At 61.6% G+C, this 55,747-nt stretch carries 55 protein-coding genes, 1 tRNA gene and 1 riboswitch (1 of these 57 cut by a window edge); of the genes, 28 read left to right on the forward strand and 28 right to left on the reverse strand.

Annotated features, from left to right (window positions below):
- Positions 1-572: 572 nt before the first annotated feature.
- The 4 genes from KBY77_RS12310 to KBY77_RS12325 form a co-directional block, all read right to left on the reverse strand.
- Positions 573-2,081: an MFS transporter gene (locus KBY77_RS12310; protein WP_255104862.1), complete on the reverse strand. Its 1,509-nt coding sequence runs from the start codon at positions 2,079-2,081 to the stop codon at positions 573-575.
- A gap of 234 nt (positions 2,082-2,315) precedes the next feature.
- A complete protein-coding gene (locus tag KBY77_RS12315; protein ID WP_255104864.1) occupies positions 2,316-3,398 on the reverse strand; it encodes a hypothetical protein in 1,083 nt (360 codons plus the stop codon).
- A 2,205-nt stretch (positions 3,399-5,603) separates the two neighbouring features.
- Positions 5,604-8,819: an efflux RND transporter permease subunit gene (locus KBY77_RS12320; RefSeq protein WP_255104867.1), complete on the reverse strand. Its 3,216-nt coding sequence runs from the start codon at positions 8,817-8,819 to the stop codon at positions 5,604-5,606.
- On the reverse strand, positions 8,819-10,045 hold the full coding sequence (locus tag KBY77_RS12325) for an efflux RND transporter periplasmic adaptor subunit (protein ID WP_255104871.1): 1,227 nt from the start codon (positions 10,043-10,045) through the stop codon (positions 8,819-8,821). The genes KBY77_RS12320 and KBY77_RS12325 overlap by 1 nt, the downstream gene beginning before the upstream one ends.
- 699 nt (positions 10,046-10,744) lie before the next feature.
- Here KBY77_RS12325 and KBY77_RS12330 point away from each other — a divergent pair.
- Together KBY77_RS12330 and KBY77_RS12335 are read left to right on the forward strand one after the other, a co-directional pair.
- Positions 10,745-10,945, forward strand: a complete 201-nt coding sequence (locus KBY77_RS12330) for a transposase (RefSeq protein WP_255104874.1) — start codon at positions 10,745-10,747, stop codon at positions 10,943-10,945.
- Positions 10,946-10,970: 25 nt separating this feature from the next.
- On the forward strand, positions 10,971-11,858 hold the full coding sequence (locus KBY77_RS12335) for a transglutaminase family protein (protein WP_255104876.1): 888 nt from the start codon (positions 10,971-10,973) through the stop codon (positions 11,856-11,858).
- Between the two features lie 86 nt (positions 11,859-11,944).
- Here KBY77_RS12335 and KBY77_RS12340 read toward each other — a convergent pair whose 3' ends face one another.
- The gene (locus KBY77_RS12340) at positions 11,945-12,478 is read right to left on the reverse strand and encodes a hypothetical protein (protein ID WP_255104879.1); all 534 of its coding nucleotides are present in this window, start codon (positions 12,476-12,478) and stop codon (positions 11,945-11,947) included.
- Between the two features lie 935 nt (positions 12,479-13,413).
- On the opposite strand from KBY77_RS12340, the gene gltS reads away from it, so the two are divergent.
- A complete protein-coding gene (gene gltS / locus KBY77_RS12345; RefSeq protein ID WP_255104881.1) occupies positions 13,414-14,613 on the forward strand; it encodes a sodium/glutamate symporter in 1,200 nt (399 codons plus the stop codon).
- 723 nt (positions 14,614-15,336) lie between these two features.
- On the opposite strand, the gene KBY77_RS12350 is transcribed toward gltS, so the two are convergent.
- Together KBY77_RS12350 and KBY77_RS12355 are read right to left on the reverse strand one after the other, a co-directional pair.
- Entirely contained in the window at positions 15,337-16,410 is a 1,074-nt protein-coding gene (locus KBY77_RS12350) for a hypothetical protein (protein WP_255104883.1), read from the reverse strand.
- Positions 16,411-16,740: 330 nt separating this feature from the next.
- Complete coding sequence (locus KBY77_RS12355) at positions 16,741-17,337, reverse strand: hypothetical protein (RefSeq protein ID WP_255104886.1); 597 nt, start codon at positions 17,335-17,337, stop codon at positions 16,741-16,743.
- A 1,202-nt stretch (positions 17,338-18,539) separates the two neighbouring features.
- Between KBY77_RS12355 and KBY77_RS12360 the strand changes: the two genes are divergently transcribed.
- The 4 genes from KBY77_RS12360 to KBY77_RS12375 all read left to right on the forward strand — a co-directional run bounded on the left by KBY77_RS12360 (position 18,540) and on the right by KBY77_RS12375 (position 22,176).
- Positions 18,540-19,436, forward strand: coding sequence for a zincin-like metallopeptidase domain-containing protein (locus tag KBY77_RS12360; protein ID WP_255104889.1), 897 nt, complete (start codon positions 18,540-18,542; stop codon positions 19,434-19,436).
- 246 nt (positions 19,437-19,682) lie between these two features.
- Entirely contained in the window at positions 19,683-20,132 is a 450-nt protein-coding gene (locus tag KBY77_RS12365) for a 5' nucleotidase, NT5C type (RefSeq protein WP_255104892.1), read from the forward strand.
- 1,036 nt (positions 20,133-21,168) lie between these two features.
- The gene (locus tag KBY77_RS12370) at positions 21,169-21,333 is read left to right on the forward strand and encodes a hypothetical protein (RefSeq protein WP_255104894.1); all 165 of its coding nucleotides are present in this window, start codon (positions 21,169-21,171) and stop codon (positions 21,331-21,333) included.
- A 276-nt stretch (positions 21,334-21,609) separates the two neighbouring features.
- On the forward strand, positions 21,610-22,176 hold the full coding sequence (locus KBY77_RS12375) for a sigma-70 family RNA polymerase sigma factor (protein ID WP_255104896.1): 567 nt from the start codon (positions 21,610-21,612) through the stop codon (positions 22,174-22,176).
- A 523-nt stretch (positions 22,177-22,699) separates the two neighbouring features.
- Here the strand turns inward: KBY77_RS12375 and KBY77_RS12380 are convergent.
- A complete protein-coding gene (locus KBY77_RS12380; RefSeq protein WP_255104899.1) occupies positions 22,700-24,016 on the reverse strand; it encodes an AAA family ATPase in 1,317 nt (438 codons plus the stop codon).
- A 588-nt stretch (positions 24,017-24,604) separates the two neighbouring features.
- Positions 24,605-25,681, reverse strand: coding sequence for a site-specific integrase (locus KBY77_RS12385; RefSeq protein WP_255104901.1), 1,077 nt, complete (start codon positions 25,679-25,681; stop codon positions 24,605-24,607).
- A 352-nt stretch (positions 25,682-26,033) separates the two neighbouring features.
- Here KBY77_RS12385 and KBY77_RS12390 point away from each other — a divergent pair.
- The 7 genes from KBY77_RS12390 (at position 26,034) to KBY77_RS12420 (ending at position 29,920) form a co-directional block, all read left to right on the forward strand.
- A tRNA-Pro gene (locus KBY77_RS12390) sits at positions 26,034-26,107 on the forward strand.
- Between the two features lie 730 nt (positions 26,108-26,837).
- Positions 26,838-27,329, forward strand: a complete 492-nt coding sequence (locus KBY77_RS12395) for an SLOG family protein (RefSeq protein ID WP_255104904.1) — start codon at positions 26,838-26,840, stop codon at positions 27,327-27,329.
- Between the two features lie 54 nt (positions 27,330-27,383).
- Positions 27,384-28,016, forward strand: a complete 633-nt coding sequence (locus KBY77_RS12400; protein ID WP_255104906.1) for a siphovirus Gp157 family protein — start codon at positions 27,384-27,386, stop codon at positions 28,014-28,016.
- A gap of 109 nt (positions 28,017-28,125) precedes the next feature.
- Positions 28,126-28,338, forward strand: coding sequence for a hypothetical protein (locus tag KBY77_RS12405; RefSeq protein WP_255104909.1), 213 nt, complete (start codon positions 28,126-28,128; stop codon positions 28,336-28,338).
- 36 nt (positions 28,339-28,374) lie between these two features.
- Positions 28,375-29,286, forward strand: a complete 912-nt coding sequence (locus tag KBY77_RS12410; protein ID WP_255104911.1) for an RAD52 family DNA repair protein — start codon at positions 28,375-28,377, stop codon at positions 29,284-29,286.
- Between the two features lie 70 nt (positions 29,287-29,356).
- Positions 29,357-29,599 (forward strand): DUF433 domain-containing protein, encoded by a 243-nt coding sequence (locus KBY77_RS12415; RefSeq protein WP_255104914.1) that lies wholly within the window; start codon positions 29,357-29,359, stop codon positions 29,597-29,599.
- 60 nt (positions 29,600-29,659) lie between these two features.
- Positions 29,660-29,920, forward strand: coding sequence for a hypothetical protein (locus KBY77_RS12420; RefSeq protein ID WP_255104918.1), 261 nt, complete (start codon positions 29,660-29,662; stop codon positions 29,918-29,920).
- Positions 29,921-29,925: 5 nt separating this feature from the next.
- On the opposite strand, the gene KBY77_RS12425 is transcribed toward KBY77_RS12420, so the two are convergent.
- The gene (locus tag KBY77_RS12425) at positions 29,926-30,144 is read right to left on the reverse strand and encodes a hypothetical protein (protein ID WP_255104921.1); all 219 of its coding nucleotides are present in this window, start codon (positions 30,142-30,144) and stop codon (positions 29,926-29,928) included.
- Between the two features lie 664 nt (positions 30,145-30,808).
- Positions 30,809-31,219, reverse strand: coding sequence for a MerR family transcriptional regulator (locus tag KBY77_RS12430; RefSeq protein WP_255104925.1), 411 nt, complete (start codon positions 31,217-31,219; stop codon positions 30,809-30,811).
- A gap of 158 nt (positions 31,220-31,377) precedes the next feature.
- Here KBY77_RS12430 and KBY77_RS12435 point away from each other — a divergent pair, with 158 nt between their 5' ends.
- The 6 genes from KBY77_RS12435 (at position 31,378) to KBY77_RS12460 (ending at position 34,661) form a co-directional block, all read left to right on the forward strand.
- Positions 31,378-31,629 (forward strand): DUF3721 domain-containing protein, encoded by a 252-nt coding sequence (locus tag KBY77_RS12435; protein WP_255104929.1) that lies wholly within the window; start codon positions 31,378-31,380, stop codon positions 31,627-31,629.
- 14 nt (positions 31,630-31,643) lie between these two features.
- Positions 31,644-32,069, forward strand: a complete 426-nt coding sequence (locus KBY77_RS12440) for a hypothetical protein (RefSeq protein ID WP_255104933.1) — start codon at positions 31,644-31,646, stop codon at positions 32,067-32,069.
- 33 nt (positions 32,070-32,102) lie between these two features.
- Positions 32,103-32,726 carry a HupE/UreJ family protein gene (locus tag KBY77_RS12445; RefSeq protein WP_255104938.1) on the forward strand — a complete coding sequence of 208 codons (624 nt, stop codon included), beginning with the start codon at positions 32,103-32,105 and terminating at the stop codon, positions 32,724-32,726.
- Positions 32,723-33,274, forward strand: a complete 552-nt coding sequence (locus tag KBY77_RS12450; protein WP_255104941.1) for a phosphoglycerate kinase — start codon at positions 32,723-32,725, stop codon at positions 33,272-33,274. Before KBY77_RS12445 ends, KBY77_RS12450 begins: the two co-directional genes overlap by 4 nt.
- A gap of 19 nt (positions 33,275-33,293) precedes the next feature.
- Positions 33,294-33,458, forward strand: a riboswitch (cobalamin riboswitch).
- A gap of 23 nt (positions 33,459-33,481) precedes the next feature.
- On the forward strand, positions 33,482-34,087 hold the full coding sequence (locus KBY77_RS12455) for a HupE/UreJ family protein (RefSeq protein WP_255104943.1): 606 nt from the start codon (positions 33,482-33,484) through the stop codon (positions 34,085-34,087).
- Between the two features lie 25 nt (positions 34,088-34,112).
- Positions 34,113-34,661 (forward strand): GNAT family N-acetyltransferase, encoded by a 549-nt coding sequence (locus tag KBY77_RS12460; protein WP_255104947.1) that lies wholly within the window; start codon positions 34,113-34,115, stop codon positions 34,659-34,661.
- A 127-nt stretch (positions 34,662-34,788) separates the two neighbouring features.
- Here the strand turns inward: KBY77_RS12460 and KBY77_RS12465 are convergent, their stop codons facing one another.
- Entirely contained in the window at positions 34,789-35,409 is a 621-nt protein-coding gene (locus KBY77_RS12465; protein WP_255104950.1) for a hypothetical protein, read from the reverse strand.
- Between the two features lie 205 nt (positions 35,410-35,614).
- Between KBY77_RS12465 and KBY77_RS12470 the strand changes: the two genes are divergently transcribed.
- A complete protein-coding gene (locus KBY77_RS12470; protein ID WP_255104953.1) occupies positions 35,615-37,861 on the forward strand; it encodes an ATP-binding protein in 2,247 nt (748 codons plus the stop codon).
- A 54-nt stretch (positions 37,862-37,915) separates the two neighbouring features.
- Here KBY77_RS12470 and KBY77_RS12475 read toward each other — a convergent pair whose 3' ends face one another.
- From KBY77_RS12475 to KBY77_RS12525, 11 genes are all read right to left on the reverse strand, one after another.
- A complete protein-coding gene (locus tag KBY77_RS12475; protein ID WP_255104954.1) occupies positions 37,916-39,115 on the reverse strand; it encodes a hypothetical protein in 1,200 nt (399 codons plus the stop codon).
- A gap of 4 nt (positions 39,116-39,119) precedes the next feature.
- Complete coding sequence (locus KBY77_RS12480) at positions 39,120-39,989, reverse strand: hypothetical protein (protein WP_255104956.1); 870 nt, start codon at positions 39,987-39,989, stop codon at positions 39,120-39,122.
- Complete coding sequence (locus tag KBY77_RS12485; RefSeq protein WP_255104958.1) at positions 39,989-40,414, reverse strand: hypothetical protein; 426 nt, start codon at positions 40,412-40,414, stop codon at positions 39,989-39,991. The genes KBY77_RS12480 and KBY77_RS12485 overlap by 1 nt, the downstream gene beginning before the upstream one ends.
- The gene (locus KBY77_RS16540; protein WP_261352212.1) at positions 40,414-41,676 is read right to left on the reverse strand and encodes a collagen-like protein; all 1,263 of its coding nucleotides are present in this window, start codon (positions 41,674-41,676) and stop codon (positions 40,414-40,416) included. Before KBY77_RS16540 ends, KBY77_RS12485 begins: the two co-directional genes overlap by 1 nt.
- Before the next feature lie 53 nt (positions 41,677-41,729).
- Entirely contained in the window at positions 41,730-41,984 is a 255-nt protein-coding gene (locus KBY77_RS12495; RefSeq protein WP_255104961.1) for a hypothetical protein, read from the reverse strand.
- Between the two features lie 2 nt (positions 41,985-41,986).
- On the reverse strand, positions 41,987-42,808 hold the full coding sequence (locus KBY77_RS12500) for a hypothetical protein (protein ID WP_255104964.1): 822 nt from the start codon (positions 42,806-42,808) through the stop codon (positions 41,987-41,989).
- Positions 42,808-43,017, reverse strand: coding sequence for a hypothetical protein (locus tag KBY77_RS12505; protein ID WP_255104966.1), 210 nt, complete (start codon positions 43,015-43,017; stop codon positions 42,808-42,810). Before KBY77_RS12505 ends, KBY77_RS12500 begins: the two co-directional genes overlap by 1 nt.
- A gap of 69 nt (positions 43,018-43,086) precedes the next feature.
- A complete protein-coding gene (locus tag KBY77_RS12510; RefSeq protein ID WP_255104967.1) occupies positions 43,087-43,869 on the reverse strand; it encodes a hypothetical protein in 783 nt (260 codons plus the stop codon).
- A gap of 15 nt (positions 43,870-43,884) precedes the next feature.
- On the reverse strand, positions 43,885-44,805 hold the full coding sequence (locus tag KBY77_RS12515; protein ID WP_255104968.1) for a hypothetical protein: 921 nt from the start codon (positions 44,803-44,805) through the stop codon (positions 43,885-43,887).
- A gap of 4 nt (positions 44,806-44,809) precedes the next feature.
- Positions 44,810-45,241: a hypothetical protein gene (locus KBY77_RS12520; protein ID WP_255104969.1), complete on the reverse strand. Its 432-nt coding sequence runs from the start codon at positions 45,239-45,241 to the stop codon at positions 44,810-44,812.
- Positions 45,242-45,283: 42 nt separating this feature from the next.
- Positions 45,284-46,183 (reverse strand): major capsid protein, encoded by a 900-nt coding sequence (locus KBY77_RS12525; RefSeq protein WP_255104970.1) that lies wholly within the window; start codon positions 46,181-46,183, stop codon positions 45,284-45,286.
- Positions 46,184-46,355: 172 nt separating this feature from the next.
- Here KBY77_RS12525 and KBY77_RS12530 point away from each other — a divergent pair, with 172 nt between their 5' ends.
- The 3 genes from KBY77_RS12530 to KBY77_RS12540 all read left to right on the forward strand — a co-directional run bounded on the left by KBY77_RS12530 (position 46,356) and on the right by KBY77_RS12540 (position 47,749).
- Positions 46,356-46,553: a hypothetical protein gene (locus KBY77_RS12530; RefSeq protein ID WP_255104971.1), complete on the forward strand. Its 198-nt coding sequence runs from the start codon at positions 46,356-46,358 to the stop codon at positions 46,551-46,553.
- A gap of 86 nt (positions 46,554-46,639) precedes the next feature.
- Positions 46,640-47,368: a L,D-transpeptidase gene (locus KBY77_RS12535; protein ID WP_255104972.1), complete on the forward strand. Its 729-nt coding sequence runs from the start codon at positions 46,640-46,642 to the stop codon at positions 47,366-47,368.
- A gap of 24 nt (positions 47,369-47,392) precedes the next feature.
- Complete coding sequence (locus KBY77_RS12540; protein WP_255104973.1) at positions 47,393-47,749, forward strand: hypothetical protein; 357 nt, start codon at positions 47,393-47,395, stop codon at positions 47,747-47,749.
- Between the two features lie 34 nt (positions 47,750-47,783).
- On the opposite strand, the gene KBY77_RS12545 is transcribed toward KBY77_RS12540, so the two are convergent.
- Both KBY77_RS12545 and KBY77_RS12550 read right to left on the reverse strand, forming a co-directional pair.
- Entirely contained in the window at positions 47,784-48,128 is a 345-nt protein-coding gene (locus KBY77_RS12545) for a hypothetical protein (RefSeq protein WP_255104974.1), read from the reverse strand.
- Positions 48,112-48,429, reverse strand: a complete 318-nt coding sequence (locus KBY77_RS12550) for a hypothetical protein (protein ID WP_255104975.1) — start codon at positions 48,427-48,429, stop codon at positions 48,112-48,114. The genes KBY77_RS12545 and KBY77_RS12550 overlap by 17 nt, the downstream gene beginning before the upstream one ends.
- A gap of 160 nt (positions 48,430-48,589) precedes the next feature.
- Here KBY77_RS12550 and KBY77_RS12555 point away from each other — a divergent pair, with 160 nt between their 5' ends.
- From KBY77_RS12555 to KBY77_RS12570, 4 genes are all read left to right on the forward strand, one after another.
- Positions 48,590-49,144: a sigma-70 family RNA polymerase sigma factor gene (locus tag KBY77_RS12555; RefSeq protein ID WP_255104977.1), complete on the forward strand. Its 555-nt coding sequence runs from the start codon at positions 48,590-48,592 to the stop codon at positions 49,142-49,144.
- Positions 49,145-49,411: 267 nt separating this feature from the next.
- Positions 49,412-49,708, forward strand: coding sequence for a hypothetical protein (locus tag KBY77_RS12560; protein ID WP_255104978.1), 297 nt, complete (start codon positions 49,412-49,414; stop codon positions 49,706-49,708).
- A gap of 350 nt (positions 49,709-50,058) precedes the next feature.
- On the forward strand, positions 50,059-50,304 hold the full coding sequence (locus KBY77_RS12565) for a hypothetical protein (protein ID WP_255104979.1): 246 nt from the start codon (positions 50,059-50,061) through the stop codon (positions 50,302-50,304).
- A gap of 138 nt (positions 50,305-50,442) precedes the next feature.
- Positions 50,443-51,387 carry an ArdC family protein gene (locus tag KBY77_RS12570; RefSeq protein WP_255104980.1) on the forward strand — a complete coding sequence of 315 codons (945 nt, stop codon included), beginning with the start codon at positions 50,443-50,445 and terminating at the stop codon, positions 51,385-51,387.
- A 65-nt stretch (positions 51,388-51,452) separates the two neighbouring features.
- Here the strand turns inward: KBY77_RS12570 and drmC are convergent, their stop codons facing one another.
- The 3 genes in view from drmC to drmA are tightly spaced (at most 20 nt apart) and all read right to left on the reverse strand, a layout consistent with a single transcriptional unit that may run on beyond the window.
- Positions 51,453-52,250: a DISARM system phospholipase D-like protein DrmC gene (gene drmC, locus KBY77_RS12575; protein WP_255104982.1), complete on the reverse strand. Its 798-nt coding sequence runs from the start codon at positions 52,248-52,250 to the stop codon at positions 51,453-51,455.
- On the reverse strand, positions 52,247-54,145 hold the full coding sequence (gene drmB / locus KBY77_RS12580; protein ID WP_255104989.1) for a DUF1998 domain-containing protein: 1,899 nt from the start codon (positions 54,143-54,145) through the stop codon (positions 52,247-52,249). The genes drmC and drmB overlap by 4 nt, the downstream gene beginning before the upstream one ends.
- A gap of 20 nt (positions 54,146-54,165) precedes the next feature.
- Positions 54,166-55,747 carry the end of a DISARM system helicase DrmA gene (drmA, locus tag KBY77_RS12585; RefSeq protein WP_255105001.1) on the reverse strand. The gene runs 1,958 nt beyond the window's last position, so the window shows 1,582 of its 3,540 coding nt (coding positions 1,959-3,540); the start codon falls outside the window, past its right edge; its stop codon occupies positions 54,166-54,168.

Raw genomic sequence — 55,747 nt, forward strand, 5'->3', positions numbered from 1 at the left:
GATCGCCATGGCATTTGTGGTGATGTGTGCAGAGAAGATTCTGAGGCTTCTCCGCCTCTTTTTTGTCTTTATCTTTGCCTGGTTCTACGCCTGGCAAAGGCCAGGCTGCCTCTACGTGGCTCTCAGGCACATTTGCCTGCTTGAGACAGCCGAATCGCTGGTCGCTAGATAACCGTGCTTGCGAGCTGCCTACGCCCTACTCCTTGGCTGCAATCGAGCCAGCTCGCGATTTGTTTTTTCAGGAGTCCCTAATTCCCGGAGATGCGCACTCCAATGGAAGTAAACAAGGCCAAGACCGATCACTGCATGTCAAAACATGTGCTTCTCCTCGGGGTACATCAACTGGCTCACCAATACCACATTGCGAGCATCAAGAGTTGGCGTCACTGCCAGAAGGATGCGGCCATATTTATTGGAAGCTACTCCACTGACCTGCGAATCTAATTGTAACTGGTTACCGAGAGTCGGCTGCCTCTCTGGGGAATCGCGGTGGCGTTGTGAGCACATCCGATTGGGAACCCCAACACTGCATACTAAAGACTAAGGCTCCATGTCCGGTCTGATTTGTCCACTTAACCCTCTTGGATATTATTGACAGGCTTCTGGCTAAGTAGCGCACCCACTGGCACCTCTGTTCCGCGGGCAAAGGACATTGCCGCACCAACCAGCCCTAGTGCTGCCGCTAATCGATATGCCAACTGTTGTGACCCTAGAAAGGCTTCCAAGTGGTTCCCGCCAAGACGCTCGCCAACCGGCCCTGCAAGTGCTGATTCTGCCCCTACTGCACCGAGTCCGCGGGCGAGAAGTGTCGCCGCCATCGCCGCCCCGAGAGCTTGTCCGAAGTTGCGCGACATCGACAGGAACCCGTTAGCAACACTGAGGTGTTCCGGAGGAACAGTGTTGAGGGTGGCACTGTTGTTGGGGGGATGGAAGAGACCGCCGCCCATGCCCAGCAATACCAGCGGCCAGACAATGGCTGCGATGGATGCTTCGGGACCCAGGCAGGACAGTCCAATCAGGCTTGCACTGACGCAGAGCATGCCTACAGAGCTAAGGCTTCGCGCACTGAACCGATTGCCCATGCTGCTGACCGTCAAGCTCGTGGCTGTGAGAACCAGAGAGAGCGGGACTACGAGTAGACCTGCCATCACTGGCGAGCGTCCCAACACGAGCTGCGCGTACAAGGGCAGGAGGAAGTAGCAGGACACCGCGGAAACGAAATAGAAGCCAGCGGAGACCGAGCCGCAGGTGAATGCACGCGAGCGGAACAGGTTGAGATTCAACAGTGGTTTCGGCAGTCCTCGCTCCACGACCACGAACAGGACCAACGCCACCATGCCGCCCATTAGGATTGCCACGTTGGCCGGATTCAGCCAATCCTGGGAGAGTCGTTCAATCACCAAAAAGGGAGCGCTGGTGGCCCCAACCACAAGTACGGCACCCTTCCAGTCCATGGAAGTACGGTCACAGGTGCGGGGACGCGCCTTGAGAATCCAAAGGCTGAGGATCAATCCGGCCAGGCTCACCGTCAAGATGACGAGAAAGAGCGAGCGCCAGCCAAACGTGCTGATCAGCAGTCCGCCTAGGACCAGTCCCGTGACCTGAGCAAGAGCCAGGATCGAGGCATTGACAGCCATGGCTTTTCGCCTCTCTTGCTTTGGGAAGACGGCTGTGATCTCGGCCATTACGTTTGCAAGCACCAAGCCACCGCCCATGCCTTGGAGAACCCGAAAGGCGATCAGGGTCTCCACCGTCGGGGCCAGCGCGCACAGCACTGCCGAAAGAACGAGGATGCTCATGCCGATGACCACGATCCGTCTGCGTCCCCAGATGTCGGCAAGCCGACCGGCCGGCAGCAGGGTGACCGTCACGGTAAGGAGATAGGCGACGATCACCCATTTCAGTACCGAGAGGCCGACGTCGAAGTGACGCGCCATCGCAGGCAGAGCAAGGGTGACGATGAATCCATCCATGTACACCACGAAGTTGCCACACTCCACTGCTAACAGGGTCCACCAGCGGTCTGGATCAGTCTGAAGACCCTCTCGAGAGCTCTTGAGAGCTGAGTTGACTTGGACCATGGCAGGTGCCACCCTGATAGTTAATTCGTAGTCTTTTGACTTTACTGGTCTCCAGGAAATTTGATCAGAGTCAACCGCTACTTGGTTGATTTCTGCCCATGATTCAGTGAATCCCTGCTTTACTGTTCCAGCATCAGAAGTCGTCGGCAGTGATTGTCTTGGCCACCAGGTCTGCCTGAACGTCCCCTGCCCCCCGTTCACGAGAGGGGTCAAGGCTGGATCAATGGCAGGTACTCAGAACTGGTAGCGCATGATCGCCGCCAGGCTGGTTTCAGCAGGGATGTCGGCCTTGCGAACACCCATCACTTTGGCACCCATCACTTTGGCACCCATCACCAGGGCACGGCTAGCGATTTCATCGACGATGCCATAGCTCTCGGCGCTGGGGCCATCAGCGAAGGTCACTGTCCCATCGTCGTCGATCGTGCCGGGGGTCACATCATCGATGTCGATCAGCAGCAGTTGAATCGCGCCATAGGTGGCCGCCCGGGCCGCCTGGGCCAGATCGGATGTGGTCCGACCCTGACTGGCGCGGAGCGTGTACAGGGACTGGATCTCCGCCAGTTCATCACGGAACAGCTCATCAAGGATGGTGCGGGCACTTGCGGCCAGATCAGCATCGCTCTGCGTTTCGGGATTCTGCAGGATTGCGGCCTGTGCGAGGTGCGGATAGGACTGAACTTCGCGGTAGATCGACTGCATCGGTTCGCTGGCCGCCAGGATCAGCGGGGTCTCCCGGCCCACCAGCAGCAGCCTCAGCGCCTGGTCGATCCTTCGGGAGTACTGGGCCTGGCGCACCTTCATGCCCTCGGAGCCCTGGAGGCGACCGCTGGGCGAGCGGTCCTTGATGGAAGCTTTCCTGGCCGAGCTGGCCACATCCTTCGGCATGCCGTTCAGCTTGATCTCGACGGCCGGCAGGTCGGAGGAGACCGCCACCAGACGCACAGTGTTCTGTGCCAGGGCCAGGACGTAGGCGGACTGGGGAACGGTGAGCGTACGCAGAAGGGGCTGGACGTGGAAGCGGTCGCTGACCTTCACGGCCGGCTTCAGGTGGTTGGGCAGACGGAAGCTGCGCAGCCCTTCCGGCGAAACATAGACGGCAAGACTGTTGACCTGGACGTCCCAGAAATCATCATCATCGATGAGGTCGTGGAGGAGCTCCTCAATGGCCAGCACCTCGCACTTGTCGTGACTGGCGAGCTGCTCGATGGCCTCGTCAGAAGGGTTTTTCAGGGCGATCAAGTTGGCTTGTGCCTCCTGGCTCAGTGGCGTGGTCGGCAGAACCAGGCTGACCCGTGCCGGGCCGCGCTGGAGCATCAGTGCTTCGATCTCGGCGCGGGGGCGGGGATGTCGACGTAATGCGTGGAGGGAGATCCGAGAATTGATTTGTACAATGAATCCAAAGGCACAGGAGCCTAAGGTCATCCCGATAAAGTTCTGCTGACAATGTGATAACTCTCTCTGATTCGACAGTAAGCTACTCAGGACTCAATCTTTGCTCTGGGAGTAGTATGCACTTGAGGGCTAAGTCGATTTTACGCTCACTTGAAAATGCCAGGCCAGTCTGTCGGCTATGATGAGACTAGGATTTCCGAGGTAATGTTATGCAGGCTGCCTGCCCTTGCCTGCATTATTGATATTAAGCAAATTCGTCTTCGGGATGCTGGACATTGCCTTGCCATATATCTGTTCTTGTACCTCTCTAGAAGTGCGGTCTCCAGTTATCTTTGGTTCATGTACATCACTTGCTGAGGTAATACTCTCCACTAGCCGCCGCCGGAATGGGTGGGTCAAGTCACCGTGGCGAAACGCATACCCGCGTCTGCGGGGGGTGAGCCCTCAGGCAGACCCTCAGCCTCAATACCCCAGAAAACCAGCAGCAGTAATGGCACGACAACAAGGTGGGAAGCGTCCATCTTCATATGATTCGACCAGGCCGAGAGGGGCTGCTGAGGACTTCCACGTCGTGTCACGCCAGTCTGTGCCCGAGTAAAAAAAGGTGGCTCAGTGCATATTAATGGCAAGTCGACTGTCAAAAGAGAATTCAATCAGGAGCAGCATGACAGAGCCGGTCGGCGGTCAAGAGCTGCTTGAAGAGTGCTGGCTATCACTGTGAAAAAAGCATAACAACCGAGGTAAAACTCAAAACATATAATTGCATCTAGATAAAGATGAAACAGTTTCATGTATGTAAGGGCCAGGTTACAGTTCGAAGCTACGGTCTAACTCACGATCTTGACAGACAGCTGCGTGCCAGGGGCAGGCGGGTCCGGAGTAGTCCCAATTCAAATCAGTCTAAACGCTACAAGTATCTTGTGCATAAGGTGCAAGAGCCCATTCGCGTTCATTCTGACGGACTGCGGCGATCAGACTGGAGTGGTCGAAAGACTATGGGTATCCTGGTCATAGCGCTTGACTATCAGGGCAGCCACATTCTTGGTCGGCGTCTCGACGGGTTAACACAAAGGCAGGTAACCACTCTCTTTGATGATCTCGGTCTCTTTGCTGATGCACCTGAGCGCTTGGCATTGAGCAGGAATCAGAAGAGTAGGATTGCATGGAGCAGAAATCCACAGCGGCACTACCACCAGAACAAGTTTATCTGCCACGTCTCGCAGCTGATTCGCATTAATGAGAAGTATCCCCATATCAGGGTTTTGAAGATCAGCCTCGCTGAGGTTGTAGCTCAACTTGAGGCCAACGCATGCACTAATGCGCGAGCAGCGTCACAACCCAGGCTGCTTATTTATAGGTAAGAACACCATGAGTTGAACATCACCAGGCGGACCGGAGGCTTTACCCCGGTCCACCTCCACGCTTCTGGTCGACGCCATCAGAGCAGCTCGCTGCCCTCATGTGAACAAAGAAGAGCAAAGGGAAAATAATCCCAATGCACCTTTGCGTACACGCATCAATGACTAGCGATAATAATCAGCCTCAGCGAGTAACAATTCAACATGACGAGCTTACGCCAATACAGATCATTGATTGCTTGCGTTCACCTCGTTATATTCGAGTCAGGTTGAAATCAGGGTTAGGCCTCAACTGCAAATATCTTGTTCACTGGATCCGGGTCAAGCCTGAGAATATTGTCACTCCTGAAGGCACGCATGCAATCAGACGTGGTAAGCGAAATATCGGATGTATTGTCATTGCCATGGACTTCCAAGGCTCTGAGATCTTGGGCCGGAGCATCCATGGCCTCAACCTGAAGCAGTGGGTAGCTCTCTTCGTGCGGCTTGGTGTGTATGACAACGTGTTGCATCCTCTTGGGCTCACGGATGATGAGAAAAGACTGGTCATCTGGAGGACTGAGCCTGTCAGTCAGCGTTACTTCTATAGAAATCTGATTTAGGGGCACAATGACTTACTGCTTTTGTTACCCGTGCTACCCGAAGAAGAGGAGGATCTCATCAATGAGGAACTGGTTCAACAGATCCCCGACGTTTTAATCCCCTTGCTAGAAGCTATGGAATTTTCAGGATTACGTCGGGGTCATTTCCGACATAGGTGGTTATGTTCTTAGGCAGGAGGGATCGATCCATCTCCGTCACGATGGCGTGTGGGTACTTGGTTGGGCAGAGCGCTGTTGCCACTTACACCTGCAACAGCAAAGGCGTCGTGAGGAAGTTCATTTGCAGCGGCAGAGGGTCCTCCTGAACGGAGCCCCAGCCGGGACGCGAATCCTTCTGCCGTCACGTAGAAAACTGGAGTGATATAGAGCGTCACGATCTGGGAGACCACCAATCCCCCAAGCACCACGAGGCCCAGGGGACGGCGGGCCTCTGCCCCGGCACCGAGGCCCAGGGCAATAGGAAGCACTCCGATCACCGACGAAACGGTTGTCATCATGATTGGCCGGAACCGTGTCAGCGAGGCTTGATAGATTGCCTGCGGCGGCATCAGTCCAGTACGAGAGGCCTCGACCGCAAAGTCGATCATCATAATGCCATTTTTCTTAACGATTCCGATCAGCAGAATTAAGCCAATGTAGCTATAAATATTTAGTTCTGACCCGAACAGAAGTAGAGTAGCTAGCCCTCCCACGGCTGCTGACGGAAGGCTGGTGAGAATCGTAAGCGGATGGATAAAGTCTTCATACAGAATTCCCAGTACCATATAAATTACCAGGATTGCCAGAAATGCCAGCAAGCCCAAGTTAGCAAATGATTCGCCGAACACCTTGGCGTCACCCTGAAAACTGGTGCTCACGCCTGCAGGTAAAGTTTCGCGTGCAAGTTCACTGATCTGTGCGGTCGCTCGATCAAGCGAAACTCCAGGGCGCACATTAAAAGAAAAGGTGACAGAAGGCAGTTGTGCATTGTGGTTGATTGTGACAATACCACTTCCACGCTCAAGGCTGGCCACTGCTCCCAATGGAACGAGCTTGCCGGAGCTGCTGCGGATAGAAATGAGATCCAGATCAGCCGGAGAATTCTGATTCACCAACTTGACTCCGCTTATTACCGCATATTGACCATCGGATTTGTAAATTGTCGATATCTGACCTTCTCCATAGGCGTCTCTCAAGGCGCTTTGCAGCGTGGCCACATTGAGACCCAGAGCTGCGGCACGATCACGGTCGATATTGACCTTTAGCTTGGGATTGTTCAAAAGCAGATCACTGTTGACATCGGTCAGTTCACTGACGGTGCGAAGTTTTTGCTCGAAATCAGGGGCGATTGCCATGAGCTCCGAGAGATCGATTGCTTGAAGCGTGAACTGGAAACGAGCCCGACTTTGGCTGCCACCGATGTTGATCGCCGAGGGCTGACGAACGAAGCCCTTCAATCCAGGAACGCTATTGACAGTGCTTCGTAACTTAAGGGTAAGTTCTTCAGCACCCAAGGGCCGCTCAGAGCGCGGTTTTAATCGCAGAAACAGACGCCCGCTGTTGGCCGAAGCGTTTGGACCGCCTGATCCAATGGTGCTGTTTACACCATCTATGTTGGGGTTTGAAAATAGCTTCTGTGCCAACTGGTCTTGAAGGACGGCCATCTCTTGAAAAGATATACCTTCTACGGCCTGAGTGTTAACGCTGAGCTGACCAGTGTCCACATTGGGTATAAATCCCTTAGGGACCAACTGAAAGAAAAACACCGTAAGAAACAGTAGAATCACGGAAAAGAGATGGATGGCTCGAGGTCTCCGAAGAGCAGCTGTTAGCGTATGGGCATAAAGATCAGTGAGTCGTTCGAAGGATCGATTGAACCACTGCAACATACAGTTATTGTTAAATAGTCCGATTGATCTCACGCCGGTTTGGGGCAGGAAGCGGGCCGCCATCATCGGTGTGACAGTTAGCGCGACCACACTGGAAAAGATCACGGCTACACTCAGGGTCACAGCGAATTCCCTGAATAGCCGACCCAGTAGCCCTCCCATGAACAAAATCGGAATGAAAACAGCCACGAGGGCCACGGTTGTGGAGATGACAGTCGTGGTGATTTCTTCAGAACCAAGTAGGGCCGCCGTCCAACGTCGCTCCCCCTCCTCCTGACGACGGACAATGTTTTCCACCATAACGATCGCATCGTCGACAACGAACCCCACACTTAATGTGAGTGCCATCAGTGAGATATTGTTTAGGGAATACCCCAACAGCCAGATAATACCGAAGGTGGCAACCAGCGATATTACGATCGCCAGAGAGGGCAAGATAGTAGTGACAAGTGAGCCGAGAAACAAATATACCACCATGATCACAAGGACGATGGTCAGCAGGAGAGTGTGTTCAACATCAGTGATGGATTCCTTGATCGACTGCGAGCGATCAAAGAGCACATCCACGTTGATTGCTGCGGGGATCGAAGCCTTGAGCTCCGGGATCATTGCTCTGATCTTGCTTGTTATAGCCACCGTGTTGCTTCCCGGCTGCCGCTGAATTGCCAGCACAATCGATCGCGTACCGTTGTACCAACTTGCCGAACGCTCGTTCGCCACTGAGTCAGACACCTCAGCTACTTCCGAGAGCCGAACGGGTGAGCCATCTTTGTAGGAGATAATCAGCTGGCGGTAACCGGCAGCATCATCAAGGCGGCCGTTGTCTTCGACTGAGTAGGTCTGCTTGGGTCCATAAAGATTGCCGGTTGGTAGATTCGAATTGCCAGTCCGCACGGCATTGAGCGCTTCATCAATGCCAATGCCCTTGGAGCTGAGAGCCTGTGGATCCACCCGCACGCGCACCGCGTACTTCTGGGCCCCGAACACCTGCACCTGGGAGACCCCGTCCACCATTGACAGTCTTTGTGCTATTTGCACCTCAGCGGAACGGTTCACCTCTGCGAGTGGCAACACCTCTGAGCTGAGAGCCAGATAGAACACCGGCTGCTCGGCTGGGTTCACTTTGCGCAAAGACGGTGGAGAGGGGAGATCAGGGGGTAGCTGACGGCTGGCCTGGGCAATTGCCGTCTGCACGTCCTGGGCGGCGGCATCGATGTCCCGCTCGAGGTTGAACTGCAGAGTGATCTGGGTACTCGATTGGCTGCTGGTGGAGGTAATCGTGCTGATTCCCGCCACAGTGGTGAACTGCTGCTCCAGAGGCGTGGCAACAGCCGTGGCCATCGTCTCCGGGCTGGCACCCGGCAAAGAGGCGCTCACCTGCAGGGTGGGGAAGTCGATCGTGGGTAGATCGTTGATCGGGAGCTGGACATAGCCAATCAGCCCAAAGACCACCAAGGCCACGGCAATCAGTGTGGCCGTGACTGGCCGCCGGATCATCTGGGTAGAAAGGCTCATTACTTGTTGTCAGGATTGTCTTCTTGTTGCCTTTGGCCCACGGGGCGCTCACTGATGCTTGCTCCCGGGCTGAGGGCGAATTGCCCCTTGGTGACCACACGATCACCCTGTTGTAGGCCACTGACTACAACGACATTTCCGTCGGCTGAATCGCCGGTGCGAATCGGCCGTACCTCGGCTTTCTCGGCCTTGGGCTTGCCGCTGACCAGGTATACGTAGGTTCCCTGTTGACCTGTCTGCACCGCTGTCTGGGGCACCAGCAAGACGTTCTCCAGTCGCTGAAGCTGAAGGCGGCCCTTGACAAACTGACCCGGCACCAGCCGCTGGTCGTTGTTGGTGAAGCTGCTCTTGATGCGAGTGGTTCCGGTGGTGGGATCAACGGCGTTATCAATCGAGGTTAATCGACCCCGAACAGCGTTGACACTGGGACTTGTGGCGTCGAGCACTACCGGCAAGCCAAGCCGTAATTGACTTAGTAACCGTTGGGGAACGGCAAAGATCACATCTATCGGCTGCATACTGTTGACGACGAGCAGGGGGTTGGTCTCCTGGCTGCGCACGTAATTGCCTACAGTGATCTGCAACTGGCCGGCACGACCGGGGATCGGAGAGCGGATCTGGGTGCGCTGTAGCTGAAGCTGAGCCGTAGCTTCAGCAGCCCGCGCTGCAGCCAGGTTGGCCAGAGCACTGGTCACAGCACTACTGCTGCTGAGGGCCGTGGCCTCGGCGCTTTCAGCCTCGCTGACGAACTGATCCTTTTGGTCGTTGCTCACGGCGCCCAGCCGCCCCAGGTTTCGATAACGTTCGGCACGAACCCTGGCTGTGCGGGCCTGGGTTGCAGTGCGCTGGGCATCGGCCCTTGCCTGAAGTACCTCCGCTTCGGCTTTTTGCCGATTTGCTCGGGCTTGGCTGAAGGCGGCCTGGAATTCGGCTGGATTGAGGCTGAGCAACAGCTGGCCAGTGGTCACTTGCTGCCCCTCGCGGAAATGCACCTGCTGGAGGAGGCCCGAGACCTCAGGGCGAATGGCTGCCGAGGCAACAGCTTTAACTTCCCCGGTGAGAGGAAAGACCACATCGAGTCGGCCACTACGGACCGTGGCGGTTTCCACCAGCACCGTCTGCCGTTTGCGCTGCTCATTCTCCTGAGGTCGCTGGCCTCTGAGCAGCAGGATGGCCAGCGCGATGCCGCCACCGAGCATCAGCAAGCGCACTCGACGGTGCGGCATTTGCCACTGCTGACGCAGGGGTCTTGTGGGAGTGGCTAAATCCATTAGGAGCCAACGTATAAGGTCAATCCCATGGATGCGTGTGCTGGATGCCACTTGGGCCGTCCAAGGTGTTACCAGGTCTATCCAGGTTGCAAATCGGGGGAACCCCACATCCTCAACCTCAAGGGGTGCCACCGCACGCAGGCCAGGCGCGCGGTGGGCATTCACTAGTTGTGTTTTCTCACCAGCTCATTCAGCAATCAGCAGCCGCTGGGAGGCACCGCTTAGGGGGTGAGGCCACCGAGAGCCATGTGGCAGCTGCGGCCGTTTAGATCCCCAGATAGCGAGGTAGCCAGCGGTTGCGTTCCTCTGATGTTTGGTAGGCGATCACGTAGGCCCATTCTGCCAGGATCGTTTTGATGTAGACGGAGTCGGCCTGAGGCCATACCGCTCGGCTTTGCCGTTGGTTTGCAGCGTATAGGGCTTGGTGCGGATGGGTTTCAGATCCAATGCCCGGCAGGCTTTTCGCCAATCCCCTGAGCGGTAGGCGGAGCCGTTATTCGACAGGATAATCCGGCAGGTGATCCCCTGCTCCGAGAACCAACCGACTGCACTGGCCAGGAATCCAACAGTCGTTGCCTTTCTTGATTAGGTAGCAAGCTCCGCCAGCAGGCCCTTCCTGTCTAAGTTGGTACGTATGTACCATGTTCGCTCGCCATGGCCGTGAGTCGGATTCAGTTCCAGGCAGGCCTGTCGCTGCCCAAGTTCATCGAGCTCTATGGCACAGAAGAGAACTGCGAAGCCGCCCTGGAGCAGGCGCGCTGGCCTGATGGTTTCCGTTGCCCCCGCTGTGAGATCAGGGAATGGGACACATTGCTTCAAGACTGTTATAAGGGATTGAGATCCTGCAAGCGCTGACACACCGAATGGCACATCTTCACCCATGAAAAAAATCCGCATCACTCACGAGACGATCTATCACTACAAGCAGCCGGTCACCTTTGGTGAGCACATGGCGTTGATGAGGCCACGTGAGGGGCACGATGTGCACATTGAGCGCGGGCTTGTTGAGATTGAACCCAAGGCCTCGGTCCGGTGGGTTCGCGATCTTTATGCGAATTCGGTTGCTAAGATCGCTTTTGCGAAACCATCCAATAAATTACGAATTTTCAGCGAGGTAGATGTCGTTCTCTACGATGAGAAGCTAGTGAGGTGTCACGTTGATCCTGAGGCGATATCTTTTCCGTTTCACTACTCTCCAGATGAACAGTTAGGACTCGTACCATACCGACTTCCCAGTTTCTCGCAGGACGGTTTAGCGCTGAAGAATTGGATGTTTGACTTGCATCAGCCTGGGCAGGCTGTTGACACGCTCGAATTGTTGAACAAGCTCAACACCAGGATTTATGAAGCCTTTCAATACACGCGCCGCGAAGATCCAGGTGTCCAGTTACCGAGCGATACAATCGCCTTAGGTAGTGGATCTTGCCGGGATTATGCAGTGCTAATGATGGAAGCCGCAAGGTATTGGGGTTTGGCCGCGCAGTTTGTTACCGGCTATGTGCAAATGGGTGAAGGGCAGCACGGATCCACCCATGCCTGGACTGAAATTTATATCCCGGGCGTCGGTTGGCAAGGGTTTGACCCTACGAACAATAAACTCGCTGGTGATGAGCATATTTCGGCGGGCGTCGCTCCTCATCACGCCCAAGCCTCCCCGCTCTCCGGCTCATGGGCCGGACCTATCGATGCTTTTAAAAACATGGAGGTCTCCGTGCAAGTGGTAGCGCTCGATCAGGCACCTGACCATAACCGCACAGTCAAAGTATAGAGTAAACGAATAACCCTCTTGGCGCTCATGTGACCATTCCGTGATTTCTCAACAGAACAAGTCTCTCGCAAATCTTACTATGCAGGTCACTGCCTGGATGTCAGTGTCACCCTGGAGACTGAAAGAGCGCGGGCAACCATTTGGCGTCTTCGGATGCGATTTCTTTCAAAAAGTAGCAAATCCAAAGGGCCCCAGAGTGTTACCCATCCTATAATCACAAGGCTTTCGCTGAGCACCAAGTAGAAGCGGTTTTTCCAAATCCCATGAAGGAACTCGCTGAGGAGAGTGAGAGCCACTACGACTAGAAATGCCCTCATAAGGCTGGCAAAGCCATTCCGTAGTATTGCGCGAAATTCCTTGTCTGCCCACTCTGCTTCGGAGAGGAAATAGGATTGGACAGTAGATTCCACTTCTGCCCCTCTTGCGCTATCTGAGACAGGAACGAGGATCTCAATCTCATACCCGTATATATGAGGATTTTCCTTGGCCTCCTCATATATCCAGCGGGCAACGTCGGGATGGATATGCGGCTGAATTAATGGTGTCCCACCGGCGTCTATCAGGCGATCAACGGAGACCACGGAAATTGTGATTCTGTTAAGATTTGCAGGAGCTGACATTATTTAACAAGTCACTGGAAATGCAAGTGCATCTGGCAGACAAAGCTGGTCTGAGCACCATTTCTCATCAATGTTGATACCAGGGGAGGGTCTGGATAGTTCATGAATCTAATCGCTCCAGGGTAAGGGGCATGAGTCACGGCAATGGTTACATTTTCAGAAATGCCATTTCCCGGATTATTCCTAGCTTGATTTGTAGCAACATATCTACATCCAGTTCGAGCCGGCCTCGGCAATAACAGCCTTAAGCCGAGATTTTGGCCGATCCAGGACTGCTCCAGAATTCTCCAAGCATGGTGGTCGTATTGTCTCAGGCTGATGCTCACTGTAAGTGGCAGCTACGGCCGATGCTTCGAGAAAACGTTCTTCTCAGAAGGTCCAGCAGCGAGTTGACGCGAGTCCTGAACAACGAAAGTGGCTGGGATCTTTCTCCTCCACCGCCCGCACTGCTCAATCAGACGCCACTGCGGCCCTCTTCCGGGTTGTTCGTGCACGCCACCCAGTTGACGGCCACTGGGTTTAACCCGTGCGGCAAGTTAATAAAACAGTCCATCAATGGAGGGAGGACTGTGACCTTCTAGTAATTTTGGCCAATCCGCTCTGGCTGCTTCTCAGCATCGGTGACCAAGACGTTGTGCTGCTCCCGAAGTTGACCGTTCTCATGACTTAGGTTCTGGATTTACTCGCACCGAGCCAGGAACAGCGATCTGTCACTGGCGGGCCATGCCGGTCCGCTCGGATTTGAAATCCCACAAGAAGGGCTGGCCCTTGCAATAGGCCTCTGGTTGCTATGGAACTTGACATCAGGCTGCCGTCGACGTGCGGTCGCGTCGCTGATGGTGCAAGCTGTTCCAACCACAGAATGCCTGTTTCAAGTCTGTCGCTGAACAGTGGCTGATGGTCATAGGTAACATGACTGCTGATTCCCGCCCAGGATGCAGATTGAAAGTTTTGCCACCTTCAACATCGCCATAGTGGTGTTGGCAGTAGGCAAGTGGCTGAATCAGCGCTTAGCCCTGCTTCGTAACTACAACATTCCCGAACCCGTCAGTAGTGGCCTGCTGGTGTGCCTGCTGCTTGCCATCGTACACAGCGTCAGCGGTCTTGAGATCAGCTTCAACCTGGCCACACGCGATTTCCTGCTGCTGTATTTTTTCGCCTCGATCGGTCTGAACGCCGACATCAAGACCTTGGTATCAGGTGGACGCCCGCTGATAGTGCTGCTGTTACTGACCATTTTTTACACGGTGCTTCAGAATCTGGTGGGAGCGGGAGTGGCGACCGCGCTTGGGCTAAATCCGCTGCTCGGAGTGCTGGGAGGATCGGTATCCATGGTGGGAGGCCATGGCACTTCTATTGCCTGGGCGCCTCGTTTCGTTCAGCGCTACGGAATTGACAACGCTCTTGAAATCGGCATTGCCTGCGCCACCTTCGGTCTGGTTCTCGCCTCGCTGATGGGCGGCCCAATTGCCCGCTTTCTGATCCGCAGAAACAACCTCAAGCCAAGCCACGACAAGGACAATCTTTCGGAACAAGGCATCAACACCCCCTCCCGACAGGAAGAAGTGAGCTACTTCAGCCTCCTGCGAACTTTCTTCTGGCTGAACATGAGCCTGGTTCTCGGTGAAGGGATCTACCTCACCCTGAAGTCGCTTGGGGGCAATCTGCCCTTGTTCGTCTGCTGCCTCTTCGGCGCAATCCTCCTCACCAACACCGTGCCGCGCCTAGTGCGGATCCGCTGGCCGGCCCGCACCAGATCCTTGGCGATAGTTTCTGACATCTCACTTGGGATCTTTCTGACGATGTCCTTGATGAGCCTGCAGCTCTGGACGATCGCCGGGCTCGCCGGTCCTATCCTCTCCATCTTGGCCGCTCAGTTTGTAGTAGCCATCTGCTACACCTTGTTCCTAGTGTTCAGGGCGATGGGAGGTAGTTACGACGCTGCGGTAATCTCCGCCGGGTTTTCCGGCTTCTCGCTTGGGGCCACCCCCACCGCGATGGCGAATATGGCGGCTGTGGCCAATAAGTACGGCCCCGCTCCACAGGCCTTCATCATTGTCCCTTTGGTCTCTGGCTTCTTTGTGGACATCAGTAACTCCTTGATCATTCAACGATTCGTTAACTGGCTGTCTTGATATATTCGTCCAACGTTACCGTGCTTATTCAAGCATTGACAATTCTCGAAGCAGGTCGCTGTGGTTTGCTGGCTCATTATGCATCTATTGTCTAATTGGCCGCCCAATGAGCCTGTTCGGACATCAAATTCTTGGATATTGTTGTCGATTGTATCGATGATGTGATTGATAGTGATTATATCACTTGTCAGCAACTGCTGAATTACAACAATGAATTTCATTCATTGTATAGTATCAAGCATTGACGGCAACATGATCGTCAGTGGCATCGTAGTAATCTGAGTCTCGGCTGAGAATGATACTAGAAAGTGAATGAGGACCTGTTGGCACCGATGTGGTTACGGAAACCACCGGCTACTTCCTCACCGATGCCAATTCCTGTGCCAATATCGTGGTGGTGGTCAAGAAGTTGGCGCTCTTTCAAAAACTAGTTATGCCGAGTTATTGAGTGGGGTAAGCTACTACTTCTACCAGGGAGAGTACATCTTCTCTAATGCTTCCTGCACAGCCAGCCGCCCGGTCACGATCACCATAGTGCTGCATGACAACTGAGTCGTATTAACAAATGTTAGATTACCAGGATTGCAATAGGCAAAACAGTCATTTGAGGACTCATCTGCCTAATTTGTATGTAACGATATCTGCACTGCCATCAGCGTGGTTGAAAGCTAGATTGTCGATTTAGAGAAATCAAAGAAGTTCTGCGGAGGAATTTAAGTGAATCTAGCCATACCAAGCTACTATGGCTGTAATGATGAATCCAATAAGAGCCACTCGTTGAAAGATCAGGTCCATTCTGTCAATTTTGACCACGGCCGCAGCCTTGCTATCTTCTGCGGCTTGTGAGTACACATTAGATCCCCATACGAAAAGGATAAAGAGTAGCAGTGAAGTTACATAGGAACAGGCATATATTGAATCGAGAAATGTCAGATAGCTCAGAGAGGGAATTTCTGCTTTATATGCCTGTTGCAGGAAAATCAAGGTAAGCAGTGCAGTTGAGGGAATCGCCAGGCGAATCTCACCAAGTTCCCCATCAAGTGAAGGCGCTAGCAGGACTATCAGCATAACAATCATAATCGGTAGAATCCAGATCACAAAACTTGAAAATAGATCACTTTTCATTGTCACAGCAATTGCCAGCCGTGAAAAGCTGAGATTTTCCTGGCCCAAGCCCCAATCCGTTCCGTATGAGTGATTAAACGATATGAAGCGAACACCGCTGATATCGTACCCATTTATTGAAGCGTAACTTCCAAGTCGGCTATTTTTCTGATTCGGATCCGGCAGTAGTATTAGATTGCTGCGCTGGCGTGACAAAGCATCTGGCTTAACCTCAAGAACCACGGGCAACACAAGCTGCTCAAATGGTGACCGCCTTAAGTCGACTGTAGGGATATAGAAATTCGCGGAAAAACGAAACAATTGATAGAAGTGGCCATTTGGCAATGCTACTGGTTCATGCGTATCCGTCTCAATTGCCGCTGCTGAAGAATTGACCACATTGACTAATTCCACCATCTCGGAAGGTTTAATCTTCTTTGAATCGATAAGATTCTGAACAGGCCCTGGCCAATCGAGCCAATAATATCCTTCTGCGGAGAAGATCCGCTGTCTCAGGGAAAGACTGTGGAGGTTTTCGATGTAAGCACCGACTGTCACTCCAAGCCCATTTGTAGCAACTAGTTCCTGTTGCGGATTTACCGGTAAGGACCGCTCCTGAACCAAACCACGCTGCCCCACGCTCCAAAGAGGCAGCGCCAGCAGGAGCACGACACCAAAGGAGAACAGCAGCATTCCCAGCCAGTGTCCAGCACCTCGAATTTGAGTCATTTACAATGGGAGCAAACGCATTCTTCCACGTTAATATCTTGTTGGATAATCTCTTGCAGTGTTACCAGTAACCATCCTCGGTGTCACCGATGTGTCTGGCAGCTCCTTGCCTTTGAACTGTTGGCTGCTGAAACTCTACATCGCGGTTGGAGAGGGGGAGCACCTGTTGTCACCCATAATTTCTGGTTGATTTCACTTTATAGCCAGTGGTTCATGTACACATGTCGAATGTTTATGTATGATGGCGCATATTGACTCACGAGAGAATAGTGCTAAGGATATGGAATTCTGCATTTAATGCATTCTACGATTCTTTCTCTCCTCAGGCTCAAAGCTGCTTTGCCGGAGAAAATGTGACAACTCGTAGTCCAACGGGCAGTAGCTGCTGGAGGCCTGCTTGACGATGTAGCTCAGGGCCCCAACCGGCTTTTCAATCAGCCTGACGTCGATCGTGCGGTCACGATCCAGGGCGCGAATTGCTTTGCGGAAGTGACCGTTGAACTCACGGCTCAAGGCTGCAACGCTGTCGTGTTCCGCAGGTGGTTGCGGAATCAACAGGTGCGTATGAAAGCGGTTGGTCTCAGCGCTGCGCTCATGGCAGAAGTAGAGCGGAGGTGCCAGACCCACCCTGGCCTGTTTGATGCGGTTGTAGCCCCACACCCGCTTGAGCATGACGTTCTTGAAGTGCCTGGCTTCCCGTGTCACGCCGGCGTAATCACGTTGCTGAGTGGACCAGTGCCAGGTGACGATGTACTTGGGCTCGACGCCATGCCGGAGTTCCAGCAGCAGGTGACGGAGCAGGGAGAAGGCCTCTGGAGTGTAGCTCTGCCAGTGATACTCCAGCTCCTGAAGACGGCCAGGGGGAAGGCTGATGTGCTCAAGGACGTCCATGACGGCTGAGTACTTACGGACAGCTGCGCTGGTTGGCGTGGGGCAAGGGGACGTGTACATGAATAATGAATGCGAAGGTGAATGTGAAGTGGTTGGTGGATGGAGCGAGCTGGCCCTGGTGGCGCTTTGGCATCTTGTAGGTTCATTGCTAATCTTTTTACTAGTGCCCCTATTATCTTTAGTGCTAGATATCATACAGGGCTTCTTGCTGATTCTCTTATTAGCTATCTAACAATAAAGTAATAAATCTACCGGATTGACCTGCCCTGTTGACCATGACTCTGGTGCCATCGCGAACTTGCTTTGTGGGCCAGGCCTGGAGGGTGCGTGGGTTCCTTGGGAATCGAGGATTTCCCGTGTGTGTAGATGCTATGTAACTAGCAGGCGTGATTCCTCACGTCCGCTGTTTGCTCTTCAGGGGGATGCGTCCTTACTGGCCAGCCCTCTTAACTGGTCAGAAATCCTGGACTTGATTCCGCTTATGTGTGCTGTGGTATCGCTTGAGTTGTGGGAGTTGGGATGTAGGTTGAGATTCAGGTGTTGGAGTGCTGCTCGGGTTGCTTTAGGGTTCGTTTCGGTTTAGGTGTTGAGAAGATATCGATGTGCTTTGTCGCGTGAGGCGGTGTCTGCACACCTCAAGAATATAGCAGGGAGGATCCAGAATCAAGACGATTGTCTTCCTGTCTTTGTTTTCTGGGTGTTATCCAGGGTTTCGCTATGCAGCAATTTCTGTTGTTGGTTTGATCGGGTTGGCTTGCACACCAGGGCTGGTTTGCTGCAGTAACTCCTTATCCGATAGTCCGGGTGTGCAAGTGATCCCCGTGGCACTTCCCCCCTTCCTCCATTCCCCCTCTTTGCTGATATCCCTGTGGTGGATTGGGCTTTGGTGGGGGCAACAAGGGAGGAATTGGTTTCCTCCCTTTCCCCCATTCGCTCTGGCAAAGCTTGAGGGGAGCGCACGCAGGATTCCTCAGCATGCGCGGCCGCACAAGGGTTTCACGAGCTGGCCCGCCATCGGTACGTGACACCCGGGGAACTTCTGCAGGGCCGAGCTCCATGGCCAGCCCTTGCTGCTGGCCGCGCTGGTGCTTCGGGTCCTGCGCTGCTGCCCGATGGGTGCCACCAAATCCTCAACCCGCTCTCATTCCACCTCCAGGTTCAAACCTGGGGGTTCTGGACAGGCAACGTCAACCGAGAAGCTGGTGGAGTCTTTGATCCAGCTGCTCGAGGCAGGCACCACACCTTGGCGTAGGGAATGGAATGCCAGTGGCGGTGGCCACCACGTCAACCTGCTGTCTGGTCATCGTTACCGGGGCGCCAATCCGATCCTGCTCACGCTCGGGATGCACCTGCGGGGGTCGGCATTGCCCTACTGGTGCGGGTTCGCTGAGGCCAAGGCTCTAGGGATCTTCCCCCGTAAGGGCAGCCAGGGGATCCGGATCCTCAGGCCCCAGGTCAACCACTCAGGTACCGGGGGGTCGGATACGTCGGACCCCTCGGATGCGACAACTGGATCCAACTGTGCAGGCGGTACCCCTGCAGAGCGGACATGGGTCAGTTTCCGCCCCGTGGTGGTCTTCAACGCGGCTGATCTCGATGGAGATGGCCTGGGGGATCTGATCTCAGAGCGGCAGCGGGAAGCTGGGTTGATTGCCAGGCCTGAGCCGGATCGCCTTGCTGCTGCAGAAGCTGTGCTCAGTGGCTGGTCCGTTCCTGTCGCTTACGGAGGGGAGCGTGCCTGTTATTTTCCCCAGATCGATCGGATCCAGCTGCCCGAGCGGCAGGCGTTCCACTCAGCTGCAGGTTTCTATGCTACTTGGGCGCATGAAGCAATCCACTCCACCGGTCACCCCAGCCGGCTCAAGCGAGATCTGAGCGGTCGTATGGGCTCGATGGCCTATGCCCGTGAGGAGCTGGTGGCCGAACTGGGGGCGGTGCTGCTGGGAGACCGGCTGGAGATCGGCAGTGCGATGGAGAACCATGCCGCGTACCTAGGGCATTGGATCGAGCTGCTCAAGGAAAACCCGCAGGTGTTGTTCCAGGTGCTGGGTGAGGCCAGGAGTGCGGTGGAACTTGTAGCACCTGAGCCTGGGGTTTGAGGGGGTGTTGATTGCTCCTGCTGCTGTCAGGCGACCCACTATGCCGTGGTTCGGACCACGACGATTGGTCCACAATAGAAGTCTCGACCGGCTCCCGTTTCCCCCAGAAATCCAATTTGAGAAGGAGAGCTACGATGAGTGCCTTATTCGTGGAGAATCATTGGCGGAACAGGCAATGGCCATTAGGATGATTTGTGAATCCCCTTATTGGTCTGCTGGGCCGCTCAATACCTACCACGAATACCAATGAGCAAGATCCTCTACCTCGACATGGACAACGTCCTTGTCGACTTCCCATCTGCCTTTCAGCATCTGCCCCCTGACGTCCTAAAGGCGTACGAAAGCAACTTAGATGAAGTCCCTGGTATCTTTGCACTTATGGAGCCCCTCCCTGGTGCGATTCAGGCGCACACGGAGCTCTGCACGCTCTTCGACACCTACATTTTGTCTACTTCTCCATGGGAGAATACATCGGCATGGTCTGATAAGCTCCATTGGGTAAAGCGATATCTTGGCAAGGGCGCTTACAAAAGGCTGATCCTTTCTCATCACAAAAACTTGAATCGGGGTCACTTCCTTGTGGACGACAGGGAAAAGAATGGAGCCAGTGAGTTTGAAGGTGAGCATATTCATTTTGGGACGAGTCGATTTCCCGACTGGGAATCGGTTGTCAAGTACCTCCGTGCTGCGGCGTAACTAAGATCACATTGTACGTGGATCTGTCCTGTCTATCCAGCCCTGGATGGGCATGGACATTCGCCTGAAAAGCTCTCGGCGACAGTCATATTCAGCTTGAATTGAGACTAGGAGTTCGCCGTGAGAGGGCAAGGCAAAGCTACAGCGAATTGAGGAATGGTTTCCGTTCGGACGAACGGCTACTTAGAGAAGTGCCATGAACTCAAAAAAATCTACGGCTTGCAATCACCAGATGTTCGGCACCAGCCAGAAGTCTACTGAAGCCGGAGCTCGGTGTACCAGGAACGTGTCGGCCAAGGCAAGCGGCTGAGCAGAACTGTCAAAACCATGTCGTACCTGCTGAATGTCACCAGATAGATCAGCTCTGGGAGAACGTCAAACCCCGCCCCGATGATCCACCGCCACCCCACCAGCCACTTGCTCTTCTCGTGGGGTGGGGGCAGCAACCGGCAAGGGCTACGCGTGTGCCTGATGGCACCCCTGCCTGAGCTTCTGCAGGCGGTGGGTGGGAGCGGTGTTCTTCGCCGTTCCTCCCATGGAGCCGATCCTTACCTCGCAGGATTCTTCAGCTCAGCGCGAGGCTTGTCCTGCTCCAACCTCGTCCTCAGCGTCTTCCTCCCTGCAGCTGGTCGCCACGATTGAGGCCTGGGAGGCTGAATGCTCCTGCGGCTGGTTCGAGCCCGCACCTATTGCTTGCCAGAGTGAGCTTTCACTGCCATCCGTGAACGATCCCGCCTTGATCGGCTCCTGCTGGGACAGCTGGTCCACTCACCCGTACCTGGAGCAGAAGCAGGTGGAGGAACTCCCGGGCTTTGACGCCCGCGACCACGACTGAGCCAGAGCTGACTCCCTGGTTGCGGCTGCGGTTTCATGGCCTCTGCCCAGGCCAGCGCTGACCGTAACCCGGCTTGCAGGTGTGTTCGTTGGCTTCGCTGTTGTGACTGCGGCCAGGTCATCAAGGGCTGCGCAAGTGCCTATGGCCCCCTTGACGGACCTGGCACCGGGTTGGGCAGGCGTTGTCCTTGGCGCTCCTGCCATGAAAAGCCGCACCCTCTCATTGACCTGCTGGTTCTGGCTGCAGCGCCATACGCGCACGCTGCGCTGGTTCGTTCGTATGGCCTGGCCCCTGCAGGACTTGCCCCGGAAGCTCGCCATCGAGCTGGAACTGCGTCGCTGTGAGCGGAGCTGGGAGAAGCGGTGATGCCTGGGTTCCCAGCGCCTGCGGTCTTCGCTGCACCCGCTCGCGCCTGCTCGGGGTTTCGCTACGTCCGCTCGTGGCGCTGGTGGTGGTGACCGGAGTGATGTCGTTGCCGCTGGCGCTGGCTGCCTGGGTTGGCGTCCTGACGGGAGAGTCAGCCGTGAGCGGGTGATGAACAGCGCTCGTTGAGATGGGTCGTCGTGGCACTGGCTTGGCCTACCCCCGATTCTCCCTACGCGGTGCTGCGGGGTGGGGGGCGCGTCCTGCGTCATCACCACGATGCGACCCCACTCAGACCGTGACCGCCTTGTTCATCAGTTCCTCTCTCTGGCTGATGTCCTGGCCCGCCAGTTCAGCCGCCGCTACCCCGATCTTCTGGAGCTTGCTGATGCCCAGGGCGTGGCCCGCCTGGAGCTGGTGCGGGCCTGCAGCCGCGTGACGGATCCACTCACTGCTCCGGCTTACCTCAAGCGCTGCATCCATGGAGCCTTGGCCCACTGGATCCGCGATCGGGCCCTGCTGGTGAGGCTGCCCAAGTCAGCCAGGAGCGAGGCCATCTGGAAGCATCAGAGCCTTGACATTCCCCTCCCCGGTGGTGGTGGCAGCTGGCTCGATACCCTCCCCGCACCGGATCAGGCTTCAGGGCCAGAGGCCGAGGCTGGTGATCCGGGGCTGGAGGCCATGCTCGATCAGCTGCCCGCCGCCCAGGCCGCTGCCCTCAGACTCACCGTTCTGCAGGGGCTCAGCCTCCGGGATGCCGCCAAGCAGCTGGGGCTCAGTGCCATGAGCGTGCAGCGGGCCCAGAAGAAGGCTCTGGAGGCGCTCAGACAGCAAGTGTCGGCCTGAGGGCCTTGCGGGCCAGCTCCGTGCCGCTTGAGCTGGCCCGCCTCTGAGCAGCGGCAGTGCGATGGGAGATAGCACCTCAGCCGGGTAAGACCCTGAACCAAGCGGGTATCTGTGGTCGTAAACGGCAAAAGCACTGCAGGAGAAGCCATCTGGGCGATTAGAATTGCTTCAAGGGGAAGCAACTCGCTCCACTAGGGACATTTTCTGCCTTCTTGATCCAGGCGAGCCAGGAGGGGGGGGCGTGTCTGCCCCATCAGGCCGGAATAGGAAATCGAACCTGATGCAGGACTGAAGGGTGGAGTCGTCACCCAGGTCAGGGTTGAAGAACTACTGATCGACCTGTCCAAGATGGTCTGGGTGTCCAAACCATCCCCCCTGTTTGCGCTGTCCGTGGTGTCCGACCTGTCCGTGCTGTCCGTGCTGTCCGTGCTGTCCGAGGTATCCGAGGTATCCGATTATCTCTGCGCTGAAAGGGCAGGCTCACGTTGACCAGCAGATGGTCATCGCGAGCCTGCCCAGCCGATTAGCCCAGATCAGTGACAGGGTCGTCTGTGGTGTCCGGCATGCCTGGCGGGCTGACAGGTCGATAGCGATTCTCTTGCCCCTTAGCAATAGCTACCCTCTCAAGGATCACCAAGCCACATCTCGACATGGTGTCGAGGTATCGACGAATCACCCTCGTGGGGTCCTGACCGGAGATCTCGGAGCGTTCCAAAATCTCGGCCACGGAAACCATCTGTTGGGTTTCCTCGAAACGGTCGCGCAGAACCTGAAGCACGTCCCGCTGTTGCCTGTTGAGCCGCTGTTCTGCCTGGACCAGGAGTTGCGCTTCCGAGGCCTCAGCGCTTTCCCCGCAATGAATCCAGCCTCCATCTGGACCACGGGCGACCAGCAGCTCCAACGGAGCGCCGGCCCTGCCTTCCGTCCTCAGCATGATCTGGCCCGCCTCAGCAGAGGCAGGGCGTGACTGCAGGCGGTTGAGACTGATAATCTGGGAGGCTGCCGCTGGTAGAGCCGTGTTGCCTCGGCTACCCATGCTGGCGGAATCAGCTGAGCGGCCCTTGTTGGCGTGGTGAATCACCACAACGGTTGCGCCGTAGGGCCCGACCGCCTCCATCAGCTCAATGACCGGATCGGCCAGTTCAGCAGTATTTTCGTTGATCCCGAGAGGGCGGCAACAGGCATGGAGTGTGTCAACGATGATCAACAGTCCTGGGTTGTCGGCCGCCTTCTGGGCAATCTTCTGGATGCCTTCCTCATCCAGATACCAGGGACATCCGGAATGGGCCAGCCCAACAATGGGCGGGTCGCAGAGCCGAGCGTCCCCAGCCTCATCGAGGTAGACAAGGCCGACACCTTGCAGGATGCGGGCCCAGTCGCGTTCGGGCTGGTCGGTACCGATGATCAACACCGGTGGGCAGGTGCCAATCAACGGCAACCCCAGGAAGGTGCTCTCCCCTCGATGCAAGGCGCCCAGCAGAGCCAAGATCAGAGTGGTTTTTCCAACCTTAGGAAGGGAAAACAGCAGATTGATGCACCCGGCCATCAGGAGGTGCTCGCAGATCCACTCAGGCTGCGACAGGTCCAGAACATCGTCAGCCGTCACCAATTCAGGAGTTCCTGCAGCTTGGCTGCAGGCCTCTTTGAGGTATCGACCCAGCTCAGGATTACTCAGTTGGATGCCGATTTTCTTCGCCTGTTCACGCAGCAGTGGAACCCTGTCCAGGACAGGGACGCCCGAATCGATCAGTCGGATCGCCTCTATCCTTACCTCCTGGATCTTGTCTTCTGGAGACTGCTCCATCGAGGAGGCAGCGCTGATATTGGTCGTGTTCTTCATTTGGAGCACCCTTTCAGGGTCCACTGAGCCATCGTTTGGTGGATGGCCTTTACGTTCCACAGAAGGGGAGACGTCCTTGTTTGACCAATCTGCACGAAGTGTGCCTTCGATCGCAGATGACCTTCACGCTTGAGCCGCAACAGATGGCTACGGCTGCACTTGAGCTGTAGGAGCGCATCTGCGGTCCTCAGCCACGCATCTTGGGACAGTGGGTCCATGGTTATGGATAGGCATTGGGATGCGGGTCGGCCTGTATTACTTCACTTTGGAAATTATTAACTGGTGAGAATCAATCGCCATCAGCCCTGACCCTGTCAGACTGGGGTAACTGACTTCACGTCAAGCAAAAGAACCGCGTAAGGGCTCTTTTGACTCAACTCGCTAAGAAAAGCATGAGCACACGGCAATCAATTGAAAAGCAGTAAGCTTTCAATCATTACCTACGATTAACGTGTAGATGCTTTTGAGCTTAGTAACAAATAAGTTTCACTTGGTGGATGAACTTTATGATCTGTGGGGTTTTCGATGGGAAGCCCGTTATGGCCCTCTCATCTGCTCCCCGGCAACCAATCAGCTTATCCGCTTGAATCATAGACCATCGGGGCGGGCAAGCACGCCGCGGTGGCGCAAGCCCCGCTCGATGGCCGCGTCAATCGTTGCTGAATCGGCCCACTGGCTGTAGTGCTGGTTGTGGGTTGCCACCGAATGGCCCATCAGTTCGGCTGTCACTCGGGAGCTCAGGCCATAGTCCTCATGGGCACGAAAGGCGTAGCCATGCCGGAAGGAGTAGGGCGTGATCGGACTGCTGGCCCTCAACAGCTTCCAGGCCTCCTGGCGGATCAGGTACTTCCGCATGCTGTCTGCTGGGCCGGAGGGGGCGTCAAGTGGGGGGAGTTCCTCGCCGTCGGCCACACGCTGGATCAGTTTCCACTCCTCTCCCCATTCCGGATGGAGTGCTCTGAGCTCACGGGGTCTCGTCCTTCCACCACCACTGGCCTTCTGGTAGCTGCACCGAAGCTTTCCGTCTGGAGACAGGTCGAGATGAAGCAACTCCACCGGCCTCAGCCCGAAGCTGGCCACCAGCTGGAGCGCGAACAGCCAGCGACGACCCGCTGGATCCTTGGGGAGTGCATAGAAGAGTTCAAGGATCTGCTGATCCATCAAGGGAACCGATGACTCCTTCTGAGGTTTCGGGCCCACGATGCGGCTGATCTTTGGTGGTGGGGTCCATTGCTCTGCTGTGAGATGTCCCTCCTCGATGGCCCAGCGAAGCATCGCGGCCATGTGCTGTACGGCGATTTCACGGCGACGAGACCCTGGATCCCAGCGATCGGCAATCGCCTTAAGCAGGTCCTTTGCCGACGCTGGGCTTTGGCTCTGAACCTCACGCAGGCGCCCACCGGTGATCCGATAGTCCTTTTGCCAGGTGGAGAGCTTGATCTGGCCGGTGCCTCTGACCTTGTAGTCGCCAAAGCGCTCCCAGATTTCGACCAGGTCGACGGCAGAGGGAGATGCAGCTCCGGGCAGGGCAGCAGCGCTCGGGCCCAGAACGTGCTCCTTCGCTTTGTCAAACGAGAGGCCGCTCTGAATCAATTGATGCATCGTCTCGGCCGCCCGCAGGATCTCGGACGACGACGCCGGCAGCCACAGGCACGGGAGAACCATGCTCTTTCGACTGCCGTCGTCAAATCGCGCGAAGAGCTTGGCTTTGTCCCGCATGGGGGAGACGTTCCACGAGGTACCGACAGCAAGCTTGAGCTGCATCCGCAGGCCTTCGATCCATGCCGGAGTGCTGGATGGAGAAGCGCTACGGGCCATGGCTGGAAGCTGATGGAGGCAGGCACAGCAGCTCTCGCTTGAGAGCTGGGTGAGAGCTGGAGGGCCTCAGCATGGCACCGAATGCGACTGCCTGACACAAGCTCGGGCAAGCTCCCTCCACCAGCCAACATCAGTTGCAGCCACAGGAATCCAGGTATCGCAGGCCCTGTGGGGGATTCGTGGGGTAGGGTTGGTCCGACGGGGCGTGGCGCAGCTTGGTAGCGCGGGTGCTTTGGGAGCACTAGGTCGCAGGTTCGAATCCTGTCGCCCCGACTAGTCAACGCAAGGGTTCTCGGCGAAACCGGGAACCCTTCTTTTTTGACTTGCAAGAGAAAGTGCAAGAGAAACTCGCCTGTTGCTGGCCTTTCAAGGGTTTTGAGCTGGACAGCGGCGCCTGTGGGTGGTCGCTCAGCACGGAAGCCGTTCATTGATCTGCCTGAGGTAGCCCGGGACTTTCTCTTGCATCTCTTGCAGTTGGTCGCTCAAGAAGAAGGCTCCTCAAGCGCAGAAGAACGGTGGCCACCCGGCGGCGGGGATGCAGGGTGTCACGCGGCGCAAGGGCGGGCAAGTCGGCTTCGCCGACCCTTGCCCTCGCGTGAGTTTGATCTCCCCTCGCCGCCGCTGGGATGGGTGTGCTCAGGTCACGCCTGCCCGGCGCCTCTCCCGCGGCTGCGGTGGCCAGGAGGCGCAGCGGCAGGGGGGTCTCCTCCCGCGGCTGCGCGAGCATCGAGGGGTCCATGGTCATCACTGGAAGGGCCAACTCAGGGCGGTTGCGAATCAGATAGCCAGAAGGGGCACCTCCAGCATGAGCTTGGGCAGATGCCTGTAGCAGCAGTCTTTTAGCCTGCCCATTAGTGCTTTTGTACTGGTAGAATAAGGATCACGCCAAAGGCCCCGAGCCCATCGCCTGCGGCAACGTCATCCCCTGATCTCGCCATCACCGCCGCATAAGTCTGAGCGGCATTGATGCCCCGATCAGTTGTCACCTACGGCAACTGATTCCATGGCTGCTTGTACTTCATCCAGGCCCATTATCGGCGCCGGTCGTTCCCTTGTGATCGCGGCCGGCGGCGGCCGTGATCTGGCCTGGTCCCATCAGCGCATTGCCGCTGAGCTGCTGGCCCGCAGTGGCGGCCGGCTGGTCCATCTGCTGCTCCACGGCGGCGCCCGCGGTGCCGATGCCGCCATCGCCCGCGCGGCCCATCAGCTGGGCTGGTCGGCGCTGGTCATGCCGGCCGAGTGGCGGCGCCATGGCCGGGCCGCCGGGCCGATCCGCAACCGGGAGCTGCTTGAACTGGCTGTGGCCAGGGCCGTGGCCCACACCTCCCCTGGGGTCTCCACCTCCGTGCTGGTGGTGGCCTTCCCCGGTGGGCCCGGCACCGCCTCACTGGTGCACCAGGCCCGCCGCCTGGCCTCCCGCTCCCCGGTGCCGATCGCCGTGGTGGAGGTCAGTGAATCCGCCAGCGCCTGGGCCGCTGCCACCCCCCTCTCCTGAATCCAGGGCCGCCATTGCGGCGCCCGTTGCATCCCCCCTATCCATCTCACCGTCATGCCCGTTCTCACCACCATCCCCACCGCTCCAGCCACGGCCCCCGCGGGGGCTGCTGCCAAAGCCGCCGGCCCTGCCTGCTCTCTCCAGCGCACCGGTTCCCTCTGGCAGCTGGGCATCGAGGCCCAGGAGCTCACAACTGCCATCGGCGAGCTGGGTGAGCAGCTGCAGAGCGATGACGACGATAGCCGCAACCAGGCCCTCGCTGAACTGGAAGCAGCCCTGATGGCAGAAGAGGGCAACAAGGCGGCCCTGGCGGCCAAGGCCGATGCCACCTGCTGGGTGATCGAGCACCTACGCGGCCAGGCCGCCTACCGCCAGCAGCAGGCCAAACGCCTCACGGAACTCTGCCGCTCCGATGCCAGCCGGGCCGATGCCCTGGAGGACTCCCTCGTGCTGGTCCTCACCCGGCTGCAGCCGCAGGCCACCCGGTTCAGCTTCCCCAATCACGAGCTCACAAGCCGCAGATCCCAGTCCGTCGAGATCGACGACGAGCATGCCCTGGCTCCCGAGTGGCTGACGGTGAAAACCACCAGCCAGCCCGACAAGGCCGCCATCAAGCAGGCCCTCAAAGCCGGCCAGCAGATCCCCGGCGTCCAGCTCCTCTCTCACCGCAGCTGGCGCATCACCTGAGGGGGGCAGAGCCCCCTCGATACGGGTCCGCTGCAGGGGCGGGCCCAGGGCATCCAGTCAGCGCCATCACCAACCAGGCCATCTCCAACATCTGCACCTCACCAGAGCCATGGATCTCTCCAGCTACGGCAGCACCACCGCGAAAACCACCCCCACCAGCCCCCGGCCCAGCGGCCACATCTGGTCCACACGCCTGGCCAGCTGGGTGGTGCCGATCGGCCGGCGCCCAGGGCGGCGCCCTTCTGCCGATCACATCTTCTGCAGCGATCCGCCCTGCTGGGTGCTGATCGAGGCCCTGCTCGGCGGCAGCCCCGCCAGCTGACTCCCATCGCTTGTTCCCACCCTGCCCCTTAATGCCATGACCACGACAACCACCATTGACCGCTCTTTCGCTCAGGCGTCCGCCCTCACGGCCGAGCAGGTCGCTGCCCTGGCGGCACCCCTGAGTCGCGCCAACGTCAAGCAGCGCGACCAGGGCCGAGGCAAGGTCAGCTACATCGAGGGCTGGGTGGCGATCGCCGAGGCCAACCGGATCTTCGGGTTCGACGGCTGGCAGCGCGAGACGGTCGCGTTGCAGTGCGTCTCCCAGGCCGAACGCCGCATCGGCCGTGAGCCGGGCAAGCCCTCCGATCCACCGCAACGCGACGGCTGGGGCGTCACCTACACCGCTCGGGTGCGGGTGATCGTCGGCGGGATCGTGCGCGAGGGCAGTGGTGCCGGCCACGGCATCGATGTCGACCTGGGCCAGGCGCATGAGTCCGCTCTCAAGGAAGCCGAGACCGACGCCATGAAGCGGGCGCTGATGACTTTCGGGAACCCGTTCGGGCTCGCGCTCTATGACAAGCAGCAGCGGCAGGTCACCTCAAGCGTCACCGGGGCCTCCTCACGTGGGGACAGCACCGAGCGCCCCTCCAACGGGACCACCTCCAGCACCGCTGCAGGGAACGGCCCGTTGCGGCGTTCAGTGACTGGCAACGGCCACGCTCCCAACCACCAGCCTGCGGGCTTGCCCTCCACTACTGCTGCGACGGAGGGCGTCGCAGCAGCCCAAGAGGACGCGGCCCTACTGCCCCTCGATGGCGCCACGATCCGCCAGATTCACGCCACCGTTCGCAGCCTTCCTCAGCTCCAGCTGGAAGGCTTCACCAAGGCGTTCCGCAAGCGCTTCCAGGTGCCGGAGGCAGCCAGCTCGATCGCGGATCGCATTACCCAGAAGCAACACCACGACTGGATCGAGGCCTTCCTGGTGCAGCACCAGACCGTTGCCTGAGATCCAGTCATCCGGCAGCTCAGGTAGGAGGTGCTGCCTACCATTCATGAGTCCGGCCGCCCTGAGGGCCATGACCATGCAAACCGATCTGAGCTGGGCAGGTTGCAGTGCTGTGGAAAGGGATCCTCAGCGCCTGAGCGGGGCCTGGGTGTTCCGCGGTACCCGGATTCCGGTGGCGGCTCTGTTTGAAAATCTGGAAGACGGCGTCTCCTTGGCTGAATTCGTCGAACTGTTCCCAGGGGTAAGCCTCGAGCAGTCGCGGCTGGTCCTGGAGCACGCCGCTCGGAGCACCGCTGCTGCCGCACTGGCCTGAGTGCGGATCTTGTTCGACCAAGGGACCCCCGTTCCTCTTCGCCGTTCATTGACTGGCCATGTGATTGCCACGGCTTATGAGCTGGGTTGGTCGACCGTCACCAATGGCGAACTGATTCGCTTGGCGGAGCAGGAGGGCTACGAGCTACTGATCACCACCGATACCAACCTGCGTTATCAGCAGAATCTGAGCGGGCGCAGCATCGCGATCCTTGTGCTGACAACAACCAGCTGGCCGCGGATTCGCCAGGTCACAGGCGAGCTCCAGGCGGCGGTCGCTGCCATCGAAAGCGGCGGCTACGAGGAACTGTTCATTCCCTGAACACCTCAGCGCTGCAGCAGCCAGCGCAGCAGCGACAGGCCGATGATCAGGCCGATGCCGGTGTTCCACAGCAGGGAGGGCCGCTGGGAGAGGCGTTGCAGCCAGCGCGGCATTCGATCGCCCCAGTGCTCCAGGGCCAGCACCGCCAGCAGCAGCAGGACCACGGGGAGTCCGATGGCCAGCACCAGCTCACGCAGCATTCCATCGCTCGCCTCTATCGGCACCGTACCCAGCCGGATCCAGAGCGACAGCCGGTTGGCAGCCCTGTTCTGAGGGTGCGAATCCTCCCCTGAGCCGTCAGTGCTGGCTTGCCAGCCAACCCTCCAACTGGCGACGGCGAGGCCTGCGGGTCCTTGCGCCGAACAGGCCGCAAGAGTGGTACGGGAACAGGTACTTCTGGAAGCCGCTGCAGCCTGAAAAGAGGCGTACTTTGGAGTTGAGGGGAGGCCCGGTAGCCAACCCGACCCTCACCCTCCAAGAGAGTCCGGCCAGGGATCACCCGAGCCGGTGCGCAAAGCGGAGGTACGCCCAACATGCGAGGCATCAACCGTGAACTTGATGGCGCAGCGCGAACGCCATCCCGTAACCGCAGAGAGCGATATGCCAGTTCTGTTCCCCGCGTGTTCAAATCCCGGGCTACATAACCCGGGCCCGGATCACAGCCGAGAAGGTCAAGCCCCGAGCAACTCTTCCCGGAGACGTGATCCCATCCCTTACCTGCCAGGCCCCAGACAGGCCATGCGTGAAACACAGACACCCGATCGGTCAGGCCCCAGATGCCAAGGCGATGATCCGCAACCGGTGCTAAGGCGCCCCCCACGGGGCGCCTTCCTGCTGGGCATGGGGTCCACACGCTTCAGCGGAACAGCGACAGCGCAAGCTCATGGCTCAGCGTTGAAGTTTGGAGCCCCCGCAGTCCTGCCAGCTGCCGAGCAGACGCGCCAGCTCATCCTTCATGGTGGCGAGCTCACCGATCCGCAGGTTGATCGATTCCATCTTTGCCGCAATGCTGTCTTTCAGGACAGAGCAGTTGCAGACACCAGCTCGCCGCACTTCCAGGATCCTCGCCAACTCGGGAATCGATACATCCATCGCCCGCAGGGCTCGAATGATCGCCAGCTCAGCGAGATTCTCCTCATCAAACAATCGGTATCCAGCTGCGGAGCGAGTCCTGGGCTGGAGCAATCCCTCGTCGCAGTAGTAGCGAATCGTCTTCACCGGGAGGCCTGTACGCCTGGCCACTTCGCCGATGCGCAGGCTGGGAGCAGGCGACGATGACAGTGATCCCTGGCGGGCCACGGCGGAAACCCTCCATTTGATGGAGCCTTGCAAGTTTAGGCATCGGCAGGCGAGGAGGCGCACAAATCACCACTCTCCACTAAGAGTGCTCTGCTGGAGGCTTTTGGTAGGCTTGGTGTTCAGCAGTTAGCCCTGCGCTCGCTCCGCCCCCCTGTTCCATGTCGAGCCTTTCCAGTCCATGGGCAGCCCGGACGGCAGCCGCGATCGGCGCCAACCTCTTGCTCTCAGCCGCTGGCCTTGCCGCTCCAGCCACCGGTTCCGGCGGCGTGCCAGCGCTCTATCCAACCCAGGCAGAAGCGGAGAAGGCGGCCAAACTCCACTTCAACTGCACAGGCGCCCACAAGATGGGCAACCAGTGGATGCCCTGTGCCAAGCACGGTGATGGCCAGGGCTCCGGGCCCTCCCACTGAGGCCGAGCACTCCCATGGCGCAATGTGGCGACAAGCCCAAGCGGATCGCCTTCGGTGTGGCGCCCCTGGGCATCATCTCGATCGGCATCGTGCCGATGGGGGTGGTGAGTATCGGCGTGGTGCCAATGGGGGTCATCAGCATCGGCGTGGTGGGGATGGGCGTCCTCAATGCCTGCGTCGTGGGAATGGGCGTGCTGGTGGCGGGCGTGAATGTGATGGGGGTCTGGTGGGCAGGTCTCGAGGGCATGGGCCCGCGGCGTCTGGGGGCTCCACCCAGTGCCCTGCATCAGCACCATCAAAGTTCCGCCGGCCAGACGCCGCCGAACCTGATGGCCTACCCAACCCGCCAGCAGGCCCTGGATCGGGCCCGGCAGCTGGGCTGCAGCGGCGCCCATGCCATGGGCTCCCTCTGGATGCCCTGCTCCGAGCACCCTCAATAGGGGCATCCCTTGGAGCCGGGCAGCAGATCCAGGATGAAACGCAACGGCCTGCGCCTGATGAAGCGAATCCACAGGCGATGGGCCTTACCGGCCAGTGTCGCCCTGGCCTTGGTGCCGACGTCTGCCTGGGCCCATGCCGATGCACACCCTGGTGGTGGTTTCGTTGCCGGCTTGCTTCACCCCATCTCGGGCCTCGATCACGTCGTGGCGATGGTGGCCGTGGGCCTCTGGGGTGCGGTGCTCGGCTCGCCAGCCCTGTGGGTGCTGCCGGTGGCGTTTCCGATGGTGATGGCTTTCGGAGGGCTGCTCGGCCTCCTGGGCGTTCCGATTCCGGGGGTGGAGATCGGCATCGCCGCCTCGGGCCTGGTGATGGGCCTGATGGTGCTGTTCGAGCTGAAGCCGCCGCTCTGGTTGGCGGCGCTGATCGTGGCCGCCTTTGCGGTGTTCCACGGCCATGCCCACGGCGCTGAACTGCCCGACGGCAGCAACGCCCTGCTCTACAGCCTGGCCTTTGTACTGGCGACAGGCCTGCTGCACCTGGTGGGGATCCTGCTGGGTGAAACGCGTCGCTGGCCTGGAGGACGACGCTTCGTGCAGTGGGCCGGCGGTTGTGTGGCGTTGGTGGGGCTGTGGTTTCTGGAGCAGGCCTTGACATGAATCTGCCGCTGGCCCATCTGGCGCCCACTGGCCTGGGCCCCTGGGGGGATGGGATGGCCCGGCTGTTCCTGGAGCCCACGGATCTGCTGCTCGTGATCGGCCTGGTGCTGCTGAGCGTGCAGGCCGGCAGACCCTACGGCGATCGCCTGCCCTTGCTGCTGCCACTGGCCTGGCTGCTAGGGGGCCTGATCGGTCTGACCCTGCCTTCGGAACTGCTCCTGTCGCTGTTGTGCACCGCCTTGGTGGCTGGGCTTGGGTTGCTCGTGGCCCTGGAGGTGCGGCTGCGGCCTGTGGTGTTGTTGCCTTTGGCTGCCGTTCTGACCTCGCTGTTCGCCCTCGTGGCGGGCTCGGCACTGGCCGGCCATGCGGGAGCTCTAGCGGCCCTGTTGGGGGAGACCGTGGCCATTGCGGTGCTGAGCACCCTGCTTTCCCTGCCCCTGGCCCCTCCGCATCGCCGTTGGCTGGCCATCGCCCTGCGGGTGGGTGGCAGCTGGATCACCGCTTCATCCCTGCTGATGCTGGGCTGGCTGATCCGTCACCCCCAGTAATGCCCACACGGCCACGGCGCCACACAATGGAAGCAACGGTTCCAGCGGGTCACTCCCTGGAGGCAACGAGGAAAGTCCGGTGGGGTGCAGGTTCGTCCTGAGCCGAATCCGGCGCTGTCCCGCAGCTGTGATGGGGGCCCTGGCCCCTTCAGTCAGAACGCTCGCCGTGCACAACCCCTTCATCCCCGGCGCGGACCGGACCTCTCGATGACCCAGACCTTCTCGGCCAGAACCCTGGCCCTGTTCGGCGGTGCGGCAGCCCTGGCGCTGCTGCTCGATCAACCCGCTCAGGCCCATGGCATCGCCCACGGCGGCATCGCCGCGGGCTTCCTGCACCCCATCAGCGGCACCGATCACCTGCTGCTGCTGATCGGTGTGGGGACTGCTGCCTCCTGCATCTCCGCCCAACTGCTGCTCTGGGCCCTGGCTGGTGCCATTGGCGGCGGCGTGTTCGGGGCGATGGGCGGCACGTTGCCGGCCCAAGAATTTCTCGCAGCCCTGGCGATCAGCGCCGTGGCGGTGCTGGTGCTGCGATGCCTCCGCTCTCAGCAAAGCCCCCAGTTGGGCTCCTGCGCCGCCCTGGTGGCCTCAGCGGTGGCTGTTCACGCCATGCTCCACGGCCTGGAGGCCCCGGCCGATGGTTCCGCCGCTCTCTGGTGGCTGGGGGCGTTCGCAGGTTCGGTGCTGGTGAGCGGCGGCAGCTTCCTGCTGTTGCGGCGCCTGCCCCTGGCCTGGACCCGAGGGGTGGCCCTGCTGCTAGCGCTCTGTGGTGGGGTGGCAGCCCTGGGGCCAATCGGTTTACTGATGCGCTGAGCCGGAAGAGGAGATGCTTCGCCCGATGGGAAGAGGATCACCATCCCCCCGATCCCCCTCGCCGCTGGCCGCGCCCACCACGCCACTACAGATCCGCCCCTACGAGGAAGCCGACTGGCCTGGAGTGTGGCGGCTGCTGGAGCCGGTGTTTCGCGCCGGGGAGACGTTCCCCCACGATCCGGCCATCACAGAAGTCGAGGCCCGGGCCCAGTGGGTGGAGGAGAGCCAGGCCGTCATGGTGGCCATCGGTTCCACCGGAGCCGTGGTGGGCACCTACTACCTCAGGCCCAACTCCCTCGCCCTCGGCGCCCATGTGGCCAACGCCGGCTACGTGGTGGCCGTGCACTGCCGGCGTCAGGGCATCGGCAGCCGCCTCTGCCGGCACTCGCTCCAGGCCGCCCGGCGGCTGGGCTTCCGAGCGATGCAGTTCAACCTGGTGGTGAGCACCAACACCGCCGGCATCCGCTGCTGGCAGCAGAACGGCTTTCAGATCATCGGCACCCTGCCGGGGGCATTTCGTCACAGGCAGCTGGGCTATGTCGATGCCCTGGTGATGGTCCAACTGCTCCACTGAATCGAACAACACGTCGCCTTTGCCGAGCTCTTGATCGGGGAGGACAGGGCCATGCGGGTGGGGGAGGCGTTGGAGGTGCTTGAACGTAACCGCTTGCAGCGGCTGCACTTTGTGAGACTTGAGACAGTCATCTTGAAGCCGCCGCGATCCGCTCCCGCAGCCTGGCGGCCATGGCCTGCACAGCCGCATGGCTGGCGAGCTCATGGGGCACCAGCAGCCAGAGGAGCTCCACGAGCGGCTCCCACGGCAACACCGCTGTCAGCGCCGCCTCTCGCCAGGGGCTGGTCTGCAGCAGGGACGGCGGCACCGGCAGCAGCGCATCACCCCGTTGCAACGCCGCCAGCCAGTCGATGGCGGCAACAGCTTCGAGCGGGGTGATGGCCGCCAGCTGCTGCTCCTCCAGGGCGTGATGGAGCGCCGGTGCTGCCGCCACCGGCGGTGCCAGGAACCGGAAGGCTCGGGACGGTGGCGCGGCGGAGGAATCGGTGCCGTTCAACCGGCTGGCGAGGAGCAGCCTCCAGCGGCCCAAGGGCAGCCAGGCCATCCCCTCCAACCATGCAGGTGGGGCCTCCAGCTCAGGGCCAACGCTCGCCAGCAGTACCGCCTCCAGCTCGCCAGTCAGCAGCAGGTCACACCACTGGCTCAAGCTCCGCCACTGCAGCGGCGGCGAGTGCAGGGGGGCGAGTCTGTCGAGCAGGTGCTGATGGAACAGGTCGGTGGCCACACGCAGGCCGGTGGCAGGGCGCATTGGAGGTCGAATCGGAGCAGGCAGCGGATCTCGCGCTGGTCGGCGGGTGGCGGAATACTCCTGCCACCACGGCCGTAATCGGCCTTTGGTACTGACCGCCACCAGCACGGCAAGCAGCGCTACCGAATCGTGATGAATGCAGCAGGAATGGCAGCGCCACTTGCTGCCCAATGGAGCTGGGGATGTGTCCTTCGATCCAACGCCCATGACTTCCTTCCCGTCCGCGACTGCCGAGCAACGCCGCCACACCTCGGAGCAGCCGGCTCGGCCGCTGCGCTGCCACCTGCTGATCGGCCCGCCGTCCAGCGGCAAGTCCACCCTCGCCCGCCACCTGGCCACTCTTCTGAGCGGGCCCGATTCAGCACCGCCCTGTTACATCAGCAGCCGCGAGATTCGCGCCGAAATCTTTGGTGATCGCGGTGTCCTTGGCCCCTGGGATGACATCGCCGCGGTGATGCACCAAAGCATCCAGGAGGCTGTCGGCTCAGGCGCTCCGGTGATTGTCGAGGCCACCTTCTCGCGCCGTTCCTGGCGCCTCGCGATCACCCAGAAGCTGGAGCTGCCGGTGCCGGTGGAGTGGATCGGCTGGTGGCTGCGCACACCGCGCGAGCTCTGTCAGCAATGGAACCGGCGCCGTGATCACAGCGTCCCCGAGCAGGTGATCGACAACCATGTCTCCCTCCTGTCTGAGGCTGCCTTCTCGCCCAGCCGCTCGGAGGGTTTCGCGGCGGTGGTCTGCGTCGAACCCCATCACCATGAGCCCCTGGAGCCGCACCTGCAGGTGGTGCTGGGGAAGTTGGAGCGGCGGATCAGCGCCGCCCGCAACCGGGACGCCCGGCTGATTCCTCATGGCTATTCGCGCCTGCTGGAGTGCGAGCGGCTGCTCCACCTGATCCAGCTGCTCAGCCGCCAGCCGGAACTGACCGCGACCAACGTCCAGACCTCCCCCGAGGAATCTGCGGGCCTGGCCGAGCGGGCGGCGGCCCTGCTCGCCCGGACCCATGGGCCTTGTTATGCGGACGTGAGCGCGATCGCAGCCGATCTGAACTGGTTGCGGCAGCAGGGGTTCACCGCCGCCTGGCGCGTCAACTCCGAGCAGGGGGAGACCGGGCCGATGCGGGCGGTGGAGCCGCCGCCCTGGCCCGCGACGCAACCGCTCAGCGCGGGCGGCTGGTCTGCGCTCGGTGATCGCGAGACCTTTTGCCGTGCGCTCACCCTGCTGCGCCACATCCTTCACCACCCCTTTGATCGACAGGAGGGGGTGGCGATCGACCACCACCTCGCCGCAAGGCTGGCGACCCTCAGCGGCGGCCGTCACTGCTGGACCCCCCGCCAGTTGCACCAGAGCATCACCACCGTGCTCACGCCCTATGGCTTTCGTGATGCGGCAGGCAGTGGCCGCCACGGCTACGCCCTCGGTGCCTCGCTGCTGCCCTTGCCGCTGCAGGTGGAAATCCATGGGCTGCTGCAGGCCAATGCCGATCGGCTCGGTGATCCCAGCGGACAGGCCATCGCCCGGGAGCTGGGCACGAGGTTGCAGCGCAGCGGCATCGCCATCGAGAGCGTCCCGCCGGTGCGGACCTTTTTCAATCGCTCCCTGTTGGCGGGGGATCAGCGCAGAGGCGGCACCCTGCTCAACACCGAGCAGGCCGAGCAGCTGCGCGGCGCCATTCAGCAGCACCAGCGGGTGGTGCTCACCGCGATAGCTACCTCCCATGCGGGGCTGGAGGAAATCCGGGTGTGGCCGTTGCAGTTGATCTTCCACACCAGTGCCTGGTACCTGCTGTTTGAGCACGACCACATCGGCCAGATGGAGGGCTTACTGGCCTGCCGCCGGATCGATCAGTTGGGGCTGCGCCGGATCGAAATCGGCAGCTGCCGCAGCCAGCCGTCCCACGCGGCGGCGCTGCTGCGCGGCGAAACCTTGCAGCACTGCTGCGGCAGCCTTGAGTTCGGTGATGCCCAACCGGCGCAGCAAGCGGTCTGCGGGAAGCCATCGAAGCAACGCGCCAAGGCGATGGGCACCTTGCGCCTGAGCTGTGATGCCGCTGCCTTTGCCTTGCTCCGAGAGGAGGTGCGGCGCTTCCCGGCGGCGGCGGTGCGCCTCTCGCGCCCCCTCCCCGGTGATGGGGTGATCAGCGCGCTGGGTGAGCAGGAGGCGCTGCTGCCGTGCAGCCGCTCCAGCCACCCCTATCCGGTGGAGATCGACCTGCCGCTCTGGACCCTGGAGCGTGACTCGGACCTGCGTCGCTGGATCTATGCCCTGGGCGGCGGGGTGCGGATCGAGTCGCCGCTGAACCTGCAGCAGGAGCACCGCCGCTGGTTGCAATGCGCCCTGGCGGCTTATCCCAGGAGAAAGGAAATCAAGAAAAAGCGGGTGCCCAAGCGGCTGCGGCAGACCGCAGGAGCGACAGGCAGAAGAGGGACGGTGATGGAGGAGAACAAGTCTTGAGAGCAGGGCCGCCCTGAGCTTCACCGCAGCCGAATCGACAGCACCAGGGAAAGCTCATGGCGTCCCACGCGGCCACAGCACTCCGGTGCTCGGTCGGCCGCTGCCGCCACCCGATCCCCCGCCCCCCTGGAGCTGCTTGGCATAGAAGGGGTGCTGTCGCACGCCCGGGGCACCGAGCGCTGCCGTTGACCAGTCGATCAGGAAGTCCGGGCCGGTGGTTGGACCCATCGCCACAGGGCCTGGAGTGAGCAGCGGGCAGAAGCTCAGACGATCCGAGATCGTGTTCCAGGGCAGGGAACCGACCGTGTCCCAGCCCGCCCGTGGCGAGGTACCGGGTGGGTGCAGATACCAGATGTCACAGGCTCCGCTGGCTGCTGCCGCCAGTTGATAGAAGGTGCCGGCACCGCCGGGGTTGCTCACCCGGCCCAGACGGCGCGGGTCCGAGTGCTGGTTGCTGCCCAACCAGAAGCACTCCGGCAGCGCGATGCGGGGTTGGAGGATCCCCGGCGCGAAAATGCCGCTGGTGGTGTTTGCATACAACCCACAGCCACGAATCAGCTGCTGATCGTTGCCAGTGGGCGGCAGCGGAATGATCGAGGCCGCCACCAGGGCGTTGTTGCTCCAGGTGTAGCTGTTCTGTGAATAGAACATGCCGGTATAGGAGTTGGAGCGGTTGAGCAACACACTCCAGCCGCTCACCGTCGGCGAGCGGAACAGCAGCAGGGTGTGATTCTGCGTGTTGATGTCGGTCCCGATCGGCGCGATCGTGTAGCAGAAGAACTCACGGCCCGGCGTCGTATCGGCCTGAATCAGCAGAAAGCCGGCGAGCTCCCAGGCCGGTGTGCCATCGGAGGCGTAGTGCGACAGGCCGGCAGTGACGCTGAATAGCGTCGCCGAAAAGCTGCCGTAGCCGCCGTTGCTGCTGTCGTTGGTATAGGCGCTCTCGAGGCCGAGTTGCAGGCGGGCGGAGCTGCTGCTGGAGTTGTAGCCCTGAACCTTGGAGCTGTTGGAGAAGCTGAGCAGCACCGGAGTCTGCGGATGGCCCAGCCGCCAGACGTAGCCGTAGGTGGTGGGCCCCGTCGCGGCGTTGTGATCCTTGATCAGCGACAGCGGCACCAAGGCATTGGCTGGTGTGTCGTTCACCTCCGCCGAGAAGGCAGTGAAGGCCTCCGCGAGCTTGAGGCCCGGATCAGTGGCCAGCTTGCTGGTCCAGTTCCAGAGCGGCCATTGCAGGGCGGAGCAGGTGAGGGTCATCGCGTCAGCTCACCGGATCCTTGAGCCGCACCACCAACCGTGAGGGGCCGAGTTGCAGCCACTCACTGCCATCGGCCGCCTTGATGTAGCCGAGGCTCGTGAAGGTGCGGTTGTAGATCGCCAGATCCGCCGGCAAGGCCACCGGATCCCACCACTGCACCGGCGGCAGCGGCGTGGTGAAAACGATCGTTGGGGTGAGCGGCAGCCACTGGGCCGGGCGCACCAGCATCAGCGGAAACCCCGAGGAGAAGAAGTCAACGCGGAAGGCAGTGGCGAGCTGAACCTGGGGCCGCGCCAGGTTCCAGGCCACCGTGGCGATCACCCCGGCCATGTCGGTGAGCGACAGGTGCCACTGGCCCGAAACCACATCCTTGGCGATCAGCAGCGCCACTGCCTGGCGGTTGGAGAAGGAGTGCTGCGAGAAGGCAAAGCAGAAGAACTCCTGGCCTGCAGCCAGGCTCGATGCCACCACCGCCCCCAGGGGCAGCGGCCCTGGGGGCAGGGTGATGGCGGAGTTTGTGCTGCCCACCCCGCCGGTAAGGCTGCCATGGCCACCCAGAGCCGCGCCCGGCGAGAAGCCCGACGCCATGGCGGCGTGGGCCGTAACTGCGCCGCTGCTCAGGTTCGCCACCCACTGGCCCATCAGCTCCACCGGCTGACCGCCACTGAGCGCCGCGAGCTGCGCCTTGATCGTCCAGCCGCAGAAACCCGGTGCACCGGCAGGGCCGGTGAGCAGGCTCAGCAGCTGGGTGGGGTTCTGGCTGTTGGCGGTCGTGATCCAGGAGGCCAGATGGCCTTCCACTTCGCCAAAGAGGGCCGGGAGCGCAAAGCCCTGGTCTCCCCGGCGGCTGAGATCGGTGATCGTCGCCGCCATCAGCCGCCCACCGAATCGTTGAGCACCAGGGCCAGCACAGCCAACGTGGCCGTGTGGGCACCTGCGGCCTCGGTGCGCAGCCGCGCCCAGAGCCGTTGCTGCAGGGGGCTTTCGCCATTGCTGTAGCTGCTGCCCGGCGCGAGTTTGAGCAGCGACGTTTCAGCCGAAAAGCGCAGATCCAGCAGCACACCGGCTGAAAGCGGCGGGTCCTCCTCGATCGGCCTGGCCCCGTCCGCCGTTCGTGCCGCCGCGGAGTCGTAAAAGCTCACCCAGGCCGCCACCGAGCAGCTCACCTCCAGGAAGAGCCCATCCACGCCGAGGCCCGCAAAGCTCAGATCCAGCACCGACGGGCCGCTGAGCGGCCCACTGCTCTGCTGCTCAAGGGCCCGCCTGGGCGTGTCGATCCGCGGAACCCAGCTGGGCATCAGGGGATCACCGGGATCTTGCGGATCGCCCGCACCGTCTGGGGAAACGTCTTGCCCAGCGGCTCCCAGCTGCCATAGAACCAGTCCTGCACCTCGTGGGTGGTGGCCGAGTCCTGCGTGGAGGTGCCCATCCCGCCGGCAAAGAAGGCCTCCGCTGCTCCATCAACAAAGAGCGGGAAGGCGGTCTGAGCCGGAGACGAGAAGGTGTAGTTGGCACTGGCCGGCACCGCATAGGGGTTGGCGCCGTGGCTGGTCACATTTCCCTCGCTGCCATCCGGCTTGAAACGCCGGTAGAGGATCTCCAGCTCGAACAGCGCCGGGATGTACCAGTCGGAGAATGTCGCGATCGAAAGCCCACGCGCCCATTGGGTCGCCGGGTGGGCGGCATCGTTGGCGGCGTTGCTGTTCGCCCAGCCATCGAACGTACTGCTGGCGCCGGTGGTGAGCGTGCCCGTGGTCTTGCAGGCCCTCACGCTCTGGCCTGTTGCCTTGGGCGCAATGATCAAGGCGTGGGTGGCCACGCCATTCATGCTCTGGGAGATCAGCCCGCCGTAGAAGCCGCCCTCGTAGGCAGCACCGATCGCCGGCAGGCTGGCCACCGGGGTTCCCGTCGGTGCCGCGCCGAGTTTGTAGACGTCGCCGTTGCTCTGATCGAGGTAGAGATCCCCCTCGATCTGACCAGGAATAGAAGCCGGCGGTGGGCCGCTGCCCACGAACCAGCCGGTGCCACGGGCACCCTGGGCGCCCGCGAGGCCGGTGGCACCGATCGGCCCTTGGATGCCCTGCGGCCCTGCGGCACCGGTGCTGCCGGCCGGTCCGCTTGGCCCGGCGGGACCTGCCGGGCCCACGCTGCCGGTCGGGCCAGCCGGGCCAGCGGGGCCTGAGATCGGCCCGGCGTTCACCCAGGCGCTACCGGAAGCATTCCAGCTGTAGAGACTGTTGTTCTCGTCCTGAACGATGTAGGCGTCACCCTGCACCTGCCCGCTGCTTGGCAGCGCCGAGAAGGTGGCAACACTGCCCTTGAGGTTGATGCCCGTGCCGGCGGTGCCCTGCGGGCCTGCCGGTCCCTGCGGTCCCGCTGCTCCCGCACTTCCGGCTGGGCCGGTCGCTCCCGCTGGCCCCTGGCTGCCGGCGGGGCCAGGTGAACCCTGGGGACCAGCATTTCCCTGGCTGCCTGCCGGGCCTGCCGGTCCCGTCGGCCCCGTGGGACCCGGCACCCCCTGCGGTCCGCGGATCGAGCCGGTGTTCGCCCAGGCGGTCATCAGCTCAGCCGTGCGTCCTCACGTCCTATTGCCATTGAGGCGAGCAGGCCCGGTCAGGCCAGGCGCCAGTCAGCGCCGCTCCAGATCCGCAGTGGTTTCACCACCCAGTCCGTGCCGCTCCAGACCCTGCAGGGCCTGAGGATCCAGGTGTTGCCATTCCAGCTGGCGAATTCGCCGCTGCCCAGCGGCGGCGGCAGGTCCTCGAGCCAGAAGAACTCGGTGGTGATGATCGCTCCGGCTGGGCCCCGGTCCCAGCGGTCTGAGCCACCGCTGCAGGGCAGGACGCGATCACGGCTGCTGCGGTTCATGCTCAGCCGGCCGCAAAACGGACGACACCCTTGGAGATCCCGGTGGTGGTGGTGGTGCAGAGCTGGAGCAGCGCCAGGCAGGAATCGTTGGCGATCTCCGGCAGCGCCAGGGCGGCCCAGTCGAAGACCTCCGCCTTGTTCGCCACCACCGTGAACAGGCCAGCGCGGTAGCGGGTGCAGGTCACACCGAAATTGCCGGCGGTGCCGGTAGTGGCACTGAGGGTGACGCTGTTGACCGCTTTGATCCCCGTTTTGCCGGCGGCAAACGGCAGGATTTGATAGAGGCCCGAGCTGCGGCTGGTGGCCGCCAGCGGCACCACCACGTTGCTGCTGGAGTCGTCGCTGTAGGTCACGTTCACAGTGGCGCTCACCGCCGTGGAGCCCGTGTCCGTGTACCACTCCAGCCACCACTGCAGCTGGCTGTGATCCTCCGCGCCGATCCGCTCCGTCGGTACTCCGGCAAGAGTCAGCGGCAGGTTGGTGGTCTGGGCCGTCGGTGATGCGATGGTTCCGGACAGGCCGCCCTGATGGCAGAGCCGGTCATGAATCTCCAGGGTGCTGGTGGCGTTCCCCGTGGCGACATCCACCCAGGCGAGATAGTTCGTCACAGGTGGCGTCTGGTTGACCAGGGGCAGAGCACCGAGCAAGTCCTTGTTGCAGACGGCCTGCATCGCCGGGATCGCACCCTGCCCCGGCTGTCCCGTCGCCCGCCAGAGCGAATAGAAGCGGCCAGCCACGGCGTTGGCGACCGAAGCCTTGTCGAACAGCGCGTGGCGTGAGTTCGCCAGCGCGGCGATCAGCTGGTCACGGCTCGTGATCGCCATCAGTTCGTGTCCACCCAGAGGTCGTTGACCTGGGGATTGGCCGGTGGCGTTGGCCCCACCGTCAGCCGTGAGGCGTCGAGCTTGAGGGTGAGTGCCGCCTGCAGGTCGGCTTGGCTGCTCAGGCTGCCGCCGATGCCTCCCCAGACGCTCGGCCCTACCGGGCCTTCCGGCCCCCGCAACGACAGCCCGAGCGCACCCCAAGACGTCATCCGCTCCCCCAGCAGGTCACGCCTTCTATTGCCACTGACCGCAACGCGGTGAACCGCACAGCGGCGCACTCAGACGATCAGCTCGAAGACCTGGCCGTTCGTCCGGTTCAGGTACAGATCCCCCGGTGCCGGCGGTGGGTTGAGCCCCTCGCTCGGTGGCGGCCCATCACCCGCATACCAGCGGGTGCCGCGGCTGGCGGCGCCGGAGCCGTTCATCACCACCAGGGCTGGCTTGCCATCCACCGGCGAGGGCAGCAGCGCCAGGCCGCCCTGGGGGTGCAGCCGCAGCCGCCACACTTCGGCGCGGCTCCCGTTGTAGGCGAGCCCATCGAGGCCGTCGCCCGGCACCAGCGGCTCCACGCCCGCCAAGCTGCCGCCAGCGGCGCCGCCAGGTGGGGACGTCGGGATCATGTTGGGCGGCAGCGGGCAGCCCAGCAGCGCCACCGGCAACGCGGCGATGTTCACCCCCATCGTCACCGTCACGGTCAGGTCCAGCCGCTGCCCGTAGACATGCCGCACCTTGGGCACATCCGGCCGGTACGGCGTCCACGGCACGGTTTCGCTGGTTCCATCGCCCCAGTCCACCTGGAAGTCCTGGGCCGGCAGCCCCAGCGGGTTCACCGCAAGCTCGATCGGCGCTGAACCAAGTGGATCATTCCAGCGGCTCGGCGCCGGCATCCAGAACAGCTCCAGCGGCAGGGCCGGCACCGGCCCCAGCCGAAAGCTCAGCTCCAGCCAGCGCGGTGCCTCATGGAGCAGCACCCATTCCTCGCTGCCGGGGCAGCCGACCGGCGGGATGATCCGCACACGCCCGTTGGTGTCATCGAGGCCAGTGGGCAGCGGGTACGGCATGGCGGTGCGACGGGATCAGCGCAGCAGATCCAGCGGCAGGGCCGGCTCCTGGTCATCTGCCAGAGGCTCATCAAGCTCAGCGATCGGGACCGCGCTCGCCGGACCCTTGGCGGCCAGCCGCTCGGCCTCGGCCACCAGCTCCGCTTTGGTCATGCCCGGATCCAGCGCCACGCCGTAGCGGCGCTCCACCTCGGCGATGATCTGCGCCTTGGTCATCGCGGCGTAATCAGTCAGCGGGGCCGCCACCAATGCATCTGCAACCGCTGCACCTGCAGAGCCGGCGGCAACAACCTGGACTAGGTAGGTCTCGCTCTTGCCCGCACCGTTCACTGCCACCACCGGCAACCGGACCGGTTCGTTGATCAGGCTGCAATCGAGCTGGAAGCTCAACTCCGTGGCGCCCAGGAAGTTGTAGTCACCCGCCTCTGCCTGGCTCTCACCCCGGACCTCAAGATCACCGTCAGAGGAGAAGCCCGTGCCCACCACATAGGCCTCCACGACCTCGCCTTTGACCACAAACGGTCCGCCCTTGATCGCGGTGATCGTTGGCAACGCAGCAGGCGGATCCGGTGGATTCGGCGGCGATCCACCACCGTCCTCCCCATCACCACCGGCAAGGCCTGGAGGGTGCGCCGTCCAGCCGAGGGCCTGCCAGCCATCCATGTGGCAGGGGAAGCAGAAGCGGCTCTGGTCGCCATGAGTGATCCGCACCATCCCTTCTGGGGCCGCCACGCTCAGCAGGGAATCGGCATCGGTGAGGGCCATCGGGATCGTCGGATCAACGGGGCGAATGCGGTCGGAAGGTCCCTCCGGGACGGGGTTGAGCTCCGGTGCGGTCGGTACCGTCGGATCCGAGCCCTGCGTCAGCGGTTGAGGCGGCGCCCAGGGAGTGCCGGGCTGCGTCGGCCGTACCAGTGAGCTTTCAGAGTTGCTCATCGGCTCAGGCGTGGGTGAGGCTGACGTGAGCGCCAGCAGGGGTGGATGGCGTCAGGGTTGCCCGCGCAAAGAAGAAGCAGGGATCGACCACGTTGGCCAGATCACCGGCAGCAGGCACGAGCGAACCGCCGCTGATCGTCGCCTCGATCTGACCGCCGGCGGCAGGGATCGCCACGGTGGCGGCCGTCAACCAGGTGCCGGTGGTGCCGTCCTTGAGCAAGGGCGCCACCTCCAGCACGGCCGTCACCGCTGCGGCGGCACCGGGATGGGAGAAGAGCAGGGAGAAGTTGTCGGTGGTGTCGAGCGGAACGCTCAGGCGCACGATCTCGGCGCTGACGCGGGTGCGCTCAAACGGATCGGTAGCGCTGTAGTTGATCCAGCCCACCAGCGTGGTGGCGGCATCGATGAGCTTGTTGCCGGAAGCGGTCATGGTCATGTCCTCAGGGGAAACAGATCGAGCGGTGTGGCCTTCTGGGCCTCAGGTGAGGGCGGGGCCGATGTTGAACAGCCGCCCGATCGCCTTCTGATCGCAGACCGCAAAGCCCACGTACCAATCGACACGGGTGCGGAACACCGGCGCGTCCTGCACTTCCCCGAAGTCCCGCACCGAGATGCCGTAGCGCCCCTCAAACGGACCCTGCAGGCCGGTCATCTGCTCATCGCCAAAGGCGCAGCAGTAGATCGAGGTGGTGCCGCCCGCTTCCCCGAAACCGAGCACGTCGTTGCCGTTGGCGTCTTCCTCCAGGCAGAGGATTTCGGTGTCCTCGAACCAGTGGCGGCCGTCCATCACCTGATACAGATCACCACCGGCGGCGCGGCAGGCGGCGCTGATCTGGCGCCGACCTGCCTTGCTGGTCAGCAGCACCTTCTCGCTGCCGTAGGCATTGACGGAGTCCACCAGGGCCTCCAGCCGGGTGAGCTTGACGCTGCCGGAAGTGTTGTCGACGGTCTGGGGGCCACCGGGGGTGAGCCGCTTGCTGAGGCCATTGAAGGCGCGTGGGTCAAAGGCGGCATCGCCATTGATCACGGCCGCCTCGAGGGTGAGGCGCATCGAGCGCACCTTCTGCTCAGTCTGGGAAGCCCTGGCCTCAGGGCCGTTGAGGTCCACGATCGAGCGGTCCACATCGAGATCTCCCCCGAACAGGTGCACGAACTCGGTGTCGTTCTCAACGGCGCCGTAATCACGCCGGTAGCCCTCATTGACGGCGCGGAAGCCGACGCGGGGCATTTTCTTCTCGACGGCGAACTTGAGAGCACCACCAAGCAGGTTGCGGAAGGGGAGGCGGCTGATCAGTTGACCTTCGGTGAAGGTCTTGATCACGGCCAGGCGCTCCACCCGCGTCTCGTGTTTGGCAGCCTCGATCAGGGAGAGGCCCATGCTTGCTCCGGGTGTACCCAGCAACGTCACCCAGCTATTGCCATCGACAGAAAGGGTTGGGCGCTGGTCAGGGCCCGTCATGGTGCGGGGTGGCCTCAAGGGCTGACGCAAGGCGGCTTCGCCGCCCCTTGACCCCACCCCGCCCGGCTTTGGGGTCCTTCTCCAGCTCCCCATGGCTTCCGCCTTCCGCCGCGCTGCACTGGAGCGCCACAGCTCTGAATCCCTCGATCGCATCAGCACGATCTGCCACTCGGCCTGGGTGCCGCTGCCACGGCTCGCAGAGCTGGCCGAGCAGATCCTGTTTGAGCGCCAAGCGGCGCTGCCGGAGCCGGCTCTCGATCCGGAGCTGCTGGCGCTGCTGCCTTATTGAGCGCAGCTCCCGCCCGGCTGCGGCCGGGCTTTCTCATGCCGGTGGCAACAGAGGGCACGTAAGCAGCCCGCGCCATGGCCACTCCAATGACCCCGGAACGGTTCCAGGACCGCTGGGAAGCGTTCAAGGGTGAACCTCAGCAGGTGTCTGGCATCTGGGGGCTCTATCGCTCGATCGCCGAACTGGAAGGCAGCGGCGACATCCTCGATGAGCAGGCCGCCTGGGCACGCAAGTTCAGCGAGAAGCCCTCTGCTCCCCCGGCACCAGCAGCACCCAGCGGTGGGCTCGACCCACGGGGGTCTGAGGAGGCCGGCATGGTCGGCCCGAAACTCAAGGCACCGGTGAAGCCCGGCGATTCCTACCTCCTCGTCAACGACCGCGACGAGGACATGGAGGCCTATGACCACAGTGGCAGGCTCCTCTGGAAGGTGCCGTGCCTGGCGCGAGGCATCGGGGCCGACAACGAGTGGCGGCGCAAGAGCACCGACACGCCGCCGGGGCTCTACAGGCTCGGCCAGGTGTACGCCGACTACGAGCAGAACCCCAACCCCCCACAGAGCCCGACGGCGATGTCATTCGGCTGGTACAGCTTCGACATGGTCGAGCTGGAAAACCAGGAGGCCGGGGCCAGCCGCGCCGGGATCATGCTCCACGGCGGCGGCTCCGGTTGCGGCTGGCCTGGTGCCTGGGCCGCAAAACAACACCTGCTGCCGACGCACGGCTGCGTGCGGCTGCATAACATCGTCCTGCGTGACCGGGTGATGCCCCTCTACCGGCAGGGCACCGTCTACGTCGGTGTCTTCCAGGAACCCTGAGGGCCGCGCAGGCGATGCGAACCGGTGGCAGTAGAGCAGCAGTCAGCAGGAAGCAGCAGTACCAACGACGCGGGCGGTAAGGCCGGTGTCAGCGGTGGCGCACCCGGGGGTGCAGCGGCATCAAAGAAGACGACAGCCCTGAGCCGCTTCGATCGCGAGCGCTTCATCTTCCGGCTGCTCGCCGTTGTCATCCTGATCCAGCTCACGCTTTACAGCGTCGCCACGATGGTCTGCGGGCGGGTGGCGCTCAGCAACCGCCGCCAGCTGGCTGAGGTCTGCCCCCGCGCCCTCGATCAGGTCGCGGCGAGCTTTGATTCCACCTTGAAGCTGCTGGTGGCGCTGCTCGGTGGTGCAGCCCTCGAGCGCGGCAGGCGCCCCTGACGGCGCCGGTGGCTGATCCGCCGGCGGCTGCGGTTCAGAGCACGGAGGCGTTGGAAGGGTTGCTGAAAGCAGGAGGGGTAGAGGGGTGCGTCCGATCAGCAGCAAGGCGCGGATCGAAAAGGCGAAACAACAAGCCCAGGTCTTCTCCCGCCCAGCTCTCGCCGGTCAGTGCCTCCAGCTTGGTGCGCACGATCTGCTCCAGCTGGGCGCCGTAGCAAGCCTGCAGCAGCGCCGGCAGGTAGGGGTCCAGCTGGGCAAAGACCAACGGGGCTGCCCTGAGGATGCGGCGCTGCACGAAGCGCTTGGCGATCGGCTTGACGAGAGCCTCGATCAAGCCCAGCAGCAGGAAGGCGACGGCCAGATCATTCCACCAGCGCATCGTCTCCCTCCTGCTGTTGGCGGGTGAACTGCCCACGGCTGTTCCGTACCGGCGGCAGCGGCAAGCGGCCAGGTGCAGGGCTGCCTGGGGCAGGACTACCAGCACGGCTGTCCATGAAGTAAGTCGCCGCCGACTGGCCGGCCAGGGCGATGGCGGGCAAGGCCAGTGCCCAACGGTGCTCGCACAGCTGAACGTCAGAGGTCCGAACCTCGCAGACGGCAACGAAGGCACCCAAGGCCAGGATCTCGGCACCGACCAGGGCAAGGATCGGCGCGGTGTTGCTGGCAGGAGCAGGAGCCATCAGCGGGGCGGCAGGAAGGGCAGGCGATGCACCTGCTCTCTCTTGCCAGGAACGAACGGCGTCGGCCCGATCGGTGGCGGCTGGCCTGCTGCTTGGCCTTGCTCAGCTTGGCCTCTTCCTGCGTCGAGGCCTGGGGTCGCGCGTCCTACGCGATCAGGCCATGGCCCGCACCCCATCCCAGGCCGATGCCCTCTTCCAGCAATTCATGCCCCTCGCTGATTCCATTGCCCGCAGCCTGGCGGCCGGCAGCCGCGTGGTCGAGCTGGAGGATGCCCGGCAGGTGGCGCAGATGCAGCTCTGGCTCTCCTGCCGCCAAGTAAGCGATACAGCCTCTGCCCCCGGCTATCTCAGGCGCTGCATCAAGGGCGCCCTGCTCCATCACCTCCGCGATTACGGCCGCCTGGTCCGCGTCCCGCGGCGTCAGCACGAGAAGGGCGGCCACCCCTGGAGCCACCAGAGCCTGCATGCCCCCCTGCCTAGCGGCGCCACCTGGATCGATCAGCTGGAGGCGCCCGAGCAGGAGCAGCTGCCGGAAAGCGCCGGCGTGGAAGCCCTGCTGGATCGGCTCCCGGCTGGCCAGGCGGCGATCATCCGGCTCTCGGTGCTGGAGGGTCATTCCCTCCGCCAGATCGGGCAGCAGCTAGGCATGAGCCCCATGTCGGTGCAGCGGCATCGGCAGAGGGGCCTGGCCGCCCTCAAGGCTGAGCTGGCCTGAGGGCCCAGCGGGCCGGCTAAGGCCGGCCCCAAAACCCCAGAGCGGGGTCAAATTCGGGGAGCAGTCGGACAAATTCAGGGAGCACCTGACCAAATTCGGGGAGCAGTTCCGGGAGCTCATCGCCTGGAGGGGGGCTGGCCCCATTGGGGCTGGCGGTGGGATCGCGCATCATCCGCCGGGGCAAGGGCTGCGCGAGTCGCTTCCGCGCCCCTTGCCTTTCCGGCGGTGCTGCTGGCGTCCCATCGCTGCGCTCCGGCGCCAGGTCCCATGTCCCTCTGGCTCGATTCCCTCTCCCGCGAGGATCCCGTCGCCCTGGTCCACTCCAGCCACCTGGCGCTCACCCGGCTGCTGCGCACCCACCGGGGCAAGCCAATCCGCCGCCTCTGGATCGATCACCCCTATGGCGAGGAAGAGATCACCCTGTTGGAAGAGGAGCTGATCCCCGCGATGGAGCAGTTCCTGGCCCGCATCCAGGAGATCGATGCCGCGCTGGAGGCCACCGCTGAGGCAGAGATCGAGCGGGTCCAGGCCGCGATGGCAACAGAGCCACTGGCTGCGGCCTGAGCTCACCTGGGGCCGGTCAGCACCGGCCCCTTTGGGGCTTTGCCCCCTCAGGCCCCGCCTGTCACCAGGGCTTGACCTTGGGCAGGTACGTCTCCACTTCCGCCTTGCGGATCACCCGCGACTCGTGGTGGTTGCTGATCTGCATCAGGCGGCCACTGATCCTGGCCGTCACGCGCCAAGGGCCCGCTGGCTCTGACGGCGTTGGCTTCTCACTCAGCACAGGCCCGAGCTGATCACCGGTGACAGCGCCACGAGTAACAGGAGGCATCAGCGGAGCCGCAAGACGTCAACACCCCTTGCCAGCGCCGGCCGTGGCCTGGCAATGGGGCTTGAGCGAACGCCATGCAGCCATGCCCGCCACCATGATCAGCGCCAGATCGATGAAGGCCCCGGCTCAAGTCGCCCGGGTTCACGCCAAGCCCCGCACCGGCGTCTGGCCCCAGCAGGTGGTCGGCGCACCGGGCGTTGCCTTCTCCGTCGCCATGGCCCCCTCGCGGGGCAGCTTCGATCGGCAGATGACCAAGACCACGCTCTCCCGCCCGTCACGGGTGCGGCGCACCGGTGGCTGGACCAGCGGCGATCTGCTGCGGGACTGACCCCCCTGGGGATGGGTCGCGCGGGCTTCCTCATGGTCGCCCCACGGGCAAGGGCTGACGCAAGCGGCTCGGCGACAGGCGCCGTCGCCGCCCTTGCCGTCGCGGGGCACCACTCGGGCGTCCCGCGCCTTGCCTTTCATGGCCGCGTCCAAGTCCCGCTCTCGCAAAACCTTCGCTGGCCCCACGGCCGAGGAGAAGATCGTCGCCTCCTTGATCGAGCTGCTGGAGGCCGGCTCCGCCCCCTGGCGGCGGCCCTGGGATAGCAGCGGTGGCGGCCACCACGTCAATCTGATCTCAGGCCATCGCTACCGCGGCGCCAATCCGATCCTGCTCACCCTCGGCATGCACATCCGGGGATCCGCCACCCCGTTCTGGTGCGGCTTTGCCGAGGCCAGGAAGCTCGGCATCTTCCCCCGCAAGGGCAGCAAGGCGGTTCACATCCTGCGGCCCCAGCTCCACAGCCGAGAGGAGCCCGGAGAAGGCGGTGAAGTCACCCTGCGCAGCTGGGCCAGATACCGGCCGGTGGCGGTCTTCAATGCCGCCGATCTCGAGGGCGAAGCCCTCGCCGGCCTGATTGAAGGGCGCAAAGCAGCAGAAGGCGTTGAGGCCAAGCCAGAGCCCCAGCGCCTGGAGGCGGCCGAGGCCATGCTGGGTGCCTGGCCGGTGCCGGTCAGCTTTGGGGGGGATCGCGCTTGTTATCTGCCGGGCATCGATCGGATCCAGCTTCCAGATCGCGCCAGCTTCCATTCGCCTGCAGCGTTCTGCGCCACCTGGGCCCATGAGCAGATCCACTCCACCGGCCATGAGTCCCGCCTGAAGCGTGATCTGGGCGGTGCCTACGGGAAGGCGCGCTATGCCCGTGAGGAGCTGGTCGCCGAGTTGGGGGCGGTGCTGCTGGGTGATCGGCTGGAGATCGGCAGCGAGATCGAGAGCCATGCCGCCTATCTGGGCCACTGGATCGAGCTGCTCAAGGAAACGCCCAAGGTGCTGTTCCAGGTGCTCAGCGAGGCGCGGCAGGCGGCAGATCTGATCTGTCCAGAGGGGCCATCATCTCGGGATTCAGGGTATTGCTCTATTGCTTGAGATCAGTAGATCTATTGCCATTCAAGCAACCTTGCCTGATTATATTATTACCCCAAAGCCTCTCCTCAGGCGGCAATTTCAAGAGGCAAGAAAAGGCCTTGGTCAACGGCCATGGAGAATTGCTTCTGAATCTCCTGCACCCTTGGGGCGGATTTTGTCAGCCATCCAGCCTCAAAGTTATGACGCTGCGCCGTTTCACTGAAGTTGGCGCTGGTCACAAGGGCTTTGGCATCAGGTGTTGTTGCATCAGCAATGACAATTTTGGCGTGCTGGTAACAACGCTCAGCCGATCCTGAGATCAGCCGTCGGTCCACATAGGCATGGGGTTTGGCTGGCCAAGGCCAGACTTCCCGGTTGAACCATGTTGAGATCGTCGCCAGGGGGTCAGCACCAAGGCGATCCTCAATCTGCTTGGGGTGGAAGAACAGGTCGACACGGTTCAGCTGACCATGGGCCAAGCGATCGGCAATGGAGGCGAACAACGCGCGAAACTCGCTGCTGAGGCCGATGTTGTAGGTGGCGATCAGCAAGCTGCAGCGGGCTTCGCTGATGAGTTGAGCCACCGTGGCAAACGTGTCGGCCGTTTTGGCATGGAGCGGATCCGGGCCCGACCAGACAAAGCTCCAGGCGTTTCGTTCCCTCTGGAGAGCGTCCTGGGTATCGGCGAGGCGATCCAGCAACAACGCCATGAGGCGGGGATGGGCCCCCTCTCGCACCATCTCCACCAGCAGTGGCTCGAGCTGAAGGCGGATGGCTTCGCTGTGAGTGGAGAGCAAGCCCTGCCAACTGGTGGGCGTGTAGTTCAGACGGCGGAGATCGGTAGCAACTGCCCGCAGTGTCTGAGCTGGCAGCGTGAGGCTCATGCGTTGATGAACTCCCAGAAGGATGGATCACCGATTTCGGGGTTGGCCGAAACTGTGGGGCTCACCAGTGCTCGATCGAGGAACTCATTGCGGATCTCGCAGGAGGTTTCGGCGATCAATTCACAGCCATGGCAAGCGGCGCCATGGGTGGGGCGGATGTCGAAGGGGTGGTTGGGGTCGTGCTCGGAGCAGAAGGGATCATTGCTGCAGAGCTGACCGCGCTCGAACGCCTTCTCCAAGTAGGCCACGATCCTCTTGCCGGCTCCCACCAGGCCGCCAAGGGTGCCCTCTGACCCGGAGCTGCTGGTGAACAGCAAGATGCCGTAGCCGATCTCGCTGTTGGCGTAGATGCGCTCGCGGATCGAGCTGGCGCCGTAGCCACACTCCAGAGCCATCTCAGTGATCAGCAGGTGGCTGAGGCTGTGGAGCAGAAGGTAAGGGGCTCCAGGGAAGGGGAACTGGGCTTCGTCGAGACCACGTGACGCGAGCCATTCGTTCTCGAAGGCCTTGGTGAACTGTCCGGCCCGCATCGCCACCGGATCACTGGCGGCCCAGGCGCGGATCGTGGCGGGATCGAATTCGATGAAGATCCCTTCCCCCTTGTTTTCACTGGCAGGCACCCAGCGAAGATCGTTGGCCAGCGGTGCCCGGCGGTTCACCTTGGTGGTGTCGATCGGAAGGCCGCCCAGGCTGCTGGTACGGGCCGTGAAGCGGGTGAACCCCACCAGAGCCTGCACCTCCCTCAGGCGGTGCAAGAGCAACACCCGCTTGATGGCTTTGCTGAACCAGCCTGGAGGGCAGGGTGGCTGCCAAACATCCGCCTCGAACAGGCTCCCCTCTGCTGAGCTGGAGACCCCATCCATCGGACCGATCAGCAGGGCCAGCTCCTCATCCTTGGGTTGGGCGACCTGCCCGGTGCTGCCGCCCCGCTGGGCCTCAATCACCTGCCACAGGACGGACGGTTCCACTCCGGCGAAGGCGCTCTTCAGCCTGGGGTTGAACTTGAGGGCTGCGGATACATCCTCTTCCGCCTCAATCAAGGCAAGGTCGTCTTTGAGTTCGGTGACGCGCTTGGCCAGGGAGTTCGCTTCCTCCGGCAGGGAGATCACCGAGATCGTCTCAGTGAAGTAAGCGTTGGTGGCCGAACGCACTAGCAGGCGATTCTTTGTGGGCTCACCATCGGTCTTGCACTTTTCGGGGTCACGGGTGTTGCGGCCCAGCCAGGGCGTGTGCCCCTGGCAGAGCCCCAGAGGGCTCATTTCCGTGACCAGGGCATCGGCGAGCTTGCGGGTCGTGCCGCCTTCCGACTGCACATAGATCTGGGTGAAGTCGTTGCCGGTGCCGGCCTCAAGCAGATACAGGCGCTCGGTGTTTTTGCAACCGAACTGGCGAAAGCAGAAGTCGCGCCAGCGGATGTCGCTGAGGTGGCCGTGTGGGCAAGCCATCACGAAGCGAACGGGTACCAGCGAGTGCTTGCCTTCGTCGTCTTGATAGGTGCGCCAGTCGGAGATGCAGCCGTCGTTGAAGTGCACCAGGGGCCTGGCCCGGCAGGGAATCCCAAAGGCCATCCGCTCGCTGACCTTCTGGGCCACCGACCACTCCGGAAAGCGCAGCGCCTTGATCGAACCACTGATGTTCTTAAGTGGATCCACCTCCTTGGGCGGCGTGCGTAGGTCGACCCGGGCCACCCCCGTGGCCTGCCGCACCAACTGCAGCAGCCGCGGCTCATGGATCAGATCGCAGCCACGGTCGTTCCAGAAATCCAACCCCCCGATCAACAGGGAGTAGTCGGGCAGATCGACCATCGCCCCGGGCCCGTAGAGCTGGAGCACCTGGCTCTGACGCGCCTCGCCGAGTGGCGGGGGAGCAGCTTTGCGGCGGGTGGAGGTGGGCATGGAGGTGTTGACTTTCGGGTTCAGTCTTCGGTGGTGATTTCTTCCTTGAAGTTCACCATCCGGATCGGGGCGGAGGGCTCCACATCGCGCAGGCTCCAGTTGGTGGTGAACTGCTTGTAGCCCTCGGCTTGGTAGATCGGGTCGGTATCGAGTGCGGTGTGAAGGAAGCCAGCCCCGGCCCCCTTTTCCTCATGGGTCCAGTACTGCAGCTTGGCCTCCGGCTCCTGGGTGAGCTTCCACCAAGCTTCGAGCAGATCGATCACGTGATCACGCACGTCGGTGGGGAGGTGTTCGTCGAGGCTGTCGTCAGCTGCACCTGTGGCAATGCAACGCTCCTGCAGCGCCGTGGCGATCTGGGCCTTGATGCGTTGCAGGGCATCCGCTGCCATGGCGCCCTTAGCCCCAGCCAGGGCTGGATCGCCATGGCGGGCCATCGCCACCACCACCCCCGGCAGGCCCCTGTCGAGAGCCCGGCTGGCGAAGGGCGTGCAGCTGGTGGCCTCCACATGGCGATAGAAGGTCTGGTGCCAGTAGGGGAACAGCTCGAAATGGGAGCGATCCCGCGGGCGGTTGGGGTTGAGCAGGACGAGCACCAGCCCTGGCTTGTTCTGCTGCGGGTTGTCGCTCAGCTGCCGGCCGACGCGGCTGGTTGCCTGGATGTACTCGGCGGCGGTCTTGGGCTGGTTGAGCACCACCATCAACCCGAGGCGGGAGATGTCGAGACCCACCGAAATCATGTTGGTGGCCAGGGCCACGTCGAGGTGGTCCTTGTCTACGTAGGGCTTGGAAAGACGGTCTTTGGTGCTGCTGATCTTGGCCGTGTTCACGCGGGATGTGAGCTCCTCTGGTTCGTTGGGCCGTTTGCGGCTGGCGAAGGGGTTCTCGAAACCCTCCATGGCGAGGGCGCGGTTTCTGGCGAACTGGTCCAACTGGGCGCCGAGTTCGTCTTCCAGGATGCTGCGGGTTACGCCCAGCTCCTTGAGGTTGGAGAAGTAGCCCAGCAGGGTCATGTAGGGATCTGCCGGGTTGTTGGCGCCCATGGACTTGTTGTCGTTCCAGGCCTTCTGGGCTGCAGCCATCAGGCCCAGGTAGGAGCGCAGCAGCACGCCCTTGAGGTTGCGGCCCGGGGCTGAGAGGCCCACGTAGAGTCGAGCCTGATCGGGATCGGGGATGGTGCGGGAGAAGAAATTGTCATCTCGCTCCGGGCCCGGCGGCGGAAAGATCCGCACCTGGCTGCGGGCGAACAGGGCCTTGATCTGAGCTTCGGCCCGGCGCACGGTGGCGGTGGAGGCAATGATCTTGGGGGGCAGTGAAGAGGCTTCCGGCCGCATCAGCCCCTCGATCACCGTTTCATAGAGGCCAGCGAGGGTGCCGAGGGGGCCACTGATCAGGTGTAGTTCGTCCTGGATGACGAGTTCCGGCGGCAGCAGACGGCCGTGGGGAATCTTCAAGCCACCCGTGCCCTTTTCCGCCGGCCCCCAGAAGCCCGCAGGTGCACTCCCCGTGGGCAACTGATATGTGCTGACGTTGCCGAACAGCGAGGAGGTTTTGCCGACCCAGGGAAGGGCGGCGAACTTGTCGATCGTGGCGATCAGGAAGCAC

Source organism: Synechococcus sp. Cruz-7E5, from assembly GCF_024345995.1.
Classification (GTDB): domain Bacteria; phylum Cyanobacteriota; class Cyanobacteriia; order PCC-6307; family Cyanobiaceae; genus Regnicoccus_A.

Coding starts and splice junctions, on each gene's coding strand:
- KBY77_RS12310 (WP_255104862.1), bottom strand. CDS start 2,081: ATGGTCCAAGTCAACTCAGCTCTCAAGAGCTCTCGAGAGGGTCTTCAG.
- KBY77_RS12315 (WP_255104864.1), bottom strand. CDS start 3,398: ATGCTCCAGCGCGGCCCGGCACGGGTCAGCCTGGTTCTGCCGACCACG.
- KBY77_RS12320 (WP_255104867.1), bottom strand. CDS start 8,819: ATGAGCCTTTCTACCCAGATGATCCGGCGGCCAGTCACGGCCACACTG.
- KBY77_RS12325 (WP_255104871.1), bottom strand. CDS start 10,045: ATGCCGCACCGTCGAGTGCGCTTGCTGATGCTCGGTGGCGGCATCGCG.
- KBY77_RS12330 (WP_255104874.1), top strand. CDS start 10,745: ATGGCCGTGAGTCGGATTCAGTTCCAGGCAGGCCTGTCGCTGCCCAAG.
- KBY77_RS12335 (WP_255104876.1), top strand. CDS start 10,971: ATGAAAAAAATCCGCATCACTCACGAGACGATCTATCACTACAAGCAG.
- KBY77_RS12340 (WP_255104879.1), bottom strand. CDS start 12,478: ATGTCAGCTCCTGCAAATCTTAACAGAATCACAATTTCCGTGGTCTCC.
- gltS (WP_255104881.1), top strand. CDS start 13,414: ATGCAGATTGAAAGTTTTGCCACCTTCAACATCGCCATAGTGGTGTTG.
- KBY77_RS12350 (WP_255104883.1), bottom strand. CDS start 16,410: ATGCTGCTGTTCTCCTTTGGTGTCGTGCTCCTGCTGGCGCTGCCTCTT.
- KBY77_RS12355 (WP_255104886.1), bottom strand. CDS start 17,337: ATGGACGTCCTTGAGCACATCAGCCTTCCCCCTGGCCGTCTTCAGGAG.
- KBY77_RS12365 (WP_255104892.1), top strand. CDS start 19,683: ATGAGCAAGATCCTCTACCTCGACATGGACAACGTCCTTGTCGACTTC.
- KBY77_RS12370 (WP_255104894.1), top strand. CDS start 21,169: ATGAAAAGCCGCACCCTCTCATTGACCTGCTGGTTCTGGCTGCAGCGC.
- KBY77_RS12375 (WP_255104896.1), top strand. CDS start 21,610: ATGCGACCCCACTCAGACCGTGACCGCCTTGTTCATCAGTTCCTCTCT.
- KBY77_RS12380 (WP_255104899.1), bottom strand. CDS start 24,016: ATGAAGAACACGACCAATATCAGCGCTGCCTCCTCGATGGAGCAGTCT.
- KBY77_RS12385 (WP_255104901.1), bottom strand. CDS start 25,681: ATGGTTCTCCCGTGCCTGTGGCTGCCGGCGTCGTCGTCCGAGATCCTG.
- KBY77_RS12395 (WP_255104904.1), top strand. CDS start 26,838: ATGGCTGCTTGTACTTCATCCAGGCCCATTATCGGCGCCGGTCGTTCC.
- KBY77_RS12400 (WP_255104906.1), top strand. CDS start 27,384: ATGCCCGTTCTCACCACCATCCCCACCGCTCCAGCCACGGCCCCCGCG.
- KBY77_RS12405 (WP_255104909.1), top strand. CDS start 28,126: ATGGATCTCTCCAGCTACGGCAGCACCACCGCGAAAACCACCCCCACC.
- KBY77_RS12410 (WP_255104911.1), top strand. CDS start 28,375: ATGACCACGACAACCACCATTGACCGCTCTTTCGCTCAGGCGTCCGCC.
- KBY77_RS12415 (WP_255104914.1), top strand. CDS start 29,357: ATGACCATGCAAACCGATCTGAGCTGGGCAGGTTGCAGTGCTGTGGAA.
- KBY77_RS12435 (WP_255104929.1), top strand. CDS start 31,378: ATGTCGAGCCTTTCCAGTCCATGGGCAGCCCGGACGGCAGCCGCGATC.
- KBY77_RS12440 (WP_255104933.1), top strand. CDS start 31,644: ATGGCGCAATGTGGCGACAAGCCCAAGCGGATCGCCTTCGGTGTGGCG.
- KBY77_RS12445 (WP_255104938.1), top strand. CDS start 32,103: ATGAAACGCAACGGCCTGCGCCTGATGAAGCGAATCCACAGGCGATGG.
- KBY77_RS12450 (WP_255104941.1), top strand. CDS start 32,723: ATGAATCTGCCGCTGGCCCATCTGGCGCCCACTGGCCTGGGCCCCTGG.
- KBY77_RS12455 (WP_255104943.1), top strand. CDS start 33,482: ATGACCCAGACCTTCTCGGCCAGAACCCTGGCCCTGTTCGGCGGTGCG.
- KBY77_RS12460 (WP_255104947.1), top strand. CDS start 34,113: ATGGGAAGAGGATCACCATCCCCCCGATCCCCCTCGCCGCTGGCCGCG.
- KBY77_RS12465 (WP_255104950.1), bottom strand. CDS start 35,409: ATGCGCCCTGCCACCGGCCTGCGTGTGGCCACCGACCTGTTCCATCAG.
- KBY77_RS12470 (WP_255104953.1), top strand. CDS start 35,615: ATGACTTCCTTCCCGTCCGCGACTGCCGAGCAACGCCGCCACACCTCG.
- KBY77_RS12475 (WP_255104954.1), bottom strand. CDS start 39,115: ATGACCCTCACCTGCTCCGCCCTGCAATGGCCGCTCTGGAACTGGACC.
- KBY77_RS12480 (WP_255104956.1), bottom strand. CDS start 39,989: ATGGCGGCGACGATCACCGATCTCAGCCGCCGGGGAGACCAGGGCTTT.
- KBY77_RS12485 (WP_255104958.1), bottom strand. CDS start 40,414: ATGCCCAGCTGGGTTCCGCGGATCGACACGCCCAGGCGGGCCCTTGAG.
- KBY77_RS16540 (WP_261352212.1), bottom strand. CDS start 41,676: ATGACCGCCTGGGCGAACACCGGCTCGATCCGCGGACCGCAGGGGGTG.
- KBY77_RS12495 (WP_255104961.1), bottom strand. CDS start 41,984: ATGAACCGCAGCAGCCGTGATCGCGTCCTGCCCTGCAGCGGTGGCTCA.
- KBY77_RS12500 (WP_255104964.1), bottom strand. CDS start 42,808: ATGGCGATCACGAGCCGTGACCAGCTGATCGCCGCGCTGGCGAACTCA.
- KBY77_RS12505 (WP_255104966.1), bottom strand. CDS start 43,017: ATGACGTCTTGGGGTGCGCTCGGGCTGTCGTTGCGGGGGCCGGAAGGC.
- KBY77_RS12510 (WP_255104967.1), bottom strand. CDS start 43,869: ATGCCGTACCCGCTGCCCACTGGCCTCGATGACACCAACGGGCGTGTG.
- KBY77_RS12515 (WP_255104968.1), bottom strand. CDS start 44,805: ATGAGCAACTCTGAAAGCTCACTGGTACGGCCGACGCAGCCCGGCACT.
- KBY77_RS12520 (WP_255104969.1), bottom strand. CDS start 45,241: ATGACCATGACCGCTTCCGGCAACAAGCTCATCGATGCCGCCACCACG.
- KBY77_RS12525 (WP_255104970.1), bottom strand. CDS start 46,183: ATGGGCCTCTCCCTGATCGAGGCTGCCAAACACGAGACGCGGGTGGAG.
- KBY77_RS12530 (WP_255104971.1), top strand. CDS start 46,356: ATGGCTTCCGCCTTCCGCCGCGCTGCACTGGAGCGCCACAGCTCTGAA.
- KBY77_RS12535 (WP_255104972.1), top strand. CDS start 46,640: ATGACCCCGGAACGGTTCCAGGACCGCTGGGAAGCGTTCAAGGGTGAA.
- KBY77_RS12545 (WP_255104974.1), bottom strand. CDS start 48,128: ATGCGCTGGTGGAATGATCTGGCCGTCGCCTTCCTGCTGCTGGGCTTG.
- KBY77_RS12550 (WP_255104975.1), bottom strand. CDS start 48,429: ATGGCTCCTGCTCCTGCCAGCAACACCGCGCCGATCCTTGCCCTGGTC.
- KBY77_RS12555 (WP_255104977.1), top strand. CDS start 48,590: ATGGCCCGCACCCCATCCCAGGCCGATGCCCTCTTCCAGCAATTCATG.
- KBY77_RS12560 (WP_255104978.1), top strand. CDS start 49,412: ATGTCCCTCTGGCTCGATTCCCTCTCCCGCGAGGATCCCGTCGCCCTG.
- KBY77_RS12565 (WP_255104979.1), top strand. CDS start 50,059: ATGCCCGCCACCATGATCAGCGCCAGATCGATGAAGGCCCCGGCTCAA.
- KBY77_RS12570 (WP_255104980.1), top strand. CDS start 50,443: ATGGCCGCGTCCAAGTCCCGCTCTCGCAAAACCTTCGCTGGCCCCACG.
- drmC (WP_255104982.1), bottom strand. CDS start 52,250: ATGAGCCTCACGCTGCCAGCTCAGACACTGCGGGCAGTTGCTACCGAT.
- drmB (WP_255104989.1), bottom strand. CDS start 54,145: ATGCCCACCTCCACCCGCCGCAAAGCTGCTCCCCCGCCACTCGGCGAG.